This is a genomic window from Actinoplanes sp. NPDC089786, assembly GCF_040684855.1.
In the GTDB taxonomy this organism is placed as follows: Bacteria; Actinomycetota; Actinomycetes; order Mycobacteriales; family Micromonosporaceae; genus Actinoplanes.
Window position 1 is genome coordinate 1 of record NZ_JBFBGU010000013.1, and the last position, 55,841, is coordinate 55,841.

The 55,841-nt window shown below is 71.9% G+C and carries 56 protein-coding genes and 1 pseudogene; 29 read left to right on the forward strand and 28 right to left on the reverse strand.

The features are described from left to right. Nucleotides 1–113: 113 nt before the first annotated feature. From AB0O15_RS29810 to AB0O15_RS29830, 5 genes are all read right to left on the reverse strand, one after another. A complete protein-coding gene (locus AB0O15_RS29810) occupies nt 114–788 on the reverse strand; it encodes a hypothetical protein (RefSeq protein ID WP_364324921.1) in 675 nt (224 codons plus the stop codon). 194 nt (nt 789–982) lie between these two features. Beyond that, nucleotides 983–2,101 (reverse strand): SPFH domain-containing protein, encoded by a 1,119-nt coding sequence (locus AB0O15_RS29815; RefSeq protein ID WP_364324924.1) that lies wholly within the window; start codon nt 2,099–2,101, stop codon nt 983–985. Between the two features lie 8 nt (nt 2,102–2,109). Then, nucleotides 2,110–2,559, reverse strand: coding sequence for an NfeD family protein (locus tag AB0O15_RS29820; RefSeq protein ID WP_364324927.1), 450 nt, complete (start codon nt 2,557–2,559; stop codon nt 2,110–2,112). Between the two features lie 42 nt (nt 2,560–2,601). Further along, nucleotides 2,602–3,231: a class I SAM-dependent methyltransferase gene (locus AB0O15_RS29825; RefSeq protein ID WP_364324930.1), complete on the reverse strand. Its 630-nt coding sequence runs from the start codon at nt 3,229–3,231 to the stop codon at nt 2,602–2,604. Next, entirely contained in the window at nt 3,231–3,875 is a 645-nt protein-coding gene (locus AB0O15_RS29830; protein WP_364324933.1) for a PadR family transcriptional regulator, read from the reverse strand. Before AB0O15_RS29830 ends, AB0O15_RS29825 begins: the two co-directional genes overlap by 1 nt. A gap of 110 nt (nt 3,876–3,985) precedes the next feature. Between AB0O15_RS29830 and AB0O15_RS29835 the strand changes: the two genes are divergently transcribed. After that, the gene (locus AB0O15_RS29835) at nt 3,986–5,293 is read left to right on the forward strand and encodes a serine hydrolase domain-containing protein (RefSeq protein ID WP_364325517.1); all 1,308 of its coding nucleotides are present in this window, start codon (nt 3,986–3,988) and stop codon (nt 5,291–5,293) included. Between the two features lie 200 nt (nt 5,294–5,493). Here AB0O15_RS29835 and AB0O15_RS29840 read toward each other — a convergent pair whose 3' ends face one another. Continuing rightward, on the reverse strand, nt 5,494–6,501 hold the full coding sequence (locus AB0O15_RS29840) for a DMT family transporter (protein ID WP_364324936.1): 1,008 nt from the start codon (nt 6,499–6,501) through the stop codon (nt 5,494–5,496). Between the two features lie 218 nt (nt 6,502–6,719). Here AB0O15_RS29840 and AB0O15_RS29845 point away from each other — a divergent pair, with 218 nt between their 5' ends. Next, the gene (locus AB0O15_RS29845; RefSeq protein WP_364324939.1) at nt 6,720–8,051 is read left to right on the forward strand and encodes a PLP-dependent aminotransferase family protein; all 1,332 of its coding nucleotides are present in this window, start codon (nt 6,720–6,722) and stop codon (nt 8,049–8,051) included. Nucleotides 8,052–8,523: 472 nt separating this feature from the next. On the opposite strand, the gene AB0O15_RS29850 is transcribed toward AB0O15_RS29845, so the two are convergent. Then, complete coding sequence (locus tag AB0O15_RS29850) at nt 8,524–9,330, reverse strand: DUF3097 domain-containing protein (RefSeq protein ID WP_364324942.1); 807 nt, start codon at nt 9,328–9,330, stop codon at nt 8,524–8,526. Nucleotides 9,331–9,418: 88 nt separating this feature from the next. Between AB0O15_RS29850 and AB0O15_RS29855 the strand changes: the two genes are divergently transcribed. From AB0O15_RS29855 to AB0O15_RS29865, 3 genes are all read left to right on the forward strand, one after another. Next, a complete protein-coding gene (locus AB0O15_RS29855; protein WP_364324945.1) occupies nt 9,419–10,198 on the forward strand; it encodes a hypothetical protein in 780 nt (259 codons plus the stop codon). 3 nt (nt 10,199–10,201) lie between these two features. Further along, nucleotides 10,202–10,702 carry an NUDIX domain-containing protein gene (locus tag AB0O15_RS29860; RefSeq protein ID WP_364324948.1) on the forward strand — a complete coding sequence of 167 codons (501 nt, stop codon included), beginning with the start codon at nt 10,202–10,204 and terminating at the stop codon, nt 10,700–10,702. 78 nt (nt 10,703–10,780) lie between these two features. Further along, nucleotides 10,781–12,202 carry a S8 family serine peptidase gene (locus AB0O15_RS29865; RefSeq protein ID WP_364324951.1) on the forward strand — a complete coding sequence of 474 codons (1,422 nt, stop codon included), beginning with the start codon at nt 10,781–10,783 and terminating at the stop codon, nt 12,200–12,202. On the opposite strand, the gene AB0O15_RS29870 is transcribed toward AB0O15_RS29865, so the two are convergent. The 7 genes from AB0O15_RS29870 to fabG form a co-directional block, all read right to left on the reverse strand. Beyond that, nucleotides 12,195–13,535: a hypothetical protein gene (locus tag AB0O15_RS29870; protein ID WP_364324954.1), complete on the reverse strand. Its 1,341-nt coding sequence runs from the start codon at nt 13,533–13,535 to the stop codon at nt 12,195–12,197. The genes AB0O15_RS29865 and AB0O15_RS29870 overlap by 8 nt on opposite strands. Further along, complete coding sequence (locus AB0O15_RS29875; protein WP_364324957.1) at nt 13,535–14,893, reverse strand: AAA family ATPase; 1,359 nt, start codon at nt 14,891–14,893, stop codon at nt 13,535–13,537. Before AB0O15_RS29875 ends, AB0O15_RS29870 begins: the two co-directional genes overlap by 1 nt. Nucleotides 14,894–15,023: 130 nt before the next feature. After that, on the reverse strand, nt 15,024–15,716 hold the full coding sequence (locus tag AB0O15_RS29880; protein WP_364324960.1) for a DUF4184 family protein: 693 nt from the start codon (nt 15,714–15,716) through the stop codon (nt 15,024–15,026). 128 nt (nt 15,717–15,844) lie between these two features. Then, nucleotides 15,845–16,624, reverse strand: coding sequence for an HAD-IIA family hydrolase (locus tag AB0O15_RS29885; protein ID WP_364324963.1), 780 nt, complete (start codon nt 16,622–16,624; stop codon nt 15,845–15,847). After that, on the reverse strand, nt 16,621–17,649 hold the full coding sequence (locus AB0O15_RS29890; RefSeq protein WP_364324966.1) for a ferrochelatase: 1,029 nt from the start codon (nt 17,647–17,649) through the stop codon (nt 16,621–16,623). The genes AB0O15_RS29885 and AB0O15_RS29890 overlap by 4 nt, the downstream gene beginning before the upstream one ends. Before the next feature lie 107 nt (nt 17,650–17,756). Next, entirely contained in the window at nt 17,757–18,524 is a 768-nt protein-coding gene (gene fabI / locus AB0O15_RS29895) for an enoyl-ACP reductase FabI (protein ID WP_364324969.1), read from the reverse strand. Nucleotides 18,525–18,558: 34 nt separating this feature from the next. Further along, entirely contained in the window at nt 18,559–19,263 is a 705-nt protein-coding gene (gene fabG / locus AB0O15_RS29900; RefSeq protein WP_364324973.1) for a 3-oxoacyl-ACP reductase FabG, read from the reverse strand. A 93-nt stretch (nt 19,264–19,356) separates the two neighbouring features. On the opposite strand from fabG, the gene AB0O15_RS29905 reads away from it, so the two are divergent. From AB0O15_RS29905 to AB0O15_RS29920, 4 genes are all read left to right on the forward strand, one after another. Continuing rightward, nucleotides 19,357–20,589, forward strand: a complete 1,233-nt coding sequence (locus AB0O15_RS29905; RefSeq protein WP_364324976.1) for a sensor histidine kinase — start codon at nt 19,357–19,359, stop codon at nt 20,587–20,589. Further along, on the forward strand, nt 20,586–21,257 hold the full coding sequence (locus AB0O15_RS29910) for a response regulator transcription factor (RefSeq protein ID WP_364324979.1): 672 nt from the start codon (nt 20,586–20,588) through the stop codon (nt 21,255–21,257). The genes AB0O15_RS29905 and AB0O15_RS29910 overlap by 4 nt, the downstream gene beginning before the upstream one ends. Nucleotides 21,258–21,331: 74 nt before the next feature. Continuing rightward, the gene (locus AB0O15_RS29915; protein ID WP_364324982.1) at nt 21,332–22,216 is read left to right on the forward strand and encodes an alpha/beta hydrolase; all 885 of its coding nucleotides are present in this window, start codon (nt 21,332–21,334) and stop codon (nt 22,214–22,216) included. Further along, nucleotides 22,213–23,376, forward strand: coding sequence for an acyltransferase (locus tag AB0O15_RS29920; RefSeq protein WP_364324985.1), 1,164 nt, complete (start codon nt 22,213–22,215; stop codon nt 23,374–23,376). The genes AB0O15_RS29915 and AB0O15_RS29920 overlap by 4 nt, the downstream gene beginning before the upstream one ends. A 381-nt stretch (nt 23,377–23,757) precedes the next feature. Here the strand turns inward: AB0O15_RS29920 and AB0O15_RS29925 are convergent, their stop codons facing one another. The 3 genes from AB0O15_RS29925 to AB0O15_RS29935 are packed head-to-tail and all read right to left on the reverse strand — an operon-like array spanning nt 23,758 to nt 26,884. After that, nucleotides 23,758–24,708, reverse strand: a complete 951-nt coding sequence (locus AB0O15_RS29925; protein WP_364324988.1) for a VWA domain-containing protein — start codon at nt 24,706–24,708, stop codon at nt 23,758–23,760. Then, nucleotides 24,705–25,751 carry a DUF58 domain-containing protein gene (locus AB0O15_RS29930; RefSeq protein WP_364325520.1) on the reverse strand — a complete coding sequence of 349 codons (1,047 nt, stop codon included), beginning with the start codon at nt 25,749–25,751 and terminating at the stop codon, nt 24,705–24,707. The genes AB0O15_RS29925 and AB0O15_RS29930 overlap by 4 nt, the downstream gene beginning before the upstream one ends. Then, nucleotides 25,748–26,884: a MoxR family ATPase gene (locus AB0O15_RS29935; RefSeq protein ID WP_364324991.1), complete on the reverse strand. Its 1,137-nt coding sequence runs from the start codon at nt 26,882–26,884 to the stop codon at nt 25,748–25,750. Before AB0O15_RS29935 ends, AB0O15_RS29930 begins: the two co-directional genes overlap by 4 nt. 373 nt (nt 26,885–27,257) lie before the next feature. Between AB0O15_RS29935 and AB0O15_RS29940 the strand changes: the two genes are divergently transcribed. From AB0O15_RS29940 to AB0O15_RS29965, 6 genes are all read left to right on the forward strand, one after another. After that, nucleotides 27,258–27,470 (forward strand): hypothetical protein, encoded by a 213-nt coding sequence (locus AB0O15_RS29940; protein ID WP_364324994.1) that lies wholly within the window; start codon nt 27,258–27,260, stop codon nt 27,468–27,470. Between the two features lie 2 nt (nt 27,471–27,472). After that, on the forward strand, nt 27,473–27,979 hold the full coding sequence (locus AB0O15_RS29945; protein ID WP_364324997.1) for a PH domain-containing protein: 507 nt from the start codon (nt 27,473–27,475) through the stop codon (nt 27,977–27,979). A 77-nt stretch (nt 27,980–28,056) separates the two neighbouring features. Then, nucleotides 28,057–29,430, forward strand: coding sequence for a PH domain-containing protein (locus AB0O15_RS29950; RefSeq protein WP_364325523.1), 1,374 nt, complete (start codon nt 28,057–28,059; stop codon nt 29,428–29,430). Between the two features lie 10 nt (nt 29,431–29,440). Next, on the forward strand, nt 29,441–29,833 hold the full coding sequence (locus AB0O15_RS29955; RefSeq protein ID WP_364325000.1) for a hotdog domain-containing protein: 393 nt from the start codon (nt 29,441–29,443) through the stop codon (nt 29,831–29,833). 39 nt (nt 29,834–29,872) lie between these two features. Continuing rightward, the gene (locus AB0O15_RS29960; protein ID WP_364325003.1) at nt 29,873–30,451 is read left to right on the forward strand and encodes a WHG domain-containing protein; all 579 of its coding nucleotides are present in this window, start codon (nt 29,873–29,875) and stop codon (nt 30,449–30,451) included. Nucleotides 30,452–30,457: 6 nt separating this feature from the next. Beyond that, complete coding sequence (locus tag AB0O15_RS29965) at nt 30,458–31,582, forward strand: GDSL-type esterase/lipase family protein (protein ID WP_364325006.1); 1,125 nt, start codon at nt 30,458–30,460, stop codon at nt 31,580–31,582. Between the two features lie 6 nt (nt 31,583–31,588). Here AB0O15_RS29965 and AB0O15_RS29970 read toward each other — a convergent pair whose 3' ends face one another. Next, nucleotides 31,589–32,527, reverse strand: coding sequence for a carbohydrate kinase (locus AB0O15_RS29970; RefSeq protein WP_364325009.1), 939 nt, complete (start codon nt 32,525–32,527; stop codon nt 31,589–31,591). Between the two features lie 97 nt (nt 32,528–32,624). Between AB0O15_RS29970 and AB0O15_RS29975 the strand changes: the two genes are divergently transcribed. Continuing rightward, complete coding sequence (locus AB0O15_RS29975) at nt 32,625–33,260, forward strand: superoxide dismutase family protein (RefSeq protein WP_364325012.1); 636 nt, start codon at nt 32,625–32,627, stop codon at nt 33,258–33,260. 41 nt (nt 33,261–33,301) lie between these two features. Next, complete coding sequence (locus tag AB0O15_RS29980; RefSeq protein WP_364325015.1) at nt 33,302–34,771, forward strand: aminopeptidase P family protein; 1,470 nt, start codon at nt 33,302–33,304, stop codon at nt 34,769–34,771. Between the two features lie 3 nt (nt 34,772–34,774). On the opposite strand, the gene AB0O15_RS29985 is transcribed toward AB0O15_RS29980, so the two are convergent. From AB0O15_RS29985 to AB0O15_RS29995, 3 genes are all read right to left on the reverse strand, one after another. Beyond that, nucleotides 34,775–35,215, reverse strand: a complete 441-nt coding sequence (locus AB0O15_RS29985; RefSeq protein WP_364325018.1) for a DUF6174 domain-containing protein — start codon at nt 35,213–35,215, stop codon at nt 34,775–34,777. Nucleotides 35,216–35,298: 83 nt separating this feature from the next. After that, a complete protein-coding gene (pulA, locus tag AB0O15_RS29990) occupies nt 35,299–38,556 on the reverse strand; it encodes a pullulanase-type alpha-1,6-glucosidase (protein ID WP_364325021.1) in 3,258 nt (1,085 codons plus the stop codon). A 33-nt stretch (nt 38,557–38,589) separates the two neighbouring features. Beyond that, a complete protein-coding gene (locus AB0O15_RS29995; protein WP_364325024.1) occupies nt 38,590–38,979 on the reverse strand; it encodes a hypothetical protein in 390 nt (129 codons plus the stop codon). A 207-nt stretch (nt 38,980–39,186) separates the two neighbouring features. Here AB0O15_RS29995 and acnA point away from each other — a divergent pair, with 207 nt between their 5' ends. Both acnA and AB0O15_RS30005 read left to right on the forward strand, forming a co-directional pair. Further along, nucleotides 39,187–41,973, forward strand: a complete 2,787-nt coding sequence (gene acnA / locus AB0O15_RS30000) for an aconitate hydratase AcnA (protein WP_364325027.1) — start codon at nt 39,187–39,189, stop codon at nt 41,971–41,973. A gap of 727 nt (nt 41,974–42,700) precedes the next feature. Then, a complete protein-coding gene (locus tag AB0O15_RS30005) occupies nt 42,701–43,588 on the forward strand; it encodes an RIO1 family regulatory kinase/ATPase (RefSeq protein WP_364325526.1) in 888 nt (295 codons plus the stop codon). A gap of 76 nt (nt 43,589–43,664) precedes the next feature. On the opposite strand, the gene AB0O15_RS30010 is transcribed toward AB0O15_RS30005, so the two are convergent. Continuing rightward, nucleotides 43,665–43,910, reverse strand: a complete 246-nt coding sequence (locus AB0O15_RS30010) for a DUF2630 family protein (protein ID WP_364325030.1) — start codon at nt 43,908–43,910, stop codon at nt 43,665–43,667. Nucleotides 43,911–44,065: 155 nt separating this feature from the next. Here AB0O15_RS30010 and AB0O15_RS30015 point away from each other — a divergent pair. Then, nucleotides 44,066–44,182, forward strand: a pseudogene (locus tag AB0O15_RS30015) (methyltransferase domain-containing protein); the annotation flags it as partial. A gap of 15 nt (nt 44,183–44,197) precedes the next feature. Here the strand turns inward: AB0O15_RS30015 and AB0O15_RS30020 are convergent. Beyond that, nucleotides 44,198–44,845, reverse strand: coding sequence for an HAD family hydrolase (locus AB0O15_RS30020; RefSeq protein ID WP_364325033.1), 648 nt, complete (start codon nt 44,843–44,845; stop codon nt 44,198–44,200). Nucleotides 44,846–45,019: 174 nt separating this feature from the next. Here AB0O15_RS30020 and AB0O15_RS30025 point away from each other — a divergent pair, with 174 nt between their 5' ends. From AB0O15_RS30025 to AB0O15_RS30050, 6 genes are all read left to right on the forward strand, one after another. Then, on the forward strand, nt 45,020–45,589 hold the full coding sequence (locus AB0O15_RS30025; protein WP_364325036.1) for a helix-turn-helix domain-containing protein: 570 nt from the start codon (nt 45,020–45,022) through the stop codon (nt 45,587–45,589). A gap of 55 nt (nt 45,590–45,644) precedes the next feature. Further along, a complete protein-coding gene (locus AB0O15_RS30030) occupies nt 45,645–46,523 on the forward strand; it encodes a TIGR04222 domain-containing membrane protein (RefSeq protein WP_364325039.1) in 879 nt (292 codons plus the stop codon). Nucleotides 46,524–46,550: 27 nt separating this feature from the next. Continuing rightward, nucleotides 46,551–47,333, forward strand: coding sequence for a TIGR04222 domain-containing membrane protein (locus AB0O15_RS30035; RefSeq protein ID WP_364325042.1), 783 nt, complete (start codon nt 46,551–46,553; stop codon nt 47,331–47,333). Nucleotides 47,334–47,409: 76 nt separating this feature from the next. After that, on the forward strand, nt 47,410–48,312 hold the full coding sequence (locus AB0O15_RS30040) for a TIGR04222 domain-containing membrane protein (protein WP_364325045.1): 903 nt from the start codon (nt 47,410–47,412) through the stop codon (nt 48,310–48,312). Continuing rightward, nucleotides 48,309–49,139: a DUF692 domain-containing protein gene (locus AB0O15_RS30045; protein ID WP_364325048.1), complete on the forward strand. Its 831-nt coding sequence runs from the start codon at nt 48,309–48,311 to the stop codon at nt 49,137–49,139. Before AB0O15_RS30040 ends, AB0O15_RS30045 begins: the two co-directional genes overlap by 4 nt. Nucleotides 49,140–49,231: 92 nt before the next feature. Beyond that, nucleotides 49,232–49,651, forward strand: coding sequence for a hypothetical protein (locus AB0O15_RS30050; RefSeq protein WP_364325051.1), 420 nt, complete (start codon nt 49,232–49,234; stop codon nt 49,649–49,651). Here AB0O15_RS30050 and AB0O15_RS30055 read toward each other — a convergent pair. After that, nucleotides 49,648–50,124 carry a cupin domain-containing protein gene (locus tag AB0O15_RS30055; protein ID WP_364325054.1) on the reverse strand — a complete coding sequence of 159 codons (477 nt, stop codon included), beginning with the start codon at nt 50,122–50,124 and terminating at the stop codon, nt 49,648–49,650. The genes AB0O15_RS30050 and AB0O15_RS30055 overlap by 4 nt on opposite strands. Before the next feature lie 23 nt (nt 50,125–50,147). Between AB0O15_RS30055 and AB0O15_RS30060 the strand changes: the two genes are divergently transcribed. Genes AB0O15_RS30060 through AB0O15_RS30070 form a run of 3 tightly spaced genes read left to right on the forward strand, consistent with a single transcriptional unit; the run spans nt 50,148 to nt 51,915 of the window. Next, nucleotides 50,148–50,909 carry an SDR family oxidoreductase gene (locus AB0O15_RS30060; protein ID WP_364325057.1) on the forward strand — a complete coding sequence of 254 codons (762 nt, stop codon included), beginning with the start codon at nt 50,148–50,150 and terminating at the stop codon, nt 50,907–50,909. Beyond that, on the forward strand, nt 50,906–51,445 hold the full coding sequence (gene mug, locus AB0O15_RS30065; RefSeq protein ID WP_364325060.1) for a G/U mismatch-specific DNA glycosylase: 540 nt from the start codon (nt 50,906–50,908) through the stop codon (nt 51,443–51,445). Before AB0O15_RS30060 ends, mug begins: the two co-directional genes overlap by 4 nt. After that, complete coding sequence (locus tag AB0O15_RS30070; RefSeq protein ID WP_364325062.1) at nt 51,442–51,915, forward strand: molybdenum cofactor biosysynthesis protein; 474 nt, start codon at nt 51,442–51,444, stop codon at nt 51,913–51,915. Before mug ends, AB0O15_RS30070 begins: the two co-directional genes overlap by 4 nt. A gap of 57 nt (nt 51,916–51,972) precedes the next feature. On the opposite strand, the gene AB0O15_RS30075 is transcribed toward AB0O15_RS30070, so the two are convergent. The 4 genes from AB0O15_RS30075 to AB0O15_RS30090 form a co-directional block, all read right to left on the reverse strand. Beyond that, nucleotides 51,973–52,578 (reverse strand): SAM-dependent methyltransferase, encoded by a 606-nt coding sequence (locus tag AB0O15_RS30075; RefSeq protein ID WP_364325065.1) that lies wholly within the window; start codon nt 52,576–52,578, stop codon nt 51,973–51,975. Further along, complete coding sequence (locus AB0O15_RS30080; protein ID WP_364325068.1) at nt 52,575–54,512, reverse strand: ABC transporter ATP-binding protein; 1,938 nt, start codon at nt 54,510–54,512, stop codon at nt 52,575–52,577. The genes AB0O15_RS30075 and AB0O15_RS30080 overlap by 4 nt, the downstream gene beginning before the upstream one ends. Before the next feature lie 67 nt (nt 54,513–54,579). Next, on the reverse strand, nt 54,580–55,344 hold the full coding sequence (locus AB0O15_RS30085; protein WP_364325071.1) for an enoyl-CoA hydratase/isomerase family protein: 765 nt from the start codon (nt 55,342–55,344) through the stop codon (nt 54,580–54,582). Further along, nucleotides 55,341–55,568 carry a helix-turn-helix domain-containing protein gene (locus AB0O15_RS30090; RefSeq protein WP_285681112.1) on the reverse strand — a complete coding sequence of 76 codons (228 nt, stop codon included), beginning with the start codon at nt 55,566–55,568 and terminating at the stop codon, nt 55,341–55,343. The genes AB0O15_RS30085 and AB0O15_RS30090 overlap by 4 nt, the downstream gene beginning before the upstream one ends. Nucleotides 55,569–55,841: the final 273 nt, after the last annotated feature.

A 55,841-nucleotide genomic window follows, 5' to 3' on the forward strand; every position in this document is an offset into this window, starting at 1 on the left:
TACCACGTCACCCTCGACCTCGCCGCATAAGTCACCGCTTCAACCAAGACCCATCCCACGCCGCTTCGCGCCGCGGGATGCTGCCGCGTATCTGGTCACGGTCGATTTTCGAGTTAGGCGGGCGGGATGAGGCGGCCACCGGTCCAGGCCAGGCCCATGCCGGCCGCGAGCAGCAGCAGCGCGCCGATGGTGGGGAACGGCTGGACCGCGTACGAGCCGGCGCCGATGGACACCGCGGCCAGCATCAGCAGCACACCGTCGGCCGGGTTGACCAGGCGGCTGCGGAAGACTGCCCAGCCGAGCAGCAGCCAGCCGGCGCCGAGCACGGCCGCGCCGACCATCGCCGCGGTGTGCATGTCGCCGCCGGTCAGGGTGCTGCCGTCCGGCGCGACGCCGGCGGGCAGGGCCGAGATGGGCAGCAGGATCGTGGCGCCGGCCAGGCCGATCAGGAGCCCGGTCAGGGCGGGGCGACGGGTACGCGAGCCGGCCAGCAACGCCGCCAGCGCGATCATCGCGATCGTGGAGCACCATCCGGCCGCGAGCCGGACGACGAGCGGGCCGGGCGGGGTGGCCACGCCGAGCCCGGACCAGCCGAGCAGCAGCGCGCTCACCGGCAGCGCCCACAGGGCCACCCGGGCGTAGCGGCGGACCGACCAGATCCACACCGCCTCGCGTACGGGCAGCAGGTGGTCGTCGGAGGTCGCGGGGGCCGGGCGCGCGGCGCCGACCCAGGCTGGTGTCACTCGGAGCGGGCGTCCGCTCGCGGTCTGCCGCTGGCTGATGCTCATGGCGCGTTCCCTCGCTCGGGTCACGGCCGAGCGGCTCGGGGGCACCGTCGGTGGGTCCTCTGCGGACAGCCTCGCAGACGATCTGATATTCCGACGTGAAACCCCCGAAAAGGGACACAAGTTTCCGGTGGGGCGGCCGGTGAGGGCCGCGGTTGTCCGGTGGGGCGGCCGTCACCGGCCGCCCCATCAGAGGATCAGGCGCGTTCCTGCTGCTGTGCGCCGTTGTAGTCGGCGCCGCCGAGCGCCGCCGACGGCGGGACCGGGTCGGGAGCCGGGAGGCTCTTGGGCGCGTTCTGGTCGCCGGAGACCTGAGCCTCGGCCTCCCGCACCTGCCGGCCGACCGCTGCCGCCTCGGCCGCCGCGGCCTCCGCCGCTTCGACCGCCTCGCGCTCGACCGCGCCCGAGTCGATGTTCTCGGTGGGCTTGTCGTTGGCCATGTTGGCCAGCCCGCCGAGCGCGCCGCCCAGACCGTCCAGGGCCTTGGTCAGCTCGGTCGGCACGATCCAGACCTTGTTCGCCGTGCCGTTGGCGATCTGCGGCAGGGCCTGAAGGTATTGGTAGGCCAGCACCTTCTGCGACGGGTTCGAGGTGTGGATCGCGTCGAAGACCATCCGGATCGCCTTGGCCTGACCCTCGGCCTGGAGGATCCGGGCCTGCCGGTCACCGTCGGCGCGGAGCACCTGGGACTGCTTCTCACCCTCGGCGGTCAGGATCGACGCCTGCTTGTGGCCCTCGGCGTTCAGGATGGTCGCGCGGCGCTCCCGCTCGGCGCGCATCTGCTTCTCCATCGAGTCGCGGATGCTCGGCGGCGGCTCGATCGCCTTGATCTCGACCCGGGTCACCTTGATGCCCCAGCGACCGGTGGTCTCGTCGAGCACGCTGGACAGGTGCCGGTTGATCTCCTCGCGGCTGGTCAGGGCCCGCTCCAGGTCGAGCGAGCCGATCACGTTACGCAAGGTGGTGACGGTGAGCTGCTCGATGGCCTGCAGGAAGTTGTTGATCTCGTACGTGGCCCGTACCGGGTCGACCACCTTGAAGTAGAGGACCGTGTCGATCGAGACCACCAGGTTGTCGGACGTGATGACCGGCTGCGGCGGGAAGCTGACCACCTGCTCGCGCATGTCCACCTTGCTGCGGACCGCGTCGACGAACGGCACGAGCAGGTTGAGTCCGGGCGACAGGGTCCGCTTGTACTTGCCCAGCCGTTCCACCACGTCCATCCGCTGCTGCGGCACGATCCGCACCGACCGGATGAGCGTGATGACGGCGAACAACGCGATGATGAAAATGAGAATGCCGACGACAGCGTCCATAGCGCCCCTCAGATATCTGGCATGTCATCGCGCCACACGATGGCCGTGGCGCCGGTGACCTTGACGACCCGGACCCGCTGGCCGGGTTGGTATTTCTCGGTGTGGTCCATGACGCGGGCCTGCCACAGCTCCCCGTCGATCTTGACCAGACCGTGCTCGGTGTCGACTTCCTCGAGCACGGTCGCCCGGGAGCCGGCGATGGCCTCCACCCCGATCGGGGTCTCGCCGGACTCCAGTGCGGACCGCTGATGTCGCATGATGATCGGCCGGACCGCCCCCACCGACAGGGCCGAGACGACCGCGAAGACGATCGCCTGGACCAGCACCGGCGCGCCGAGCGCGGCCGCGCCCGCGGCGGCCAGAGCGCCCACCGCGAAGAAGATGATCAAGAACGTCGCCGTGAAGGCCTCACCGATCGCTAGCGCGATGGCGAGGACCACCCAGAGCACGGCTTCCATACCTGAATCGTGACACGTCTACGCACGGACTGCGCATCCACCTCATGCCCGAAGACGCACCTCGAGGCTCAGACCGTCCAGCCGAATCTCAGCTTCGCCGGTCAGCTCTCTCCACTGGGCGACGGTGCGGGCCCGGCGCCGCAGCCAGCTCAGCGTCAACCGGGTGAGCGCCGAGTTCACGGCGCTCAGTCCCATCGCGGCGACCTCGGCGGCGATGTCGGCCCGGGTCGCTTCGGAGTTGAGGTCCTGGATCACGGCCAGACCGCCGGGCCGCAGCACGCGGCGCATCTCGTTCAGCGCGGCCGTCGGGTCAAGGAAGTTCTTGAACGCGGCCTGGCAGACGACCAGGTCGAACGAGCCGTCGCCGAACGGCATCGCGGTGGCGTCCCCCGGCCGGAAGTCCACATCAACGCCGGCCCGGACCGCCGTCTCGCGCGCGATCTCGACCATCGTGTGGCTGATGTCGAGCCCGGTCACCGGGTGACCCAGGCGGGCCAGTTCGACGGCGTGGTAGCCCGGACCGGGCGCCACCTCGAGCACGGTCGCGCCCGGCGCCTCGGCCGACAGCTTCGACGCCGACCGGCGGTAGGCCGACATCTGTGGCGCGCTCCCGCGCTGTTTGGCGTACCACCGCGCGGAGCGGCCTTCCATCTCGGGAACCCGTAGCTTCATCACTTGTCCTCCAGCAGCGCCCGGAACTCCGGCGGCGCCTCACCGCCGGATTCGTGCCAGGCCTGCCAGTCGGCCAGTCCCGGCAACGTCTTGTCGCGGAGCTCGCCCAGCAGCCCGCGCACCCACTCGGCCTCGGCGGCACGGACCGCGAGGCCGAACTCCTCCTCGATCAGGAACAGCCGCGGCACCGTCGCGGCGTCGATCTCGAGCGTCGACCGGCGGACCGTGATCTCGCGGTCGAGCGCGGCCAGGCGCACCTCGAGCAGCGCGGCGGCCTCGGCCGGGCTGAGCACGCCGAGCACGGACAGCGCCGCGGCGAACCGGGGCCGGTCCTCGGCCGGGTCGCTGACCAGCTCGGTCATCCAGTCGTGCAGCTCGGTGCGGCCGGCGTCGGTGATCGTGTAGCGGGTGCGCTCGGGGCGGCGGCCGGCCCGGCCGGTCTCGACCGGCTCGATCAGCTCGTGCTTGGCCAGGTTGCCGACCACCGTGTAGAGCGAGCCCCACTTGATGGCCATGTCGTGCTCCTTGCCGGTGCGGCGGAGCACGGTCGCCATCTCGTACGGATGCATCGGCTCGCCCGGCGACAACAGCGCGAGCAGCGCCAACGCCGTCAGATTGCCCACCTTGCGCGTCTTCTTCGCCACCGAGATCCTTATCCGCCGCCGAATACTCGTCTCCGAGTATACGCACGAATCTCCGTAGCCAGAACGGGCCGAGGCAGTTAGACATGGAAATCCCGACCGAAAGGCCACCCGTGACCCTGCTGCCGGAATCCGTGCGACGTGTCTCCGAGATCACCGCTGCCGCGCAGTCCTCGGGCCGGGTGCCGTCGGTCGCCCTGGGCGTGGTCCGCGACCGGGCCGTGCTCCACTTCGCGGCGGCCGGCGAACATCCGCGGCCCGACCCGAAGACGCAGTACCGGCTCGGGTCGATCACCAAGACGTTCACCGCGACGATGATCATGCAGCTGCGCGACGAGGGGTCCTTCGCGCTCGACGACCTGCTCTACCGGCACCTCCCGGGCACCCCGGTCGGCGGCATCACCCTGCGCCAGCTGCTCGGGCACGTCTCGGGCCTGCAGCGCGAGCCGGACGGCCCGTGGTGGGAGCGCAACGACGGCGGCACCGTCGAGCAGCTGCTGGCCGGGCTGGCGCCGGAGAAGCTGTCCGGCCGCCCGTACCGGGCGTTCCACTACTCCAACCTGGCCTACGGGCTGCTCGGCGCCGTGCTCGAGAAGGTCGCCGGCGAGTCGTGGGCCACCCTGGTCGGCAAGCGGGTGCTCGATCCGCTGGGGATGAAGCGGACCACCTACGCGCCGGTGGAGCCGTTCGCCCGCGGCTACGTCGTCGACCCGGTGCACGGAACCCTGCACGAGGAGCCCCGGCCGGACGCGGGCGCGATGGCCCCCGCCGGCCAGCTCTGGTCCACGATCACCGACATGGCCAAGTGGGCGGCGTTCCTGGCCGACCCGGCGCCCGCGGTGCTGGGCCGGGAGACGGTCGACGAGATGTGCGTGCCGGTCTCCCTCTACGACCTCGAGTCGTGGACCGGCGGGCACGGGCTGGGGCCGGAGCTCTACCGGGTCGGCGAGCGGGTGTACGTCGGGCACGGCGGCTCGATGCCCGGCTACGTCGCCACCCTCGCCGTGCATCGCCGCAGCCGCCTCGGGGTGATCGCGTTCGCCAACGCCTACGGGCTGAGCCGCGGTTCGATCCAGCAGGTGGCTCTGGACGCGCTGACCGCGGTGCTCGACACCGAGCCGGAGGCCGTCAAGCCGTGGCGTCCGGCCGCCCCGCCCACCCGCGAGACGGCCGAGCTGTCCGGCCGCTGGTGGTGGATGGGCCGCGAGCTCGAGATGCGCGCCGACGGCGACGACCTGGTGATGGCCGTGCCCGGCGAGGAAGACTGGCGCTTCGTCCGCGAGGGCGGCGACCGCTGGCGCGGGGTCAGCGGCGAGCAGCTGGGTGAGATCCTCCAGGTGATCCGCGCGGTCGACGGCGCGGTCGAGGCCCTGGACATCGCCACGTTCGTCTTCCGCCGAGACCCCGCCCACCTGGCGTGACCGTGCTCCTATTTTGAGATCAAGACCGTTCTCCGGGTACGGGCACAGCACGTGCCCGTGACCCGGGAGCGGCCGCCGTCGTGGTCACCCTCCGCGTCCACCGCCGGGTTGTCCCGCGTCCACCGCTCCCGAGTTCCGCGGCAACAGTTGGCGCGGGATCGGCCGCGGCTTTCGGGCAACCCGGCGACGATGGCGCACGGTCAGACCGCAACTCCCGGCTGACCCGGCGGCGATGGCACGAGGCCGACCGCAACTCCCGACTGGCCCGGTGACGTTGACGCGGGGCCGGGCCCGACTTCCCGGTGACCCGATGACGGTGGCGCCGGGTCGGCGGCGGGTGGCGCGGCTGGGCCGGAGCGGGTCGGCATGCCGATGGCCAGGCCGGTCGCGACCAGGGCGATGCCCGCCCAGACCAGGGGGCCGGGCATCGGCTCGCCGAGGGCGACGCCGGCCGCGGCGGCCGCGATCGGGGCGACGCCGGTGAGCAGGCCGGCGCGCCCGGCGCCGAGGCTGTGGACGGCCGAGTACCAGAGCACGAACGCGCACGCGGTCACCCCGACGGCCAGATAGGCGCCGGCCAGGATCTCGGCGCCGGTCAGCGTGGTCACCGCCGACGGCCCCTCGGCGACCAGCGCGTACGCGCCGAACAGGGCCGCGGCCAGCCAGGTGGTGTGCACCGAGACACCGACCGGGCCGTGCCGGCCGAGCAGCGGAACGGCCAGCAAGGTGAACCCGGCCTCGCAGGCAAATGTGACAACCGCCCAGCCGATGCCGACCGCGTCGGCGCGGCCCGCGCCCTCCACCAGCACCGCTCCGACCGTCACCACCGCGGCGGCAGAAAGAACGCTCTTTCTCGCTCCCCCGCGGCCGCCGAGCGCGGCGAGCACGATCGGGACGCAGGCGACGGCCACGCCCAGCACGGCCGGTTCGGCGTGCTTCGAGCCCTGGACCAGCGCGATGTTGAAGAGGACGAGGCCGGCGCCGGTGACGCCGAGCAACCAGAGCCACTCGCGGCCGCGCGGCCTCTTCAGGGACCGGCCGGTGAGCCGGGCATAGCCGACCAGCAGCAGGGCCGCGGCGGCGTAGCGCAGCGACTGGATGGTGGCCAGCGGCGCGGCGGCGAGCGCCCCGGACACCGCGACGCTGCCGCCGACGAAGACCATGCCGGCGGCGCCTGAGGTGATGCCTTTTCCGTTCACACGGTTCATGCTGGTCAGGCGAATGGTCCGGGTGAAGGACCAATCAGGGCTTCGGGAGGTGGACCATTCCAGAATCGGACTTCGGCCGGCCCGCGACGGCGCAGGGCAACGGCCCCGACTTTCCGCAGCCACCGCCCGCGACGGCACCCGGCAACGGGTCGGATTTTCTGCAGCTGCGGCCCGAGACGGCGCCGGGGAAGGGGCTGACGGCGTGGCTGGCTGACGGGTTGCGGGCGGCGATCCGGGCTGGGCGGCTGGCGCCGGGTGTGCGGGTGCCGGCCAGCCGGGTGCTCGCCGCCGACCTGGGCGTCTCGCGGGGCGTGGTGGTCGAGGCGTACCAGCGGCTGCTCGACGAAGGGCTGGTCACCGCCCGGGCCGGCGCCGGCACCGTGGTCAGCACGCTGGGTGCGGCGGCGCCGCCGTCGGGGGTGACCACCGATCGGCGTACGGGGGCCGGCATCCGGCTGCCCGTGCCGGTTCCGGCGGGCATCCGCTACGACCTCTCCCCGGGCGTGCCCGACCTGTCGGCGTTCCCCCGCGCGGCCTGGTTGCGCGCCGAACGGGCGGTGCTCGACGGGTCGACCGGCTCGGATCTCGGCTACGGCGACCCGGGCGGTCATCCGGTGCTGCGCCGGGAGCTGGCCGGGTGGCTGGCGCGGAGCCGCGGGGTGCGCGCCGAGCCGGACGACGTGATCGTGGTCAGCGGCGTCGCCCAGGCGCTGGCGCTGCTCATGCAGACGTTGCGCGCGAACGGGACGACCGAGGTCGCGGTCGAGGATCCGGGGTCGCGCGGGGCGCGCGACCAGATGGTCCATTGGGGTGTGCGGCCGGTGGGGGTGCCGGTCGATGACGAGGGGGTACGGGTGGACGCGCTGCGCGCCGCCGGTGTGGACGCGGTGGTGCTCACGCCGGCCCACCAGTTCCCCACCGGGGTGGTGCTCAGCCCGGCCCGCCGCCGCGATCTGCTGGACTGGCCCGGGCTGGTGATCGAGGACGACTACGACGCCGAGCACCGGTACGACCGGGCGCCGGTCGCCGCGCTGCAGGCCTCGGCGGCGGCGCGGGTGGCGTACGCGGGAAGCACCTCGAAATCTCTCGCCCCGGGCATGCGGCTGGGCTGGCTGATCGCGCCGGCCCGGCTCCGCCCCGCGCTGCTGGCCGCCAAGCACGCCAGCGATCTGGGCAATCCCACGCTGCCCCAACTCGTGCTGGCGCGGCTGCTGGCCACCGGCGACTACGAGCGGCACCTGCGCGCCGTCCGCACCCGCCAGCGCCGCCGCCGGGACGCCCTGCTCGACGGCCTCCGTTCGCATCTCCCGTCGGCCCGGGTCACCGGCGTGGCGGCGGGCCTGCACCTCGTGGTCACCCTGCCCGGCGACACACCCGATACGGAGCTGGCCCTGGCCTGCGCCGCCGAGGGCGTGATGGTGCAGCCGCTCTCCTGGCACCGCCACGCCCCGGGCCCGCCGGGCCTGGTCCTGGGCTACGCCGCGTCCACCCCCGACCGCCTGCGCGAGGCCGCCGCCCTGATCGCCTCAGCGGCCGGCCGCCGGCAATGAGATCGCGGCAGCAGCCGGCAACCGGCAACCGGCAACCGGCAACCGGCAACCGGCAACCGGCAACGAGGGTGACCGGCAATGAGGGTGACCGCTCACGTAGCTGAAGCGAGGGCATCCGCGGCGGGAGAGCCAGGCTTCTTGATCATGGCAATCGTCGCGGCCGCCGCCCGCCTCCCCCGCCCTTGTGGGTGGGCGGAAATGTAGCCGACGGGTGTGACGGTTTCCGGCGGTTGTCCACAGGCGCGGCGAAAAGGAGGGTGACCAATTACGCAGAATGAAGGGTGGGGGGCTCTGTTCTGGCCGCCCCGCGGCCTTGGAGCCGCCCACCCGGCCTCGGCGGGAGCTGCGGTCTGTACGCCCCACCCAGGTACGACATCTGTCATCTCTTGATCTTGATCTGGGGCCGGACGATGTGACCTCGGCGGGTGCAGCGGCCTGAACCACCCACCCCGCCACAACCGGAACTTGATCTTCAGAGGTACGGCTCGGTCACGAAGTCGATCAGTCGTTCCATCGAGTTGATGAGCGGCGTCTCGACGTCCTTGTAGCTGCTGACCGAGCTGAGGATGCGGCGCCACATCTCGTAGGGCTCGCGCACCCCGACGGCGGCGCAGACGCCCTCCTTCCAGGGGCGGCCGGGCGGGATGACCGGCCACGCGCGCAGGCCGACCCGCTCGGGCTTCACGGCCTGCCAGACGTCGATGTACGGGTGACCGGTGACCAGCACGTCCGGATTCTTGACCGAGGCCACGATGCGGCTCTCCTTGGAGCCGGGCACGAGATGGTCGACCAGCACGCCCAGGCGGGCCTTCGGGCCGGGGCCGAAGTCGCGCACCGCACCGGGCAGGTCGTCGATGCCGTTCAGCGGCTCGACCACGACGCCCTCGATGCGCAGGTCGTCGCCCCAGATGCGTTCCACCAGGGCGGCGTCGTGGACGCCCTCGACCCAGATGCGGCCGGCCTTGGCCACCTGGGCCTTGACGCCGGCCACCGCGGTCGAGCCGGACGCGGTGCGGGTGTGGGCCTGCCTCGGCGGCGCGGGGGGCGGCTTGCGGAGGGTCACAGTCTGGCCTTCCAGCAGGAACGCGGCCGGCTCCAGCGGGAAGTTGCGGCGCTTGCCGTGCCGGTCCTCGAGCACCACCGCGCCGTACTCGAAACCGACCACCGCGCCGCAGAAGCCGGAGTCCACATCCTCCACCACCAGGTCACGCTCGGCGTCCACCTCGGGCACCACCTTGCGCCGCCGCCAGTTACCGGATAGCACGTCCTCCCCATACATGGGACGCACCGTAACCCGTGTCATCTAACACGCCGTATCTGACGCTCCGGCCGAGACAAGGCTGTCGGACGGCACGTACCCTTGCCGCATGTCCCCCGCAGCCAACGCGGCCACCCTCACCGCACGCCGGTCGACCCGGTTCGTGACCTGGGTGCGCGCCTGGCGGGCCGGTCTCGTTCCCTTCGACGAGCTCGACGGCGAGATCGCCGGCGACGAGGAACACCTGGTCGCCGACGCTCCCGGCACGTGGACCGACGTCCCGCTGGCCCAGGCCCTGCCCGTCTTCGCCAAGTTGCATCCGGACGAGATACGCCTCGTCCTGCCCGCGCCCGGCGACCCGCGCGGCCTGGCCGGGCCCGGCCCGCTGACCGGTGCGGCGATGCTCGCGGGCGAGGCGGTGATGACGCCGTCGTTCGGTGTGGTGCCCGAGGTCCGCACGCACACGTCCGGCTCCGGCGTCACGTTCGAGACCGTGCTGTGGCGGGTCATCCCGACCGAGTCCTACCGCCCGGGCTTCCAGATCGGCGCGGCCGAGGCCGAGCAGGAGCTGACCCAGGCGCTGACCGACGCGACCACGGCACTGACCCGGCTCGACGTCGCCCAGTGGCGGCCCGAGCTGGCCGGCGCGCTGCAGGCGTTGCGGCGCCCCGACAGCACGGCGACGCTGCCGCCGGGCTTCGACCCGCGGGCGCGCCGGGTGTTCGCCCGGGCCAGCGTGCTCGACCAGGTGCTGACGCTGGCCGAGCACAACGCGCCGGGCGGGGCGGTCAACACGTACGAGGCCCAGCAACGCGATGTGGCCCTGCGCCCGCTGACCGCCGCGTGCCGCCAGGCCCTGGTCGCCGCCTGCAACTCGCCGCTGGGCTGAGGCGTGCAAGACCGGCTCGCCCACTGCACCTTCTGCGGCGCGCGTTTCACCCCCAACCAGGCCTGGCCACGGCGCTGCGCCGCCTGCGCCGAGATCAGCTACCGCAACCCGCTGCCGGTGGCCGTGGTAGTCCAGCCGGTCGGCGACGGCCTGCTGGTGGTACGGCGCGGCATTCCGCCCGCCCGCGACCGGCTCGCCCTGCCCGGCGGTTTCATCGAGGTGGGTGAGACCTGGCAGGAGGCGGCGGTACGCGAGCTGAAGGAAGAGACCGGCATCGTCCAGGCGGCGTCGGACGTCCGGCTGTTCGAGGCGTTGAGCGCCCTGGACGGCATCCTGCTGGTCTTCGGCGAGCTCCCGCCGCTGCTGTCCCTGCCGTCCTTCGTCCCCAACGACGAGACCCTGGCGCTCGAGGTGGTTGCCGGGCCGGTGCAGCTCGGTTTCCCGCTGCACACCGAGGTGGCCGACACCTGGTTCGCGCGCCGCAACCGAGCCACTACCGGCTGACTTCTCCGGCGGATGGGTGACGCGCCGATCTTCCTGGCGCCCAGATCAACCCACCCAGGCGAAGGTGCACGGACGCACATGACCTCTCACCTGCGGCTCCGCCGCGCCTCCACCGCCCTGCTCGCCGCTCTCACCGGGGCCGGCATCGCTGCTGCGCCGGCCCAGGCCGCGGCCCCGACCGGGCGCTACATCGTGGCGCTGCACGCGTCGCTCGGGCTGAGCGCGGACTCGCTCGGCTCCGCGGCCGACCGGCTCGCCGGCGACCGGGTGGGTGACACGCTGCCCAGCGTCTCCGGGTTCACCGCCACGCTGACCGCGGGCGACGCCGCCCGGATCGCCGCCGACCCGGCCGTGGCCATGGTCGAGCCGGACCGTCGCGTACGCGTCGCCGGCACCCAGCGCGACCCCAGGTGGAACCTGGACCGCATCGACCAGCGCGCGCCGAGGCTCAGCGACACCTACACGCCGTCGAGCGCGGCCTCGGCGGTGCACGCGTACGTCATCGACACCGGCATCTGGCTGACCCACGACCAGTTCCGGGGCCGGGCCACCAGCGGGTACGACTTCGTCGACAACGACCGCGACGCCACCGACTGCGACGGGCACGGTACGCACGTGGCCGGCACCATCGGCGGCCGGACCACCGGCGTGGCCAAGGGCGTGCGGCTGGTCGCCGTGCGGGTGCTGGACTGCAACGGCGAGGGCTACACGTCGGACGTCATCAAGGGCATCGCCTGGGTCACGGCGCACGCGAAGAAGCCGGCCGTCGCCAACATGAGCCTCGGCAGCGAGCCGGACGAGCTGGTGGACCGGGCCGTCGCCAAGTCGATCGCGTCCGGTGTCACGTACGCGGTGGCGGCCGGCAACGAGGGCGCCAGCGCCTGCCTGTCATCGCCGGCCCGGGTCGCCGCCGCGATCACCGTGGGCGCCGCCAACGCGAGCGACCGCCGCGCGTCGTTCTCCAACTACGGCCGATGCGTCGACCTCTTCGCCCCCGGCGTCGGCATCGTCTCGTCCTTCCCGGGCGACTACGACGGCGACGATTCCATGTACGCCACCATGGACGGCACCTCGATGGCCAGCCCGCACGTGGCCGGCGCGGCCGCGATGCTGCTCGCCGCCACCCCGTCGCTGAGCCCGGCCAAGGTCGCGTCGCGCCTGCTCGCCGCGAGCACCCGCAACAAGATCCCCAACGCCGGCACCGGGTCGCCCAACAAGCTGCTCTTCACCACTCCCCCGCCGGCCGCCACCCGCATCGCCACCGCGACGTTGCCGGCCGCCGCCACCGGCCACGCCTACCGGCAGCAGCTCGCCCGCACGGCCAACCTGACCGGCGCCTGGACCCTGGCTTCCGGCACCATGCCGCACGGCCTGTCCCTGACCCGCGTCGGCGTCCTCTCCGGCACCCCGGCCACGGCGGGCAGCTACAAGCTGCGGGTCCGCTTCACCGACTACGTCCCGAGGGCGGTCGAGCGCACGCTCACCCTGACGGTCAAGTAGAGCCGCCGGCCGCGATCACCGGCCGGTCATGAAGCGCGCAGGGGCAGCGGGTGGCCGCCTCGCCGGCGCCGCGCGGGCGGCGGGACATCCGGCGTACGGCGATCGGCACGATGACCGGCACCCGGGTGAGCAGCTTCAGCAGGCCGTTGCGTCGTAGCTCGCCGAAGAAGGCGGTTCGGGCGATACGCAGGACGGCGACCAGAATCTTGTCCGGGCGGCGCCGGCGGACGCCGAGAACGAGCAGGTAGCCCAGGCAGAGCAGCTCTCCACGCCAGAAAGCGGTACGCCGGGCGGCGTCGAGCGCACCGGACGCGATGCCCTCGGCTTGACGCAGGTCGCCCTCGGCCGCCTTCAGCGTGGCCTCGGTGAGTTTCACCTGAAGCCAGGCCGAGCTGATGTTCGAGCCGGCCTTGACCAACCGCTGTGCCTCGGCGATGTGGTGTGCGGCCGGGTCGAGAGCGCCGGCCGCGATGAGCGGCTCGGCGATCCGGAGGTGGATGAACGCGTTCGAGCCGACCTCCTCCGGGCATCGGTCCTGGAACGCCTGGCCCGCCAGGTAGAGGTCGACCGCGGTCTGGAACTGCCGATCCACCTCGGCGATCCGCGCCAGGAAGTGGTACGCCGTGGCGATCCAGCGCGCGATCACCAGGTCGTCGGCCGATGCCTCGTACTCGCGGGCTTCGAGCAGGACCGCCCGGGCCCGGTCGACATCCTGGAACGAGGTGAACAGCGCCATCCCCTGGTAGACCAGGGAGGCGCAGCGATACTTCTGCCGGTACCGCTCCGGGGGCATTCCGGTCCGCAACCGGTCGACGGTCGCGATGACGTCGTCGTACCGGCTCACCTCCAGCTGGTAGCCGGCCAGCGTGACGATCGCCGTCGCCCATTCCTCCGAGCCCGGCGGCGCTCCCTCGACCGCCGTCCTGATCGCGTCCAGACGCTCGTCGCTCTCGATCTCGACGGATCCGAGGTACGCGGCCTTGGCGAGCCACAGCCCGGTGATGTCGGCGTGGTTGGCCCGCTGCACCTCGATGGCGCGCTCGAGCCCTTCGGCGACCTGCCGGTCGTTGGCGGGCTCACCGAGGTTCGCCGCGAGCCGGCCGAACTCCGTGAAGAACGCCGCGAGCATGTCCGCGTCGACGACGCCCGGGCGCTGGGCCATCTCGTCGACCGTGAACACGTACGTGGGGAACTCTTCCCGGATCTCGGCCGCCTTCTTGGTCCGGGCCGCCTCGATCAGGCCTTTGACGTCGTTCGTCCACCAGTCCCGGCTCCCGGTCAGCCCGCCGAGCCGGCCCTGCCAGGCCTCGGCGTCGAGAGGTCGCGTCGTCATCACGCCGAGCAGGGCCGCTGCTGGGCGCAGAAGAACTCCCGGAGCAGCGAGTGGACGGTGAAGCGCTCGTTGTTGCGTACCGACTTGACGAGCGCGAGCCCGCAGGCCATCGCCCGGGCTCGGAGGAACTCGTCATGGTCGGCGATCGTGCTGAGCCGGTAGAACTCCTCGGACGTGACGCTGGTGCCCGCCGGCCGGGCGCAGAAGACGGCCATCAGCCTGGTGACCAGAGCGACGGCCCGTTCCTGGGCGACGTCGGCGGGCAGGCCCGGGTCGCGGAGTCGCTGTTCGAGCACGTTCAGCGAATTGACGTAGCAGAACGTCCACACCGCACGGCCGAGGTCGCCGGTGACATCACGGAGCCGGCCGATCACCTCGCGGATCGGCAGTCGCTCGACCCGGGCCTGGTTGATGATGATCTGGATGAGCAGCGGTGTGCGCTCGGCGGCCCGGACCACATCCTCCAGGTCGCTCTTGCGAGGGTCGAGGGTTCGGTCGTCGGCCGCCAGGTAGCGCGCGTACTCCGTGGCGGCGTCGTGGTCAGGCCCGTCCCAGGTGCGTTCCTTCAGGCGGCCGACCCGGACTCCGGCGACGGACTCGCGCGTGGTGATCACCACCTTGTGCGGCCCCAGGATGCCGGAACCGGCCAGGTACCGGACGGCGACCTCGGCCTCCTCGGTCTCCAGGTTGTCCACGACGATGAGGCAAGGGTCGGCCGGCAGCGCGGCCGGGAGCTGTTGCTCGATGAGGATCTCGTTGAAGTCCTTGCCGGGCGCCAGCTGCTGGGCCAGATCGACCAGGATGGCGTGCCAGTCGATCTTCTCCCGTTCGGCGTCGCGTTCGAGATGGCCGACCCGGTCGATGCGGCTGAACTTCGCGGTGACGCTCGCGACCCGGTGGAAGCCGGCCGCCTCCGCGTGCCGCCGGACCAGCTCGTAGGCGAGGGCGGTCTTGCCGACGCCGGCCGCACCGAAGATCGAGATGATCGAGGCGCCATCCGGGTTCCGGAGGCTCTCACCCAGGTGTCCGAGCTCCTCGTCGACACCGAACAGCCGCTCGTGGTCGACGTTGGTGACATCGCGGAGCCGGAGCAGGTCATCGGCGAGCGGCGACCGCCCGGGAGCCGGCGGAGCAGGTGGCGGCTGCTTCGGCGCGGCGCGCGGCCCACGATCGCGGAGCGCCACCACGAGGCTGGCGACGGCGACGAGGAGACCGGCCCCGGTGAGCACGGCCGACGTGACGCTGGCGACCTGGTCGGCCCGCTCCAAGGTGATCACGCCGACGCCGAGCACGCACAGGCCGAGCACCGCCAAGGTGGCGCCGACGATGAGCAGATGCCACCACTTCGGCTGCTTCACGACCTCAATGTAGGGGCGGAGCGGTGCCTGACGGCCGTACCGGGCGGTGATCGTTTTGGGTCAGGCCGACCGTACCTCGAAGGCGGACCGAAAGCGGGCTTGCGATCTTGGTCGTACGACGGGGGATCCATCACCTGGTCCGAGCGGCTGTTCGGACGCGGTTGACCGCGACCAGGGCCAGGACGCCGGCATCGACGGCCCAGGTGGCGCCGTAGTAGAAGGCGTGGCGCACCGGGTCGGGCCGGCGCAGGCCGTGGCGGAACCCCAGAGCGGCGCCGGCCAGGGTGGCAAGGGCGATCACGGCGGCCGCCACGGGACGGCGCGGCAGCGAGGGTTGGTCCGGCAGCGATTTCCGGCGCCGCCACGCCCAGGTTCCGATCGCCACGGCGCCGGCCGCGCCGCTCGCGTATTGCGCCCACTCGTAGGCCGGCAACGGGCCGATCCGGGCGTTCAGGGCGGGGACCAGCCGCACACCCCAGCCCCCGGCGTGGGTGAACGAGTCCCACACGATGTGGGTGACCGCCCCCAGCGCGAGCCCGGCGACCACCCGGAGAGCATCGGGCCGGGCCAGTGTGACGCGCCGCCCGAGCACCGACCCGACGGCCGGCCCCAGCACCCGCAGCCACGCCTCGTGCACCAGCAGGCCCGCGGCCACGTCGACCGTGACCACGCCGAGGAGCCGGTGGCTGAGCGCGCGGCCGTACGGCATCGGCAGGTAGAACGGCAGGTCGGGCACCATGCTGCCGACGACCAGCGCGGACAGGGGCAGCGGCGTCCGGCTGAACGGCAGGACCGCGGCCGGATGGGATCCCGTGAACGGCACCCCTTGATCATCCCGGATGAGGGGTCCGCGCAGCGGACGAAGCGCAACCGCTCACGCACGTGGAGCGCAGCGACCCTCGGCGGGAGCGACGGTCAGCACCCACCACCCGGCTACGACCGGACCTTGATCTAGATCTCGTCGATCAGGTCGGCCACGCTGTCGATCACCCGGGACGGCCGGTACGGGTAGCGCTCGCTCTCGGCGCGATCGCTGATGCCGGTGAGGACCAGGATCGTCTCCAGCCCGGCCTCCAGCCCGCACAGCACGTCGGTGTCCATCCGGTCGCCGATCATCGCGGTGCTCTCCGAATGGGCCTCGATCGTGTTCAGGGCCGAGCGCATCATGACCGGGTTGGGCTTGCCGATGAAGTACGGGTCGACGCCGGTCGCCTTGGAGACCATGGCCGCCACCGAGCCGGCCGCCGGGAGGGCGCCCTCGTTCGACGGGCCGGTGGCGTCGGGGTTGGTGCAGATGAACTTGGCGCCGCTGTCGATCAACCGGATGGCCTTGGTGATCGCCTCGAAGCTGTACGTGCGGGTCTCGCCCAGCACCACGTAGTCGGGGTCGAACTCGGTCAGCACGTAGCCGGCCGCGTGCATCGCCGTGGTCAGGCCGGCCTCGCCGATCACGTAGGCAGTGCCGCCGGGGCGCTGGTCGGCCAGGAACTGCGCGGTGGCCAGCGCGGACGTCCAGATCGCCTGCTCGGGGACGTCGAAGCCCATCCGGTTGAGCCGGGCCTGGAGGTCGCGCGGGGTGTAGATGGAGTTGTTGGTCAGGACCAGGAACGGCTTTCCCGACGTCTTGAGTTTGTTCACGAACTCGGGGGCGCCGGGCACCGGCACGCCCTCGTGGACCAGCACGCCGTCCATGTCGGTGAGCCAGCTCTCGATCGCCTTGCGCTCGGTCATCTCGGTCCCCCTCGGGTGGGCGCCGGGCAGCAGTCGGTCTGACAGATGTCCCAGACCGGGAGGGTACCGAGCCGCTGTTGCGGCGCGTTTGCGGTGCGTTCCAGGACCAGTTCGCGGATCATCGCGACGAACGCCGGGTCGGTGACCGGCGTGCCCGCGCGGACATAGCCCAGGCCCAGGTCACGAGCGGTTTCGAGAGCCTCGTTGTCGAGGTCCCAGAGCACCTCGAGGTGGTCGGAGACGAAGCCGATCGGGCTGACGATGACGTCGGTCACGTCCTTCTCGGCCAGCACCCTGAGGTGGTCGTTGATGTCGGGTTCCAGCCACGGGACCTGCGGCGGGCCGGAGCGGCTCTGCCACACCAGGTCCCAGCTGAGCTCGGGCGCGGCGGCCGCGTGGACCAGCGCCGCGGTCTCGTTGAGCTGGGCGGTGTAGCGGCCGCCGGTCGGGCCGGCGTTCTCGGCCATGGTCGTCGGGATGGAGTGGGCGGTGAAGACCAGGCGGGTGGTGGCGTGACGGGCCGGGTCGATCTCGGTCAACGCGGTCCGGACAGCGGAGACGTGGGGCCCGACGAAGCCGGGGTGGTCCCAGAACTGGCGCAGCTTGGTGATCTTGGGCGCGCCCGGCCCGACGTGTTCGACGGCGGCCGCGATGTCCTCCCAGTACTGCCGGCAGGACGAATAGCCGCCGTACGCGCTGGTCGCGAAGCCGAGCGCCGACTCGACACCGTCGTCACGCATCTGGGCGACCGTGTCGGCGAGCATCGGCGCCCAGTTCCGGTTGCCCCAGTAGGCCGGCAACGAGATCCCGTGGGCACCGAAATCGGCCCGGACCGCGGCCAGCAGGTCGCGGCACTGCTGGTTGATCGGGCTGACCCCGCCGAAGTGGTAGTAGTGCTCGGCGACCTCCAGCAGCCGCTCCTCGGGCACGCCGCGCCCACGCGTCACGTTGCGCAGGAACGGCATCACGTCGTCGGGGTGCTCGGGGCCCCCGAAGGAGAGCAGAACAAAGGCGTCGTATGGCACGACGCCATTGTCCCACCAATGGTCAGAGAGCTCCGTCGGGCTGTGGACCCGCCGGTTGCGGACCATCAGGCGGACCCCCACACCCACCGCGATCAGCAGGTTCTGCCCTACGCGCCCAGGGCGTGATAGCCGCCGTCGACGTGCACGATCTCACCGGTGGTGGCCGGGAACCAGTCGGAGAGCAGGGCGCAGATCGCCTTGGCGGCCGGCTCCTTGTCCGCCAGATCCCAGCCCAGCGGCGCGCGCTCGGTCCACGCGTCCTCGAACTGCTGGAAGCCGGGGATCGACTTGGCCGCCATGGTGCGCAGCGGGCCGGCCGACACCAGGTTGCTGCGGATGCCCTGCTTGCCCAGGTGCAGCGCGAGGTAGCGGGACGCCGACTCCAGCCCCGCCTTGGCCACGCCCATCCAGTCGTAGACCGGCCACGCCTTGGTCGCGTCGAAGGTCAGCCCGACCACGCTGCTCCCGGCGCCGAGCAGCGGCAGGCACGCGGTGGCCAGCGCCTTGTACGAGAACGTGGACACCTCGAGCGCCTTGGCCACGTCGGCCCAGCCGGCGTTGAGGAACTCGCCGCCCAGCACGCTCTGTGGTCCGAAGGCGATCGAGTGCACCACGCCGTCGAGCCCGTCCACGTGCTCGCGAACCTTCCCGGGCAGCGCCGCCAGGTGCTCCTCGCTGGTCACGTCCAGCTCGATGACCGGGGCCGGCCCGGGCAGCCGCTTGGCGATCCGCTCGACCAGCGACATCCGGCCGAAGCCGGTGAGCACCACGGTCGCGCCCTGCTCCTGCGCGATCTTCGCGGCGCTGAACGCGATCGACGCGTCGGTGATCACCCCGGTGATGAGCAGCCGCTTACCGTCCAGCAATCCGGACAAGGTCCCTCTTTCCGTTGTCGCTCTGGGAGAAGCTTCAGTGGCCCATGCCGAGGCCGCCGTCGACCGGGATGACCGCGCCGGAGATGTACCCGGCGGCGTCGCCGGCCAGCCAGGCCACCACGGACGCCACCTCGTCGGGCTGGGCCAGCCGGCCGGCCGGGATCGCGGCCAGGATCTCCTTGCGCCGCGCCTCGGTGAGCGCCTCGGTCATGTCGGTGTCGATGAAGCCCGGCGCCACCACGTTCGCGGTGATGTTGCGGCTGCCCAGCTCGCGGGTGATCGACCGGGCCACGCCGACCAGGCCGGCCTTGCTCGCCGCGTAGTTCACCTGGCCGGCGCCGCCGGCCAGGCCGACGACCGACGAGATGAAGATCATCCGGCCCCACTTGGCCCGCAGCATCTTGGACGACGCGCGCTTGGCGACCCGGAAGGCGCCGGTCAGGTTGGTGTCGAGCACCCGGGTGAACTGGTCCTCGGACATCCGCAGCAGCAGCGTGTCGTCGGTGATCCCGGCATTCGCGACCAGCACCTCGACCGGGCCGAGCTCGGCCTCGATCGCGCCGAAGGCGGCGTCGACCTGCTCGGAGTCGGTGATGTCGCATCGCACGCCGAACATGCCCTCGGGCGCGCCGCTGCCCCGGTGGGTGATCGCCACCCGGTCACCCTGCTTGACGAACGCCTGCGCGATGGCCAGGCCGATGCCACGGTTGCCGCCGGTCACCAACACGGTGCGGGCCAACGGGAGCCTCCCTCATGTCATACCCAGGTATGAGAACGATGAGCAGACCACGGGCCGACGCGAGCCTCGCGCCATCGCCGTAACCTGCTGGGAATGGAGACTAGCGGCCTGGCCGCCGCCCCCGAAGCCACGGGCCCGTTCGGTGGTCTGCGTCGCCTCTGGCTCGGCCCGACCACCCGGCTCACGCCACCACGCGACAACACCTTCCTGCGGTACGCCGTGCCGCTCGCCGTCCTCGGGCTCATCGGCCTGATCGTCGCCAACGCCGCCTTCCTCCAGGACAGCCGGGAGATGTCCGGCTGGTCGGCCCTGCTGCTCTCGGTGCTGACCGTCGGGCCGATCGTCATCGCCGTCCGCAACCCGGTCGTCGGGTGGCGGTTCGCCTACCCGATGCTCATCGTGGGCGCGATCGGCGCGAAGTCCACCGACGCGTGGCCGTGGGCGCCGATGCACATCATCGCGTTCCTGGCCGGCATGCTGCTGATGGCCTTCACCCAGGACACCTCGATCACCATCTGGGCGACCGGGTTCAACATCGTGGTGCCGTTCCTGTTCGCCGACACGGGCAACGCGTACGGCGTGGCGGTGCTCTTCGCCGCCGTGGCGTTCGCCGGCGACATGGTCTCCCGGCGGCGCCGCAGCAAGAGCCAGCTGGCCGAGCAGGCCGAGCTCACCGAGCTGGAACGCGCGCGGCGGGCGGTCCTCGAGGAACGCACCCGGATCGCCCGCGAGATGCACGACGTGGTGGCCCACCACATGTCGATGATCGCGGTGCAGGCCGAGACCGCGCCGTTCCGGGTGGCCGAGCTCAGCGACCCGGCCCGGGCCGAGCTGGCCACCATCGCCGAATCGGCCCGGTCGGCCCTGTCCGACATGCGCCGCCTGCTCGGGGTGCTGCGGGCCGACGACGAGAAGGCGCTCAAGGCGCCGCAGCCCGGGCTCGACGAGCTGTCGGTGCTGGTCGACAAGGCCCGGCAGGCCGGGGTGGAGCTGAGCGTCGAGGCGACCGTGCTGACCACGGTGCCCGAGGCGGTCGGGCTGGCGGCATACCGGATCATCCAGGAGGGTCTGGCCAACGCGGCCCGGCACGCGCCCGGCCGGCCGGTCCGGCTCGAGGCCCGCGCCGAGGACGAGCAGCTCATCCTGGTGATCCGCAACGAGAGCGACCATCCCGACGCCGTGGTCGACGGCGAGGGGCACGGCCTGCGAGGAATGCGGGAACGCGCCGAGCTGCTGGGTGGGACCCTGCGGACCGGGCCGGACGGCGCCGGTGGGTTCCGGGTCGAGGCCACCCTGCCGTACACGTCGGAGGACACCCCGAAATGATCAAGGTGCTGATCGTCGACGACCAGGCGATGGTGCGCCAGGGCTTCGGGGCGCTGCTGTCCGCACAGACCGACATCGTGGTGGTGGGCGACGCCGAGGACGGCGAGGCGGGCCTGGCCAAGGCCCGTCAGCTCGGGCCCGACGTGGTGCTGATGGATGTCCGGATGCCGCGGATGGACGGCCTCGAAGCCACCCGGCGGTTGCTCGGCGGGCGTCCGGCCGGGGACGAGCGCGGCCCGAAGGTGCTCATCCTCACCACCTTCGACCTCGACGACTATGTGTACGAGGCGCTCCGCGCCGGGGCCAGCGGCTTCCTGCTGAAGGACGCGCCGGCCGCCGACCTGGTCAACGCCGTGCGCGTGGTGGCGGCCGGCGAGGGCCTGCTCGCACCGACCGTGACCCGCCGCCTGATCGCCGAGTTCGCCGCCCGCCCGCACACCGACCGCCCCCGGCCGACCGCGCTGAACGCCCTGACGCCACGGGAGACCGAGGTGCTGCGGCTGATCGCCCGCGGCCGGTCCAATCAGGAGATCACCGAAGATCTGGTGGTCGCCGAGCAGACCGTGAAGACCCACATCGGACGGATCCTGGCCAAGCTCGGGCTGCGCGACCGGGCCCAGGCCGTGGTGTTCGCGTACGAGTGTGGTCTGGTCGCCGTCGGCGAATAGCACCCCGGTACGACGCCGTGGTTCCGACTCCGGTGTGACGATCGTCGACCGGCCGCGGCCGCACATTGCGGCCCATGTCCAAGCCGCTGCTGAGTGCCGCCGCCCTGCTCCTCCTCACCGCGCCGATCCCGGTCCATCCCGCGACCGCGGCCCCGGCCCCGGTGCCGGCCCTGCCGTCGTTCGCGGTGGCCTACCGGGACTCGGCCGCGGCGATGCAGCGGGCCGGCGGGCCGTACGCCACCTGGGCGGGCCGGCGCTTCCTGTCGTTCGACCCGGCCGGCGACGGCACCGCGGTCGAGGTGGTCGGCGACCTGACCAAGGCCGACCGGGTCGTGGTCCTGGTGCCGGGGGTGGACACCACGCTGAAGAACTTCGACCGCGGCCTGGGCGGGGTGGCCCGCCGCGCGCCGGCCGTGCAGGCGCGGGCCGTCTACTGGAAGCTGCGCACCACCGACCGCAAGGCGAAGGTGGCCGTGGTCGCCTGGCTCGGCTACGACCCGCCGGAGGGCATCGGCCTCGCCGCCGTACGCGAACAGCGCGCCCGGGCCGGCGCCCGCGCCCTGGCCGGCTTCGTCGAGGGTGTGCGCCGCCAGCGCCCGCGGGCCTCGGTGACCCTGGTCGGGCACAGCTACGGTGCCATTGTGGTCGGTCTGGCCGCGCCCCGGCTCCCGTTCGTGCACGACGTGGTCGCGCTCGGCGCCCCCGGCATGGGCGCCGCCCACGCCTCGGATCTCGGCGGCGCGCGGGTGTGGTCGGCGCTGGCGCCCGCGGACTGGATGCGGCGCATCCCCCAGCTGCGCGTCTTCGACCTGGGCCACGGCCGCCGCCCGTCCGACCCGTCGTTCGGCGCCTTGCCGCTGCCCACCGACGGCGTGGCCGGGCACGACTACTACCTCACCCCCGGCTCGGCCACCCTCGACGCCGTCGCCCAGGTCGCCCTCGGAACGGAGACAGCATGACCACCACGGACCTCCACCCGGTCACCGCCGGGCGTGACCACAGCATCGATGTCGTCCGGGCGATCGCGGTCGTCGGCGTGGTCGGCGGCCACTGGCTGGTGACCGGCCTGGTCATCGGCGACGGCGGCGCCTGGCACCAGGCCAGCCCGCTGCGGGCGATGCCCGGTCTGGCCCCGGTCTCGTGGTTCTTCCAGACCCTGGCCCTGCTGTTCTTCGCCGGCGGTTTCGGCGCCGGCCGCCGCCGCGATCCCGGCTCGGGTGCGGGCCGCCGGAGCAGGCCCGGCCCCTTTGCTCTGAGCGCGTATCGGCAACACCACTCAGAAGCTGCACCTCGGCGACGCGGCGCGCTGCGGAAGCTGGCCCTGCCGGTCGCGGTGCTGCTGGCCGGCTGGGCCGTGGTGCTGCTCGTGGCCACCCTCGCGGACGTGCCCTGGGGAACCCGGCGGACCATCGCCATGCTCGTGATCAGCCCGCTCTGGTTCCTGCTCCCCTATCTCGCCCTGCGGGCCGTGACCCAGCCGCTGGCCCGGGCCGTCGACCGCGTCGGCCCGCTGCCCCTGGTGGCGCCCGGGATCGCCCTGGTCGCCCTCTCCGACGCCGGCCTGGCCCCGCTGTGGCTGGCCGTACCCGCCGCCTGGTCGGTCCCGTGGATCCTGGGCATCGCCGTGGCCCGCCGCGGCCGCTCCAGCCTGCCCGCCCGCACCCTGATCGTGGCCGGCGTCGCCGCGATGGCCGCGCTGGTGCTGATCCTCGACTACCCGGCCTCGGCGGTGGGCGTGCCCGGCGACGGTCGTTCCAACCTCTCGCCGCCGTCCCTGTTCGCCGTGGCCCTCGGGCTGGCCCAGATCGGCCTCTACCTGATCATCGCCGGCCGGGCCGGGCGGCTCGATCGGGGTAGTCCGAACGGCGTGGTCCGGTCACTCAATCGAGCCGCCCTGCCGATCTATCTCGGACACCAGTCGGTGCTGGTGGCCACCACCGGCGTGGCCGCGCTGATCGCCGGCGGACCCGTGGACGGCCTGCTCAGCGCCCCGACCGGACCCCACTGGATCATCACCCGGCTGGCGTGGCTACCATTCCTCGCGCTCGTCCTCGCCGGCCTGATCCGGGTCGCGTGGCCGACGACACGACGCTCCCGGGGCGGCTTGGTCCGCGATTAAGCGGTAAGCTCCCCAACGGCCCGAAGACCGCTACGACCGACGGAGGTGATCGCTGTGCGAGATAGCGATCCTCCCAGTCGTGGCCGGGCCGCTCGTCCGCGTGTCTGACCCGCTGACGTAGAACCCGTCCTCTCCCCCACCGTGCCGCCCTGCCGGGCGGAAGCGGTGTTCGTCGTGTGCGCCGCGACCCTGGGGAGGTGGACGCCGGCCGCGACGTGACGTGCGCGCTTTCCGAGTGCTGAAAACCCTACGGAAGGTACGTCCGATGAGCCGTTTCGTTGCGCCTCTGACCTTCACCATGGCCGCCGCCTGGGTGGTCGTCGTCTTCGTCCTGCTGCACGGCAACTCCTGAGCCGCCGCGCAGCAGGCAAGACCCGAAATCTACGGCAGGCGGGAAGTCCACAGCAGACTCATCGCGGCCGCCACCAGGCCGAAGGCCAGCGCCGCGCCCGCGTACCACTGGGTGACCTCGCGTGAGGCCACCCGGTGGCCGATCGACGAGCCCATGTCCTCGTAGACCTTCTTGAGCTCGCTGACCGAGGCCGCCTCGTAGAAGTAGCCCTTGGTGGACTCCGCGAGCTGCTGCAGCGACAGCCGGTCGACCGGCACGCGCTGGAGCTGCCCGCGGATGTCCACGACGCCGGTGTCGGTGCCGAACGCGATGGTCGACACCGGCACGTTCGCGGCCAGCGCCGCGGCGCCGGCGTCCTCCACCGAGCGCCCGGACGTGCGGTAGCCGTCGGACAGCAGCACGATGCGGGCCGGCGGGGCGCCGTCGGCGCCGTCGGCGGGAACGGATCGGATCGCGTCCAGCGACGTGAACACCGCCTCGCCGGTCGCCGTCGCCTCGGCCAGGGTCAGACCCTCGATGCCGGCGATCACCGAGGACCGGTCCTTGGTGGGTGGCACGACCACGTTCGCCGACTTGGCGAAGGACACCAGCCCGAGGTTGTAGGTGGGCGGCAGCTCCTGGACGAACGCCTTGGCCGCCTCCTGGGCCGCCTCGAGCCGGTTGGGCGCCACGTCGTCGGCCTCCATCGACAGCGACACGTCGATGGCGAGCATGACGGTGGCGCGTTCCAGCGGCTCTTCCTTGTCGATCGAGGGCCGGGCCATCGCCGCGCCCAGGGCGACCAGGCTGAGCAGGAACGCGCCGGCCGCCGCGTGGCGACGCCAGCCCAGCCCGCGGGGCGCGAGGGTGCGCAGCAGGTCGACGTTGGTGAAGCGCATCGCGTACTGCCGCTTGCGGAACTGGCGCCAGACGTAGACGCCGGCGACCACGATCACCGGCAGCAGGGCGAGCAGCCAGAGCGGTTGCAGGAAACGGATCATCGTGTGGTCCCCCGGGTGCGTGCGTGCCGCTGGGCGGCGACGAATCGGACCGTGTCCAGGAGCCAGTCGGTGTCGGTGCGCAGCCGCAGGTGGGCCGCGCCGGCCGCGCGCAGCGCCCGGGCGATGGCGTTGCGCTGCTCGCCGGCCGCCTCCGCGTACTTCTGGCGCAGCGCCGGATCGGACGTCTGCACCTCGTGCAGCTCGCCGGTCTCGGGATCGGCCAGGGCCAGCACCCCGACATCCGGCAGCTCCAGCTCGCGTGGGTCGACCACCTCGATGGCCAGCACGTCGTGGCGCACGCCGAGCTTGCGGACCGGGCGCGCCCACGAGTCGACCGGCGCCAGGAAGTCGGAGATCACCACGGCCACACCGCGCCGGCGCGGTGGGCGGTTGAGCCGGTCGATCAGCTCACCCAGGTCGGTGCGGCCGGGCTTGATCTGGGTACGGGCGATCGCCCGCAACAGGCCCTGAGCCTCTTTGCGGCCGGGCCGGGCGGGCAGCCGCACGATGCCGTCGGGCTGGCCGTCGGGCTGGCCGGCGGGCTGTTCGGCCGGTGCCGCGGCCGGGGTGGAGCGCCGCCAGCGCCCGAAACCGCGTCCGCCCTGGCGTACCGGAACCCCGGAACCCGTGCCCACCACCGCGCCGATTCTATTGCCGCCGCGCACCGTCAGGTGTGCCATCGCGGCCGCGGCCGCGATCACCAGGTCGCTCTTGAGCCACTGGGCGGTGCCGAAGGCGAGGCTGGCCGACAGGTCGATGGCCATCCAGGTCTCCAGCTCACGGTCGGCCACGGTCCGCCGGACGTGCGGCGTAGTGGTGCGGGCGGTGACCGGCCAGTCCATCCGCCGGACGTCGTCGCCGGCGCGGTACTCCCGGGACTCGCCCGCCTCGCTGCCCGGCCCGGGCAGCAGTCCCGCGTAGTCGCCCTGGAGCAACCCGTCGAGCTTGCGCGTGACCAGCAGCTGCAACCGGGACAGGACGGCCTCGGCCCGGGCGGTGCCGCCGTCCGTCGCCGCCGGTAGTCCCGTGCCGTTCTGGGTCATTGCTGGCCCGGCCACACGTTTCCAGGCTGGTGGGGCTGGTGGGCCGGGTCGGGGATCGCCGAGGCGGGTACGCCCGAGACGGGCTGCGGCTGGTGGCCGTTCGGCGAGGCGCCCTGTCGAGCGGCGACCGACGGCATCGGGACGCTCTGCATGATGCGGGCGACGATGTGGTCGGCCGGCACGTCGTCGGCGAGCGCGTCGTAGCTCAGCACCAGCCGGTGGCGCAGGATGTCGGGCACGATGTCCTGCAGGTCCTGCGGCAGCGCGTAGTCGCGGCCGCGGAGCAGGGCCAGCGCCCGGGTGGCCCGGACGATGCCGAGCGAGGCGCGCGGGCTGGCGCCGTACTGCACGAGCTGGGCCACGTCGGGCATGCCGTGCTGGGCCGGGGCGCGGGTGGCCAGCACCAGCCGGACCGTGTAGTCGACCAGCGCGTTGTGCACGAACACCTGGTCGGCGCGGCGCTGCAGGGCGACCAGGTCTTCCGGGGTGAAGACCGCCTTCGGCTCGGGCGGGCTGACGCCCATCCGGTAGACGATCTCGCGCTCCTCGGCGTCGGTCGGGTAACCGACCAGGATCTTCATCAGGAACCGGTCGCGCTGGGCCTCGGGCAGCGGGTAGACACCCTCCTGCTCGATCGGGTTCTGGGTGGCCATCACCAGGAACGGGTCGGGCACGGCGTGGCTCTCGCCGCCGATCGACACCTGGTGCTCGGCCATCACCTCGAGCAGCGCCGACTGCACCTTGGCCGGCGCCCGGTTGATCTCGTCGGCCAGCAGGAAGTTGACGAAGACCGGACCGAGCTCGACATCGAACTTCTCGCTCGACTGCCGGTAGATGCGGGTGCCGACGATGTCGGAGGGCACCAGGTCGGGCGTGAACTGGACCCGGGAGAACGTGCCGCCGACCACCCGGGCCAGCGTCTCGACGGCCAGCGTCTTGGCGACGCCCGGGACACCCTCGAGCAGGCAGTGGCCGCGGGCGAGCAGGGCCACGAACATCCGCTCGACCATCCGGTCCTGTCCGACGATGACCCGCTTGACCTCGAACATGGCCCGCTCGAGCTGGGTCGCGTCCTCGGCCGGCGTCACCGGGGTCGAACTGGTCGGATTGTCGGGCGTGGTCGGCTGGGCCACCGGTCCTCCACAGCGGGGTTGGGTCGTGCCGGCTCGGGTGCCGACGCTCAAGGTTTACACGAGCATCCTGGGAGCGTACGGGCAGGCGCTGTTTTACGCTCCGACCGGCATGACCACCATCAACCTCAGTGTCGATCTTTCTGCGCGATCCGCCGGAACTCCCACGCCCTCGGGGGTGGACGGGCCTGCCGATCACCCGTGTAATATTCGATGCGTCGCCGGGCGACTTCCCCCGTGGTCGCCCGGCGGCGAAAGCCTCGAGGCCCTGTGTCCGCAGAATGCGCAGACCGGGGCCTTTCGCATGCCAGCCCGGGGCCGCTCCCCCAGACCCCGGCCTCGGGGAGCCTCAGAGATCCCGGCCTATGGTTGATGAGTGGCTGAGGCAGACATCCAGTGCAGCGCCAAGGGCTGCCGTGCGCGCGCGTCCTTCGAGCTGCTGTGGCAGAACCCCAAGATCCACACCTCGGACCGGCGCAAGACATGGCTGGCCTGCGACGATCATCGTCAATCGCTCGGCGACTTCCTGGACGTTCGGGGCTTCCTGCGTGAGGTACGGCCTTTCACGCCGATATCTCCTAGGCTCTAGGCGTGAACCAGCCCTCTGTGATCGATCCGTTGGAGCCCTGGCCCGACTCTGTCGAATGGCGCCGGGTCTCCCCCAAGTTGATCACTGTGGAGCTGATCAGCCGGGGCATCATGGTGCTGATCGTGATGGCCGGGTTGCTGGTCGGCTGGCTGCTCACCGACTTCTGGCTGTTCCCGGCGCTGATGGGGGCCAACCTGCTGCTGGCGGTCTGGCGGGCGTTCATCACGGTTCGCGCGGTCAAGGCCTGGGGGTACGCCGAACGCGACCACGACCTGCTCGTCCGCCACGGCCTGCTGATCCGCCGCCTGTCCATCGTCCCGTACGCCCGCATGCAGTACGTGGACGTCACGGCCGGCCCGCTGGAGCGCGCGTTCGGCCTGGCCGGTGTGCAGCTGCACACCGCCGCCGCGGCCAGCGACGCCAAGATCCCGGGGCTGCCGCCGGAGGAGGCGTCGCGGCTCCGCGACCGGCTGACCGCCCTGGGCGAGGACCGGGCCGAGGGCCTGTGAGCACCGACCCGCACCCTTCCCCTTCGGTCGCGGCCGGCGATCACCCCGCGGTCGCGGCCGAGGAGCCCCGGCGACGGTTGCATCCGCTGAGCCCGGTGCTGCACGGCGCCAAGTCGATCGCGGTGATCGTGGTGGCGCTGTCCTGGCAGACGCTGGCCCAGATCGGCTTCGAGCGGTTCGCGCTGGTCGTCCTCGGCCTGGCCGTCGCCGTGGTGATCTTCTCGCTGATCAACTGGCTGAACACCGGCTACCACGTGGTCGGCAAGGAGCTGCGGATCCAGGACGGTCTGCTCTGGCGGCGCAACCGGGCCATCCCGCTGGAACGGCTCCAGGCGGTGGAACTGCGCCGCCCGCTGCTCGCCCAGCTGACCGGCCTGGCCGAGCTGCGGCTCGAGGTGGTCGGCGGGGGCAAGACCGAGGCGCCGCTGGCCTATCTGACCGTACGGGACGCCGGCGCCCTCCGTGAGCGGCTGCTCGCGCTGGCCGGGCGTACCCAACCGGGCGAAGCCGTGGCAACGCCCGGCGCGACCGGCGCACCGGCCCTGGAACGCCCCCTGCTCCGCGTGCGCAACCACGACGTCGTGCTCAGCCAGCTGCTCACCCCGCAGGCGTTCTTCCTGCCGTTCGGTGTCGCCTTCGTGGTCATGCAGACCGTGCTGGAGGGCAGCTGGACCTTCATCGGCATCGCGTCGACGATCACCGCGATGGCCGGTGTGCTGCTCCAGCCGGTGCGCCGGGTGCTGCAGGACTGGGACTTCCGGCTGGCCCGGGACGCCGGCGGCCGGCTGGTCGTGCGCTACGGGCTGCTGGAGACGCGCAGCCAGGTGGTGCCGCTGCACCGGGTGCAGTCGGTGGGCGTGACCTGGCCGCTGCTCTGGCGCAGCAAGAAGTGGCTCAACCTGCGGCTCGACATCGCCGGGTACGCCGGGCCGCAGGGCAGCGGCGACAGCAAGCGCTCGGACCGGCTGCTCCCGGTCGGCGACAACGAGACCGCCCGCGGGCTGATCTGGGAGGTGCTGCCGGGCGTCGACCTGCTCGCGCTGCCGACCACGCCGCCGCCGGACCGGGCCCGGGCGCTGCACCCGTTCGCGCTGCGCCGCTACGGCGTGGGGCTCACGCCGGAGGTGTTCGTGACCCGCTGGGGGCTGCTCACCCGGCAGATGTCGCTGGTGCCGTACGCCCGGCTGCAGAGCGTCCGGGTCATGCAGGGCCCGATCCAGCGCCGTCTCGGCCTGGCCACGCTCTACGCCGACACGGCCGGCGGCCGGGCCGGTGTGGCCCACGACCGCGACCTGCGCGAGGCCTACGCCCTGGCCGACGAGCTGGCGAACCGGGCCCGCCTGGCCCGCAACCCGGCCCCCCTGGCCACCGGCGAGGTCGCGCCGCCCGCCCCGGAACCGGGCCTGACTCCGGCTCCGGCCTCGGACGACGAGGTCTGGCAGCGTCCCTAGACTCACCGGCATGGAATTCCCGGAGTTCGCTCCCGGCCTCAGCGCCAAGCTCGAGCTGACCGTCACCGATGCCGACACCGCGCAGGCGGTCGGTTCCGGCGACGTGCCGGTGCTGGCCACGCCGCGGGTGCTGGCGCTGGCCGAGGCGGCCACGGTCGCGGCCACCGCGCGGCAGATGCCCGGCGGGGTCACCACGGTCGGCACCCGCGCCGAGGTGGAACACCGTGCGCCCACCCCGCTCGGCCGCACGGTCACGGCGACGGCCACGCTGGCCAAGGCGGACGGCCGGAAGCTGACCTTCGACGTGACGGTCCGCGACGGCGAGCAGGTGGTGGCCGAGGTGCGGGTCGAGCGGGTGCTGCTCGACCGCCAGCGCTTCATCGAGCGAGCCACCGGGGCGTAAGCATTTGCCTAAAGCGCTTAGGCAAAGTATCAATGCCTTATGGCACGGGCGGGTCTCACCACCGAGAAGCTCGTCGTGGCCGGCGCCGAGCTGGCCGACGAGGTGGGCTTCGAGCACGTCACCGTGTCGGCGGTGGCCCGCCGGTTCGACGTCAAGGTGGCCAGCCTCTACTCCCACCTGAGCAGCTCCGACGACCTGAAGACCCGGATCGCCCTGCTCGCCCTGGCCGAGATGGCCGACCTGGTGGCGGCGGCGCTGGCCGGCCGCTCGGGCAAGGACGCGCTGTCCGCCGCCGCGAACGTCTACCGCGACTACGCCCACGAGCACCCCGGGCGGTACGCCGCGGCCCAGCTGCGCCTCGACCCGGCGACGGCCGCGGCCAGCGCCGGGCCCCGGCACGCCGAGATGATGTTCGCCATCCTGCGCGGCTACGACCTGCCCGACGCCGAGCAGGTGCACGCCGTCCGGCTGCTCGGCAGCGTCTTCCACGGCTACGTGCGGATGGAACTGGGCGGCGCCTACGACCACCGCCGGCCGGACACCGACGCGAGCTGGCCCCGCATCCTCGACGCCGTCGACGCGGTACTCCGGAACTGGCCCTCGCCCGAGAAAGGCTGATCTCCCATGCAAGAGTTTCTCAAAGGCGCGATCGAGGTCGAGCGGACGCCCGACGGCCTCGTGCCCCACCGGCTGCCCGCCTGGGCCCGCGCCCAGTGCCCCGACCCGCAGCTGGCGATGGTGGAGAGCCAGCCGTCCGGCGTACGCCTGGAGTTCCGTACCCGGGCGACCTGGATCGAGCTCGACGCCCGCCGCACCGTGATCAGCCTGGCCGGCGCCCCCGCCCGCCTCGGTGGCGTGTTCGACCTGGTCGTCGACGGCAAGCTCGCCGGGCAGGCGACCGCGACCGGCGGCGACCTGGTGACCATCGACATGGCCACCGGCACCGCGCAGACCACCCGCGGCCCGGTCGGCACCGCGCGTTTCGCCGACCTGCCCGAGGGCGAGAAGGACGTCGAGATCTGGTTGCCGTACCAGGAGACGACCGCCCTGGTCGACCTGCGCGCCGACGCCCCGATCGAGCCGTTGCCGGACCGCGGCCGCAAGGTCTGGCTCCATCACGGCAGCTCGATCAGCCACGGCTCCAACGCCGCGAGCCCGACCGCGATCTGGCCGGCCCGGGCGGCCGCCGCGGCCGGCGTCGAGCTGGTCAACCTGGGCCTGGGCGGCAGCGCGCTGCTCGACCCGTTCACCGCCCGGGTCATGCGGGACACCCCGGCCGACCTGATCAGCGTCAAGATCGGCATCAACATCGTGAACGCCGACCTGATGCGCCGCCGCGCCTTCGCCCCCGCCGTGCACGGCTTCCTGGACACGATCCGCGACGGCCACCCGGACACGCCGCTGCTCGTGGTCTCGGCGATCTGGTGCCCGATCCACGAGGAGACCCCGGGCCCGGGCGACTTCGACCCGGCCGCGCTGGCCGAGGGCCGGTTCGGCTTCCGCGCCACCGGCGACCCGGCCGACGTGGCCCGGGGCAAGCTCACCCTGGGCGTGATCCGCGAGGAGCTGGCCGCCGTGGTGGCCCAGCGCTCGCCGGGCGACCCGAACCTGAGCTACCTGGACGGCCGCGAGCTCTACGGCCCCGACGACTACGCCGAGCTGCCGCTGCCCGACGAGCTGCACCCGGACGACGCGGCCCACGCGCGCATCGCCGAGCGCTTCGTGACGGCCGGCTTCCTCCAGGTCTAGACGGGTCTAGACGAGCGCGCCCCAGCGGGCGGTGAGCTCCTCCTGGGTGGGCATGGCCACGGCGCCGCCGGGGCGTTCACAGACCAGGCCGGCGACGGCGAGGGCGAAGCGGACGTTGCGCTCCCAGCCGGCCGGGCCGGCCGGGAAACCGTCGGAGAGCAGGCGGCGGATCAGGGCGGCCATCACCGAGTCGCCGGCCCCGGTGGCGTCGACCGCGTTCACGGACGGGGCCGGCAACATCGAGCCGCCTTCGGGCACCGCGGCGTAGGCGCCCTGGGCGCCGCAGGTGACGACGACGGCCCGGGCCCCGAAGGCGAGGATGCGTTCGGCGGCGGTCTGTGCGGAGGCGCCGTCGTAGAGCACCTCGGCGTCGGCCAGGCTCAGCTTGACCAGGTCGGCGCGGGCGAAGAACTCCTCGGCCAGCTCGCGCTGGGCGTCGACGGCGGCCCGGTCGGGCAGCAGGGTCGGGCGGACGTTCGGGTCGAAGACGCGCAGCGGGCCGTCGACCCGCCAGGCGGCCCGGGCGGCCTCCCGGAACGGGTCGCGGAGCAGGCAGATCGAGCCGGCGTAGACCACGTCGGCGCCGGCCAGCAGGCCGGTGTCCAGGTCGGCCGCCTCCAGCAGGACGTACGACGGGGGCTCGCCGTAGAACGTGAAGGTCGGCTCGGCGCCCTCGAAGGTGGTCACGGCGAGCGTGGTCGGTACCGGCACCCGCTTGAGCAGCCGGGTGCCGACGCCGGTGGCGCGCAGGAACTGGGCGATCCGGTCGCCGAGGATGTCGTGGCCGAGCGAGCCGGCGAACTGCGTCTCGCCGCCGAGCCGGGTGACCCCGACCGACACGTTCAGCGGCGCCCCGCCGATGGCCTGGCGGTAGATCAGCTCGCCGTCCCGATCGGTCTCCAGCAGGTCGACCAGCGATTCACCGAGCACCACCGCGTAACCCATGAAGGACCTCCCGTGTCATCTGACCGTAAGCCTTACCGGCGGCGGCGGCGAAAGCCAGGTGCGTGCCCTTTTAGATCGGTTTTGAGATGATTCGGACATGCGCCGCTTGTTGATCATCCTGCCCGCTCTGGTCGTTGCCGGGTGTGCGGCCTCCCCGTCCGACCCGGTGGTCGTGCCGTTCGAGTCGCCGGCCGCGATCCAGGCCAAGCCGATGACCCCGGGACTGTTCGCGTCCGGCGGCGCGCAGACGGGCATGGCCGACACGATCGCCGAGGGCACCTTCGAGGCGAAGAGCACGACCGCGATCACGTACGAGCCACGGATCGTCCCGGCCGGCGCGGCCGCCCATGTCACGATGACCCCGGTGGCCACCGGCATGCAGGTGCGGCTGGCGGTGACCGGGATGCTGCCGCGTCGCACGTACGGCGCCCACCTGCACACCATGCCGTGCGTGGCCGGGGCGCCGGCCTCGGCCGGACCGCACTACCAGCACAACGCCGACCCGTCGAAGCCCTCGGTCGACCCGTCGTTCGCCAACCCGGCCAACGAGGTGTGGCTGGACTTCACCGCCGACCGGCTCGGCGCGGCCACCGCCACGGCCGTGCTCACCTGGGCCTTCGACGAGCTGAAGCCGCCCCGGTCGCTCGTCGTGCACACCGCGCGTACGCGTACCGAAGAAGGTTTTGCCGGAACGGCCGGAGAGCGAGTGGCCTGCCTGACCCTGCCCGGATGACGGTACGGTCAGAGGTGGACCGAGACGGGAGGACCCCCAGCATGTCCGAGCAGCAATCCCAGCCGCCCCAGGCGAAGACCGAGAGCCACGACCCGGACTACCCCGAGGCGTTCCTGCAGTTCATGAGGACGGGCTGGCGTGATGACGCTCTGGCCGTGACGCCGCGGGCCGAGGGCCCCAACCACGCCAAGCGGCGGGCGGCGCTCTCCGACGCGTTCCCGGGCGAGACGCTGATCATCCCGAGCGGCGTCGAGAAGGTGCGGGCCAACGACACCGACTACCACTTCCGGCCCGGCAGCGACCTGGTCTACCTGACCGGCGACCGCGACCCCGAGAGCGTGCTGGTGCTCCGGCCGACCGGCTCGGGCCACGACGCGGTGCTCTACACCCGGCAACGGAACTCCAAGGAGACCGACGCGTTCTTCCGCAGCCGCGACGGCGAGCTGTGGATCGGCCGGACCCACACGCTGGCCGAGAAGTCGACCGAGCTGGGCGTCGAGACGGCGCCGTACGCGGAGCTGGGCCGTGCCCTGGCCGAGGCCGCGCCGGCCCGCACCCGGGTGCTGCGCGGGCTCGACCCGAACGTCGACCGGGCCGTCCTGGCCTACGAGCCCGACCCGGCCAACCGCCGCGACCGCGAGCTGGCCCGGGTGATCTCCGAGCTCAAACTGGTCAAGGACGAGTGGGAGATCGCCCAGCTGCAGGACGCGATCGACGCCACCGTGCGCGGCTTCGAAGACGTCGCGCGGGTGCTGCCGGCCGACCGCCCGGTCAAGGAACGCCTGCTCGAGGGCGTCTTCGGCCTGCGCGCGCGCCATGACGGCAACGACGTCGGCTACACCTCGATCGTCGGCGCCGGCCCGCACGCGACCATCCTGCACTGGGTGCGGAACACCGGCATGACCACGCCGGGCGAGCTGCTGCTGATGGACATGGGCGTCGAGGGGCACAATTTCTACACCGCCGACGTGACCCGCACGGTGCCCGTCTCGGGCTCGTTCACCCCGCTGCAGAAGCAGGTGTACGACATCGTGCACGCGTCGCAGCAGGCCGGCATGGACTACATCCGGCCCGGCGTGGTGCACCGCGACGTGCACCAGGTCTGCATGCGGGTGCTGGCCGAGGGGCTCCACGATCTGGGCCTGCTGCCGGTGAGCGTGGACGAGGCGATGGAGAAGACGTCCACGGTGTACCGGCGCTGGACGCTGCACGGCTTCGGCCACATGCTCGGCCTCGACGTGCACGACTGCTCGTCGGCCCGCAAGGAGAAGTACACCGACGGCCCGCTGGGCGAGGGGTACGTGCTGACGGTCGAGCCCGGCCTCTACTTCCAGCCGGAAGACGACCTGGTGCCCGAGGAGCTGCGCGGCATTGGCGTCCGCATCGAGGACGACGTGCTGGTCACCTCGGACGGTTGCAAGAACCTGTCGGCCGGGCTGCCCCGCAGCTCGGACGAGGTGGAGAAGTGGCTGGCCTCCCAGCGCGAGGCCGGCCCGCGCCTCCCCGGATAACACTCACGGGCCCGGGGCGTACTCGCTGACCTTGAAGCAGGTCGCCCCGCCGTTCTCCTCCTCGGCCCGGTTGACGACCACCGCGATCGGGTGGCCGTCGGCCGGGTCGTAGGACATGGTCGCGTCGGCGCCGTCGTCGATCGCGGTCTGCGCCAGCTCGACCATGCCGCCGAGCGTGGGCACCTCGACCTCTTCCTCGCCCTGGGTGGCCTTGCCGTCGGTCCGCTCGGTCTTCGCGATCTCGCCACCGGCCACCGTGATCCGGAACTTGCCGGTCGACGTGGTGCCGTCGCAGGTGCGGTCGGCCACGAAGGAGTAGTTCGCCGGCTCGGTCCACGGCGGCGGTGACCCGGCCGTGGTCGGCGACGGTTGCGGGTCGCCCTCGTCGGCGGTGCATCCCGCCAGGAGAAGGAGAGCCGCCGCGACGGGGATGATGCGCTTCACGGCGGCACTCTAATCGGTGGTGGCCCAGGCCGGTATCCGCGGCCCGGATGCCGCCCTGGGCTACCACTGTCGGGCGACCACGGTCAGGCGACGAACACCGCGACCGTCCGCCCGGGGACGGTGATCTTCCCGCCGGCCGCCGTCGCCTCCCGCAGGAGCGGATCGGCCGAGGACACCAGGGACGGGTGCAGCCGCAGGCCGTCGGGCGCGTCGGTGGTGAAGACCGACGACGTGGCGTTGAAGACGACCAGGTGCTGCCGCCAGCGCTGGTCCAGCCCGGTCCCGTCCAGGGCCATCACGATCACCCCGGGCGTCTCGCCCGGCCCGCCCAGCGGGAAGCTCACCCGCCGCTGCACCTCGTCGGCCGTCGGCAGCCCGAACACCGGCGCCTCCCGGCGGATCCGCAGCAGCTCGCGATAGCGTTCCGCGGTCATCGCCACAACATCCGGTGACGGCACCAGCGACGGGTCGCCGAGCAGCGGCCGGGCCAGGTGCCAGACCGCCGCGTTGTCCGGCGCCGGCGGCAGGCCCGCCCCGAAACCGTTGCCCTGGGCCGGATCCCAGCGGATCTGGTTGAACCAGTCCCCCGAGTCGTACGAGTTGCGGTCGAGCGACTTGGACCGCAGCCGCTCGCTGCCCAGCGCGATGAAGCCCACGCCCTGGCTGAGCACCACCATCGACAGCGCCAAGACCTGCATCCGGGCCCGTTCGACCGGCGGGAGCGAGGGTGGCAGCTTGTAGACCAGCGCGTCGTACAGGATCTCGTTGTCGTGCGCGTCCACGTAGATCACCGACTCGCCCGGCGCGGCCGCGTAGCCGCTCGGCGAACCGTGATGATCGACCTGCGCGCCGGACCGCTCCTGGCCGGTGTGGGTGACGAACCGGTACGACGCGAGCCCGCCGGCCAGCCCGACCTTGATCGAGTCGTGCAGCCACAGCGGCGTGCGTGACCCCAGCCCGGCCGCGAAGCCGGGCACCGTCGGGTCGCCGTGCGCGCTGCCACCCCGCACGGCGTCGCGCAGCCGGTCGTTGAACGTGCCGATCCCGGTGCCGGCCATGTTCACCTGGGTCGCCTGGGCGAACCGCTGGTCGTACGCCACCTCGCCGAAGTTCCAGCCCTCGCCGTACAGATAGATGTCCTTGCCGGAGACGCCCTCCACATCGGCGGTCAGGTGGTCGAGCGCGACCCGCACCTCGAGGATGTTGGCCCGCGGGTGATGCCCCATCAGGTCGAACCGGAAGCCGTCGACCTTGTAGTCGCGGGCCCAGGTGACCACCGAGTCGACCACCAGGCGGCCCATCATCATGTGTTCGGGCGCGGTGTTCGAGCAGCAGGTGGACTCGGCGACCGTGCCGTCGGCCAGCAGCCGGTGGTAGTAGCCGGGCACGATCCGGTCGAGCACGCTCATCCGGTGCAGCCCGTCGGCCATCGTGTGGTTGTAGACGACGTCCATCACCACGCGCAGCCCGGCGGCGTTCAGCGCGGCGACCATCTCACGGAACTCGCGGATCCGGGCCGGGCCCTCGGGCTGCACCGCGAAGCTGCCCTCCGGCGCGGTGTAGTGCCACGGGTCGTAGCCCCAGTTCCAGCCGTCCTCGGCCGCCACGGCCAGCACCGCCCGCTGCTGCTCGGGCGAATCGGGGGGCAGAGCAGCAAGATCACATTGGGGTACGGCCTGAGCCGCGCGCCGATCGGGAACGGTGGAGAAGTCGAACGCGGGCAGCAGATGCAGGTGGGTGAGCCCGGCGTCGGCCAGCGAGCGCAGGTGGCGTGTCCCGGCCGACTCGGCGGCGAACGCGGCATAGGTTCCGCGCTGCTCCGGCGGCACCGACTCGTCGGCGATCGAGAACTCGCGGACCGACACCTCGGCGATCTGCATCCGGGCCGGCTCGACCGCGGGCGGCTTGTCGAGCAGGTCCCAGCCGGGCGGGGCGAGGGCCGGGTCGGCCAGGTCGGCGATCAGGCTGTGGGTGGAGTCGACGGCCAGGCCCACCGAGTAAGGATCGGTCACGCTCGTGGTGACCACGGCCGGCGCCGCCGGGTGCCACACCTCGACCCGGAAACGGTAGTAGCGCCCCAGCCACTTGCGCTTGCCGGCGATCGACCACACCCCGGTGACCGGGTCGCGGTCCATCGGCAGAACCTTGGGCTCGGCGTCCGGCGTCTTGAACAGCTCGAGCGCCACCGAGCGCGCGGTCGGCGCCCACACCGACAGGACCGGCTTCTCCTCGTCCATCACCGGCCCGAGCGGCGCCTCCCGCGCGTCGGCGTAGAGGTCGTCGAGCACGCCCGGCAGCTGCACGCCGGTCAGCACGGTGAGCCGGCCGTCGTCGTCCCGGCCGGCCACCAGCAGCTGGCCCCGCAGCAGGTGGGCCAGCGACCCGGTGCCCAGCTCGCGGACCGCGAACGCGGCGTAGGCGCGCAGATGGGGGAACTTGATGCTCTGCGACTGGAACAGGCCGCCCGGCCGCGCGGTGAGCGGCAGCGTGCTGTGCTCGCCGGTCAGGTCGCCGCCGTCCCGGCGCAGGCCGCCGTCGGCCGCCGCGACCAGGGCGAAGGTCGAGGCGCGGGCAGCGAGCTCGGCCGGGAGGGCGATGGTGGTGCGGTCGGCGAACACGGCGAGGGCGCGGGCCGGGTCGAGCTCGGGTCCGAGGGTACGCAGGGCCGGCCGCACCGGCGCCGGCTCGCCCGCCAGCAGCCACACCTCGCGGGTCTCGGTCAGGTCGAGGCGCTGGTCGTCGGGCAGGTCCTTGTGGTCGCCGCGGTGCAGCACGAAGCGCAGGCCGACGGCATCCGGCCGGACCAGCACCCGGAAGACCGCCCCGAAGCTGTCGTGCGAAAGCGGGCTCAGCGGCGTACCCCAATCGGGTTTGCTCGTCGTTCCCTCCCAGGCGTGCAGGCCCCACCCGCCGTAATCCCCGCCCGGCCGCCGATAGTGGATGACGACGTCTTCTGGTCTTTCGGTGGCGGGTCTTTCGGTGGCGGGCGGCGAGGTGCCAACTGTCGCGTCACCTTCGGTGAGCCAGATCTCCGGGCTCACCCCGGGATCGACCAGCCGATCCGCCGGCACGTCCTTGGCGCCCGACCGGTCGACCACCAGGAAGCCGACCTGGTGGGCGTCGTCGTCGAGCCGCACCCAGGCGAACCGGCCCCACGCGTCCTCGCCCGCGAACGGGTGCCCGCCCGGGTACCCGGTCATCTCGCCCGGCGCGATGTCGCCCCACGCGTGCAGGGACCACGCCGAGTAATCGCCGTCGGCCCGCCGATAGTGCACGACAAGCCATTGAGGCCTGCTGAGGTGCTGTTTCGCCGGGGCCGGGATGATCGCGGTCGTGGTCACCCGGCCACTATCGCACCGGGGTACGTCGATTTTTCATCGTGTCGCGATCACCGTGGTGATTCGTGGTCCCTCGGTGTCCGCCCTGACCAGGTATCGGTAGCTCTCACCGGGGACGGCCCGGCCGGCCGAGTCGAGGTACTCCCACTCGACCGCCACCATCGCCAGCGCGTCGCTGAGCCGCTGCACGTCCAGGATCTGGGCGTGCGCGGCGACAATCTGTTGCTCCTGGTACGCCGGGGCCGCCCCGAGGAACGACAGCGCCACGGCGGCCGGCGAGGCGAACGTGAAACTGTACGTATCGGCCACCACCATTCCCGGCAGCGCGTAGCACCTCGCCACCGCGGTCACGTCGCCCCTGGTCAGGGCCGCGCCGTACCGGTCGAAGAAGTCCGTGAGGTGGTCCAGATCCGTGATCGCCTTCACGGAACGCGATATTTCCACAGCGTGACAAGGCGAAACGCACGTTTGTGCGACTGTCACCCTGACTTGCGGAAAAATACAAGACGGACGTACGGTTTACTGGATTACGAGGGACCCTCAGTTAGGTCGACCTAACTGGAAACGGGCCGTGACCGGTGCGAAAGACTGCTGAGGACGACTCACGGTCGGGTGTGCGCGAAGGGAGCTGACGTGGCCAGCCTGGACACCTTTGGTGCGAAGAGCGAGCTGCGCGTCGGGGACGCGAGCTACGAGATTTTCACGATCGACAAGGTGGAGGGCCACGAACGGCTGCCCTACTCCCTGAAGATCCTGCTGGAGAACCTGCTGCGGACCGAGGACGGCGCGAACATCACCGCCGACCACATCCGCGCGCTCGGCGGGTGGGACTCCTCCGCCGACCCGAGCGTCGAGATCCAGTTCACGCCGGCCCGGGTGCTGATGCAGGACTTCACCGGCGTCCCCTGCGTCGTCGACCTCGCCACCATGCGCGAGGCCGTCCGTGACCTGGGTGGCGACCCGGCCAAGGTGAACCCGCTGGCCCCGGCCGAGCTGGTCATCGACCACTCGGTGATCGCCGACCTGTTCGGCCGCGCCGACGCCTTCCAGCGCAACGTCGAGCTGGAGTACCAGCGCAACCGGGAGCGCTACCAGTTCCTGCGCTGGGGCCAGACCGCGTTCAACGAGTTCAAGGTCGTCCCGCCCGGCACCGGCATCGTGCACCAGGTCAACATCGAATACCTGGCCCGCACGATCATGGCACGTGCAGACTCGGCTGGCGTTGTTCAGGCGTACCCCGACACCCTGGTCGGCACCGACTCGCACACCACCATGGTCAACGGCCTGGGCGTGCTGGGCTGGGGCGTGGGCGGCATCGAGGCCGAGGCCGCGATGCTCGGCCAGCCGGTCAGCATGCTGATCCCGCGGGTCGTCGGCTTCAAGCTGAACGGCGAGATGCCGGCCGGCACCACCGCCACCGACCTGGTCCTCACGATCACCGAGATGCTCCGTGAGCACGGCGTGGTCAGCAAGTTCGTCGAGTTCTACGGCCCCGGCGTGAGCGCGGTGCCGCTGGCCAACCGGGCCACCATCGGCAACATGTCGCCCGAGTACGGCTCGACCGCGGCGATCTTCCCGATCGACCAGGAGACCATCAAGTACCTCCAGCTCACCGGTCGCTCGTCGGAACAGGTCGCCCTCGTCGAGGCGTACGCGAAGCGCCAGGGCCTGTGGCTTTCTCCCGAGGCCGAACCGGACTACTCCGAGCGCCTCGAACTCGACCTCTCCACCATCGTGCCGTCGCTGGCCGGTCCGAAGCGGCCGCAGGACCGGGTTCCGCTGAACAACGCCAAGCCGATGTTCCGGGACGCGCTGGCGAACTACGTCTCCGCCACCGGCCCCACCGACGAAGCGTCCGAGGAGTCCTTCCCCGCGTCCGACCCGCCCGCGAATCATGTGTCTGACAATTCCGACAAACCGCACATCTTCTCTGCGGCGAACGGGGCTGACGGACGCCCGTCCAACCCGATCCGGGTGACCAACGAGGACGGTGTCGAGTTCGAGCTCGACCACGGAGCGGTGGTCATCGCCGCCATCACGTCCTGCACCAACACCTCGAACCCCCAGGTCATGATCGGCGCGGCGCTGCTGGCCAAGAACGCGGTCGATCGCGGCCTGACCAGCAAGCCGTGGGTCAAGACGACCCTGGCGCCCGGGTCCAAGGTGGTCATGGACTACTACGACCGGGCCGGCCTGACTCCGTACCTGGACAAGCTCGGTTTCAACCTGGTCGGCTACGGCTGCACCACCTGCATCGGCAACTCCGGCCCGCTGCCCGAGGCGATCTCGGCCGCGGTCAACGAGAACGACCTCACCGCCGTCTCGGTGCTCTCCGGCAACCGCAACTTCGAGGGCCGGATCAACCCCGACGTCAAGATGAACTACCTGGCCTCGCCGCCGCTGGTGGTGGCCTACGCGCTGGCCGGCACGATGGACCTCGACATCACCACCGAGCCGCTCGGCACCGGGTCGGACGGCCAGCCGGTCCACCTGGCCGACATCTGGCCCAGCGCCAAGGAGATCGACGACGTGATCGCCTCGGCGATCGGCGCCACCGGCTTCTCGGCGGCCTACTCCGACGTCTTCGCCGGCGACGAGCAGTGGCAGTCGCTGCCGACCCCGACCGGTGACACCTTCGAGTGGGCGCCCGACTCGACCTACGTGCGCAAGCCCCCCTACTTCGAGGGCATGTCGGCCGACCCGACCCCGGTGAACGACATCTCCGGCGCGCGGGTGCTGGCCAAGCTGGGCGACTCGGTCACCACCGACCACATCTCGCCGGCCAGCTCGATCAAGCCCGACTCCCCCGCCGGCCAGTACCTCGCCGAGCACGGCGTCGACCGTCGCGACTTCAACAGCTATGGCTCCCGCCGCGGCAACCACGAGGTGATGATCCGCGGCACCTTCGCCAACATCCGGCTCCGCAACCAGCTGGTGCCCGGCGTCGAGGGCGGCTTCACGGTCAACCACCTGACCGGCGACCAGAGCACCATCTACGACGCGTCGGTGGCCTACCAGGAGGCCGGCGTGCCGCTGGTGATCCTGGCCGGCAAGGAGTACGGCTCCGGCTCGTCACGGGACTGGGCGGCCAAGGGCACCATGCTGCTCGGGGTGCGCGCGGTGATCGCCGAGTCGTACGAGCGCATCCACCGCTCCAACCTGATCGGCATGGGCGTCCTGCCGCTGCAGTTCCCGCCCAAGACCAGCGCCGAGTCGCTCGAGCTGTCCGGCACCGAGACCTTCACCATCACCGGCGTGACCGCGCTCAACGACGGCACGATCCCGTCCACGGTCACCGTCCGCACCGACACCGGCGTCGAGTTCCAGGCCGACGTCCGCATCGACACCCCCGGCGAGGCCGACTACTACCGCCACGGCGGCATCCTCCAGTACGTCCTCCGGAAGATGCTCAACAGCTGAGTCGGCTCTCTCTTTGCGGCCCGTCGCTCCCTCATCCGGAGCGGCGGGCCGATCTTTTTGGCACGTCGTAGCCGGGTGATGGGTGCTGACCGTCGCTTCCGAGCCGCCTTCTGGAAGATCAAGAGCTTGATGTCGTAGCCGGGTGGTGCGTTCAGACCGCTGCTCCCGCCGAGGACCCGTCCGGGCGGCCGCACGCTTCGCTTCCGCGGCCACCCTCCCGGCGACGTGCGTAAGTGGTTGCCCTCCGGCGCGCCGCGCCGCTCAAACCCGGCGCCGCGCCCTCGCCGACCGCCCTCCCCTGCGCCTCGGCCGCCGCATCCTCGCGCCCTCGCCGCCGGCGCTCTCGCGCCGCATCCTGCGCGCCTCGCCACCGCTTCCCCGCGCCCTCGCCGCGGCATCCCCCGCGGTTTCGCCACCGCTTCCCCGCGCCCTCCGCCGCCTCCCCCGCCCCTAATGGGTGGGCAGGAAGGTAGCCGACGAATGTGACGAACTTCGGCGTTATCCACAGGCCGGAAGTCGCGGCGTTAATTCGGTTGCGCGGGTCTGGGGCGTTGCGGGAGGGTCACTCCGTCCGGCCCGCGAACGCAGGCCAGTTGTCCGGCCCGCCGCCGCGTGGGTCCCTGGTGAGAAGGGGGTGTGAACACATGGCCGTCTTTGTCATTCGCCGTGCCCTTGTTCAGATCCAGACCTTCTTCTCCGAGGAGACCCCGAAGTGCGCGAGCACACCATGCGCCGCGGAAAGCGCAAGTTCGACGACGACAACGAATCCGACTTCCTGAAGTGGGGCGCGGCCGAGCCACGGCTCCAGGAAGACCCTGACCTGCCCCCTGAAGGCGACCACTGGTCGACCTGGGACGGCGCGTTCCACGGTCCCGAACCCCGGCCCGATTGGGTCCGCACCGAGCACGCCGCGGTGGACGCCGAACTCGGCATCCTGAAGACCGGCAAGGAAGCCGACGTCTACCTGGTCCGGCGCTACGTACCGGAGACCGACAAAATCAGCCTGCTGGCCGCGAAGCGCTACCGCGACGGCGATCACCGGCTCTTCCACCGGGACGCCGGCTATCTCGACGGGCGGCGGGTGCGCCGGTCCCGGGAGATGCGGGCGATGACCAACCGCACGTCGTTCGGCAAGGAGCTGATCGCCGGGCAGTGGGCGGCGGCCGAGTTCGGGGCGCTCTCCCACCTCTGGCAGGTGGGCCGGGAGAGCGACCTGATCCGGGTGCCGTACCCGGTGCAGCTGATCGGCACCGAGTTGCTGCTGGAGTTCATCGGCGACTGGGAGACCGGCGAGGCGGCGCCGCGTCTGGCGCAGGTGCGGGCCGGCCGGGACGAGCTGGAGGACCTGTGGCGGCAGATGGTCGACGCGCTGTCCGTCCTGGCCCGGGTGCAGGTGGCGCACGGTGACCTGTCGCCGTACAACACGATGGTCCACGACGGGCGGCTGGTGCTGATCGACCTGCCGCAGATCATCGACGTGGTGGCCAACCCGCAGGGCGCCGACTTCATCGCCCGGGACGTCAAGAACGTGGCGGCCTGGTTCACCAGCCGCGGCGTGCACACCGACACGGAGGGCCTGATCGAGCGCCTACTCCACGAAGCGGGGCTGCTATGAGACCACCAAGCGGAAGATCACGGCAACGTGCCCGGCCCCGGCCACCCAGTCCGAGGTGGCCGAGGCCGAAGCCGCGTCACTGGAGGTAGCCCTCCACCTCCGACACGCTGTGCGCCTGCTCGGCGTTCGGGTCGTTACCCACCTCGCGGGCGGCCCGACGCCGGCGCAGCAGGTCCCAGCACTGGTCGAGCCCTTCCTCGAGCTCCTTGAGCCGGGCGTGTTCGTCATCGCTGCTGATCTCGCCGCGCCCCACCTGCTGGCGCAGCTTGTGCTCCTCGTCGACCAGCTCATGGATCCGGCCGAGCACGGTTTTGTCATCCATGAACCGAAGCCTACTCAGGGAGGATCACCCCGGTGAGCACGCTGTACGAAGGCGCCGCGGAGCACTATGCGAGGGGGCGGCGGGACTATCCGGCGTCGCTGGGCGAGGTGATCCGGGACGCGCTGGGGCTGGACGGGACCGGGCGCCTGCTCGACGTGGGGTGTGGGCCGGGCAAGCTGACCACCCTGCTGGCGCCGCACTTCGCGGAGGCGGTCGGGGTGGACGCCGATCCGGGCATGGTGGCCGTCGCCGCCCGGGAAAGTCCGGAGATCACCTGGCGTCAGCTGTCATCTGGTCGCCATGACCGCGGACAGGCCCTGGATGACGTTGCCGACGACCCGGGTGGGCGCGTAGCGGTTGTCGAGCCAGTCGCGGCCCCGGTGCAGCCAGACGCTGGGCAGGCCCATCGCCGCGGCGCCGCCGATGTCGGCCTCGGGGCTGTCGCCGACCACCCAGGCGCCGCCCAGCCGCATCCGCACCCGCTGCGCCGCCATCGCGAAGATCCGCGGGTTGGGTTTGCTCACACCGGCCTGCTCGGAGATGACCCAGTCGGCGACGTAGCGGTCCAGGCCGGTACGCCGGATCCGGCTCTCCTGCCCCTCGGCCGGGCCGTTGGTGACCACCACCGGCACCCACCCCGCGTCGCCGGAGATCTGCAGGGCGCAGGCGACCAGCGGATCGAGCTTCTCGTAGGCCAGCGGGCCCTCGTGCAACTCCTCGAGCAGGTCGATCGACGGGATACCCAGTTCATACCTGTCCCGGATGGCGTCGGCGACGTCCCAGCGCGACGTCAGACCATCCGCATCAACGGAGAGTAACCAGTCCAACTCGTCCGCCGGCGCCCCGATCTCGTCGAGGAATCCCTTCGCCCACAACCGGAAGGCACCGCTGCGGTCGAGCAGGGTGTCATCCAGGGCAAGGAAGACGAGGGGCACGCGGGCACTTTACGTGAGTGAGTACTGCACCCGACAGCCCACGTGTGTTAACAGACCCCGGTCTGGATGGTGGATTTCGCACCATCAGGACACCCGTCCGGCGCGGAACACGCCGTTTGGCAAGCCGTACGTACGGATTGCATGTGGTGCGACGCCCGTGTCACGATCGACGCCGTGCCCAGGGTGAGCCAGGACCAGCTCGACGCCCGCCGCCACGAGATCCTCGCGGCGGCGCGTGGCTGTTTCGCGCGGTTCGGGTACGAGGGGGCCACGGTCCGTCGCCTCGAGGACGCCACCGGGCTGTCCCGCGGCGCCATCTTTCACCATTTCCGCGACAAGGACTCGCTCTTCCTCGCGGTGGCCGAGGACGACGCCGCCGCGATGGCCCAGACCGTCGCCGACAACGGCCTGGTGCAGGTGATGCGCGATCTGCTCGATCGGGCGGGCGGCGACACGGCCGGCTGGCTGGGCAGTCAGCTCGAGGTGTCGCGGCGGCTGCGCACCGACCCGGCCTTCGCGAAGCGCTGGGCCGAGCGGTCGGCCGCGATCGCCGAGGCCACCCGCGAGCGCCTGGCCCGGCAGCGGGAGGCGGGCGTGCTGCGCGACGACGTCCCGCTCGAGGTGCTGACCCAATTCCTCGAGCTGGCGTACGACGGGATGGTTCTCCACCTGGCCACCGGCCGTCCCCCGGGTGAGCTGAGCCGGGTGCTCGACCTCGTGGAAGAAGCCGTCCGCAAGAGTTGATCGGGCACACCGATCGGGGGAACCCTACCGTTGCGACCGCGGTCACAATGAGGCGGTGACCGACACCTGGGGCATCCCCGGACCGACGTTCCTCCTGTATTTCGTGACGGCCATCGTCGCGGCGTCGATCGTTGCGACCATCGCCCGCCGGATCATCTTCGCCGGCCCGTCCATCGGCGCCCTCGCGCCGCTCACTCCACAGCAGGTGGCCTACCTCAACGGCGGCGCCGACCGGGCCGTCTGCGCCTCGGTCACCGTCCTCCGCGCCGCCGGCGCCCTCGGCAGCGAGGCCGGCGGCGTGATGGCCGCGACCGGATCGATGCCGGCCGGCGCCACCTCGCTCGACGCCGCCATCCACCACGCGGCCGGCCGCCGGACGAAGGCGCAGAACCTCAAGCGCGACCCGTGGGTGGTCCCGGCCGTCGATCAGCTCCGGCAGGGGCTCGAGCAGTACGGGTACGCGACCACCAGCGACCAGCGCGCCACGGCCCGGGTCTGGGCGCTGCTGCCCGGCGGCGTGGTCCTGCTCGGCGTGGCACGCCTCTTCGCCGGCGCCGCGAACGGCAAGCCGGTCGGCGCCCTCCTCCTGCTGCTCATCGTGGCGTTCGTCGCGGCCGTGGTGGCGCTGGTCAAGGCCAATCGGAGGGCCACGTTCTCGACGACCCGGGCGCTGCGCCAGATCAGGACCGACAGCCGCCACCTGTCCCCGCAGATGACGCCGTCGCTGACCACCTACGGCGCGACCGCCGCGGCGATGGGCGTGGCCGTCTTCGGCGCGGCGTCGCTGTACGCGATGGACCCGGCCTTCGCCGCCGAGGCGGAGATCCAGCGGATGGGCGCCGGCGGCCCGCTCGGCAGCGGCAGCGGCGGCGGCTCGTGCGGCGGTGGCAGCTCCTGCGGGGGCGGCGGCTGCGGCGGTGGCTGCGGCGGCTGACTGGCGCCCGCGGTCCACTATAGAAGTGTGACCACTGCCATACTCTGCGTACTCGTCGCGTTGGCTCTGCTGATCGTCCATCATGTGCTGGTCGTCCGGGTGCGGGGCGCCGAGCGAACCCCGGACTGGGCCGAGGCCGCCTACATCCGCGGCGGTCCCCGGCAGGTGGTCGCCTCGGCCCTGATCAGGTTGCGGGCGGCCGGCCGGATCGAGATCGCCGGCGGGGGACCGGCCGCGACCGGCGCCTTCCCGGCCGGGGACGGCCGGCTCGTCCAGGCGGTCTGGCGCGCGCACGGCGACCGGAAGGACGAGGACGTACGAGCCGCGCTGCGGACGGTGCGCGACGAGGTGGCGCGGGCCGGGTGGCACGTGAGCCGGCGCAGCCGGGTGATCCACTTCGGTCTCGGCGCGGTGGCGGCCACGACCGTCGGGTACGCCTGGTGGTACCTGATCACCCACGCCTCCCATACGGCCCCCTGGGCCTTCGGCAGCGTCTTCCTGATGCTGCTGTCGCTGACCACGCTGATCGCGACGGGCAACGTTCCCGGCTCGACCCGGGCCGGTGACCGGGCCGCCGGGCGGCTGGCGGCGAGCAGTCCGGCTGTCCCCGTGACACCGACCCTGGCCTCGTTCGACCCCGCCACCGCCGGACTGCTCGTCGCCCTCAACGGGACCGGGATGTTCTTCCTGGCCGACTACGACTTCGCGAAAGCAGCCGGAGTGCCGAGGCCGGACGACCCGAACAACGGTGCCGAGGGTGGCAGCTGCGGAGGAGGATGCGGAGGTGGCGGATGCGGCTGTGGTGGTTGACGTCCGGCCAGGTCAACCGACGTTTGCAGGCTGCTGCACAATGAGGCCAACAGGCCGTTGAAAGGGGGGTTTCGCCATGGACACCTGGGGCATTCCCGGACCCACGTTCCTCGCCTACTTCGTGGTCGCGATCCTCGCCGCCACGATCGTCGCCGGCATCGCCCGGCGGATCATCTTCGCCGGGCCGTCCGACGGCACCCGGCTGACCCTGGCCCCGCAGCAGGTCGCGTATCTCAACGGGCGCGACAACCTGGCGGTCTACGCCTCCCTCACCGGCCTCCGCGCCTCGGGCGCGCTGAACAGCGGGCCGGGCGGCACCCTGCAGCAGACCGGCCCGATGACGGCCGGACTGACCCCGTTGGACGTCGCGATCTACAACGCGGCCGGCCGCGGCACCCGCACCCGAGACCTGACCAACGACCAGTACGTGCGGTCGGCCCTCGACCAGCTGCGGGAAAACGTGCAGCGGACCGGCTACGCGACCACCAGCGGTCAGCGGTCGATCGCGCGGCTGTGGGCGTGCCTGCCGATCGCGGTGGCCCTGGTCGGCGTGGCCCGGCTGATCGCCGGCCTGCGGAACGACAAGGCGGTCGGCTTCCTGGTGCCGCTGCTGATCTTCGCGGTGATCGTGGCGATCGCGGCCCTGGTGCAGTCCAACCGCAGCTCCACGTACGCGACCGGCAAGGCCCTGAACCGGCTGCGCAAGGACAACCGGCACCTGGCGCCGACGATGTCGCCGTCGCTGACCACCTACGGCGCGGCCACCGCGGCGATGGGCGTCGGCCTGTTCGGCGCGGCGTCGCTGTACGCGATGGACCCGGCGTTCGCCGCCGAGGCCGAGATCCAGCGCCACCTCGGCACCGCGGGCGGCGGCAACAGCGGCTCGTACGACGGCAGCAGCTCGTCCTGCTCCAGCGGCAGCTCGTGCGGCGGTGGCAGCTCATGTGGTGGCGGTGGCGGCGGAGGGTGCGGCGGATGACGACGTTCCTGGCCACGGAGTACGGCGTCGGCATCGGCTGGCGGCCCGAGATCGCCGGGTTCGTCGCCGAACTGCCCGGCCTCCGCTTCGCCGAGGTGGTGGCCGAGTCGGTGCACGACCACGACGACCTGCCGCCCGGCCTGGCCGAGCTGCTCGCCCGCGGCGTGGCCGTCGTGCCCCACGGCGTGCGGCTGTCGCTGGGCGGCGCCGAACCGGTCGAGCCGGAGCGGGTGCGCCACCTCGCCCGGGTCGCCGAGCGGGTGGGCGCGCCCCTGGTCAGCGAACACATCGCGTTCGTCCGGGCCGGTGGCGTCGAGGCCGGCCACCTGCTGCCGATCCCGCGCAGCCGCGAGTCGGTCGACGCCATCGTCGCCAACGTCAAGCGCACCCAGGCCGAGCTGAGCGTGCCGATCGCCCTGGAGCCGATCGCCGCGGTCTTCGACTGGCCCGACAACGAGCTGGCGGAGGGCGACTTCCTCACCGAGATCCTCGAGCAGACCGGCGCCCTGCTCCTGCTGGACGTGGCCAACGTGTACGCCAACGCGATCAACCGCGGCACCGAGCCGGCCGCGCTGTTCGACCGGATCCCGTTGGAGCGCGTCGCCTACGTGCACGTGGCGGGCGGCGCCGAGCACGACGGCATCTACCACGACACACACACCGACGCGGTGCCGCAGGTGGTGTTCGACCTGGTGGCCGAGCTGTGCTCGCGGCGGCGGCCGCCGGCGCTGATGCTGGAGCGCGACGGCCACTACCCGCCGGCCGATGCGCTGCGCCAGGAACTCGACGCCATCGCCAAGGCGTCCGGCTACCCGGCCGTCACGTGACGACGCCCCACCCCGGTGGTGGCCCAGGACGGTATTCCACGCCGGAACACCGGGGTGACCACGCAGGACAACCCGGCGGGGCGGCAAAGAGCTTGGCCGAACGCCAAGCTGAGCTTGTCGGCACGCTCACCTCTGGTGCGCCCGTACCCGATGGATTTGATCCTCGTCTGGTCGAGACCGCGCGGGTCGCGCTGCTGAGAAAGCGGGCCGGTGAGGTCGCGAAAGCATGGCCGGCGCTGGCGGCGTCGCACGGCCGGGACTGGTCGCGGACCTTCGCGCGATGGGCGGCGGCGCGACCGACGCGGGGGTCGTTGCGGGACGGCTGGGACCTGGCGCGGGCGGCCGGTGAGCTCCGGGCCGACGCGGCGGAGGAGCTGGCGGTGCGGGAAGCGACCTATGTGTACGACGGAACCGCCGCGCCGCGCCCACGACGGCTCCCGGCCGTGCGACGCGGCGACGGCGGCGTGATCATCCAGGTCGCGGGCCGGCTGCGAATCCTGCGCCGGCCCTAGACCCAGAACGTGTCGTGCCGCAGGTAGAACTCGACGCGCTCCTCCTCGGTCATCTGGGCCGCGGTGCCGACCCGCTCGAAGTAGTCCTCGCGCGGCGCGCCCGGGGCGAACAGGATGAGCATCGACGCCGGCTCGCCCGACTCGTTGCGGAAGCCGTGCCGGCCGCCCTCGGGCACGAAGAGGAAGTCGCCCGGGGTGCCCTCGATCCACTTCTTGCCGTCGTAGAGCTGGACCGAGCCGGAGAGCACGTAGAACGACTCGGAGATGGACCGGTGGAAATGCGGGTCGGGGCCGCTGCGGGGACCCTTGAAGTCCCAGCGGTAGAGGCCGAACTGCCCGTTGGTGGTGTCGCCGGTGGCCAGGTAGCTGGCGGCGGTGCTCTTGCCGTCGAGCTCGGGCGGTTGCGAGCCGAGCCGCACGGTGGCCGACGCCTCGCCGCCCTCGCCGAGGTACCGCGGTTCTGGATACGACATGCTCCCGAACCTACGCTGGGATCATGGATCTCGGGTTGCATGATCGGGTCTTCGTCCTCACCGGGGCGTCCAAGGGCCTCGGGTACGCCACGGCGGCGGCGCTGGTGGCCGATGGCGCCCGGGTGGTCATCTCGTCGCGGTCCTCCTCGCTCGTCTCGGCGGCGGTCTCACGGCTCGGGCCCCTCGCTCATGGCCTGGCCGCCGACCTGTCGGACTCCTCGACTCCGTCGCAGCTCGTCGACGCGGCTATGGGACATTTCGGACGGTTCGACGGCGCCCTGATCTCGGTCGGCGGGCCGCGGCCCGGGACGGCCGCCGCGGTCTCCGACTCGGCGTGGCGGGACGCGTTCGAAACCGTGTTCCTCGGCTCGGTGCGGGCGGCCCGGGTCTTCGCCACCGCGCTGGCGGCGGGCGACGGCGGCGCGATCGGGCTGGTGCTGTCCCGATCGTCCCGCGAGCCGTTGCGCGGGCTGGGCCTCTCCAACGGGTTGCGGCCCGGTCTGGCCGGCGTCGCCAAGGACATGTCCGACGAGTACGGGCCTCAGGGTGTCCGCTTCGTCAGCCTGCTGCCCGGCAGCATCCTCACCGACCGCAGCCGCGAGATGTTCGAGGCCGGCGGCGACCCCGAGCGTGCTTCTGAGGAGGCGGGTGCGAAGGTTCCGCTGCGCCGCATCGGCACGCCCGAGGAGTTCGGCCGGGTGGCGGCGTTCTGCCTCTCCCCCGCGGCGAGCTACCTGACCGGGATCACGCTGCCGGTCGACGGCGGCGCCCTCCGCGGCCTGTGAAGCCTTCACCCGCGGATCTGGCCGCCGCGGCCGGGAAGACCATCCCCGACGTGGTCGGGCCGGATCTCCGCGTGCTGTTCTCGGGCATCAACCCGAGCCTGTACTCGGCCGCGACCGGCCACCACTTCGCCCGCCCCGGCAACCGCTTCTGGCCGGCCCTGCACCTGTCCGGCTTCACCTCGCGGCGCCTGCATCCGTCCGACCAGGGCGATCTGCCGTCGCTCGGGCTCGGCATCACCAATGTCGTGGCGCGCGCGTCGGCCCGGGCCGACGAACTCTCCCCCGCCGAACTCGTCGAGGGCGGCGCCGCCCTGGCCGCGCTGGTCGCCCGATGGCGGCCGCGGTTCCTGGCCGTGCTCGGGGTGACCGCCTATCGCACGGCCTTCGCCCGCCCGCGCGCCGCCGTCGGCCCGCAACCCGAGTCGTTCGGCGACACCGCGATCTGGGTCCTTCCCAACCCGAGCGGCCTCAACGCCCACTACCAGATCGACCGCCTGGCCGCCGAGTTCACCCGCCTCCGGGAGGCCACGTCGTGACCCCACAGATCGTGCAGTTGCTGGCCTCGCCGGTGAGCCGCTTCGTCGGCCGGCCCATCGACGGCCCCGCACCCGCACCGCCGGGCGAGTTGGTGAGCGAGATCCACATCCGGGCCGGGCTGGGCATCGTCGGCGACCGCTACTTCAACAAGCCGGCCCACCGCGACGCGAGTGTCACGGTCATCGCCCAGGAATCCCTCCCGCCGGGCATCGACCTCACCCACGTACGCCGCAACATCCTCACCGCCGGCCTCGACGTGGACGACCTGGTCGGCCGCACCCTCTGCCTCGACTCGGGCCAGGGTCCGGTGGTCCTGGAGGTCCGCCGCCGGGCCAACCCGTGCGCCTGGATGGACGTGACGATCGCCCCGGGCGCCTGGCGCAAGCTACGCGGCCGGGGCGGAATCCGCTGTGTCCCCGCCAACGACGGTGTGCTCCGCACCGGCGTCGTGAGCGTGGAGATCCGCTGATGATCCCCCGCCCCGGGCCTGCCCGGATCGCCGCCGCTCGTTGAGATGGACCTCTGATCAGGCCGCGCGGCGCAGGATGTCGAGGACGAACCAGTCGTCGTCGTGGTGGACGATCGGGGTCAGCTCGGGCCGGGCGATCAGATCGGCGTGCACGTTGAAGCCGTCGTAGCCGCCGGTCGGGGAACGGTCGCGGAAGTGCACGGCCACGATGTCGCCGTCGGGTTCGAGAACGGTGACCAGGCCGTCGAGCAGGGCGGTGAGGTCGGCGGCGGACAGGTAGTAGAGCAGGTCGCCGACGACGATCAGGTCGAACGGGCCGGTCGGCAGGTCGGCCGGCAGCAGCGCGCGGGCCACCTCGACCTGCGGGAACGACGCGACCGCGGCCGCCGCCTGGGTGACCGCCGCCTCAACGCAGTCGACCGCGAGCAGCGAGCCGCAGCGCGGCGCCAGCAGGCGAGTCAACTCGCCCACGGCGCAACCCGGCTCGTACGCCCGCCGGTAACGCTCACGCGGCAGCGAGGCCGCGGTGACCGCGTACTTGCGCCGGTCGCTCCACTTCGTCGCGTTGTCCCACGGGTCGTCCTTGGCCAGGTAGAGGTTGACGAAGTGTTCCTCGGAGAAGGAAGCAGCCGGCGCGGAGGCGTCGCCTTGAACTCGGGTCACGGCGCAATCTTGTCAGGCACCGGCAGGATGATCGGCTCCGCGTCGCCGGCCAGGGGCGGGGCGGGGCTGTCGGCCACCGCGAACTGGGTGCGGTAGAGCTCGGCGTAGAGCCCGCCCGCCGCGACCAGCTCGTCGTGCCGGCCGCGCTCGACGATCTGGCCGTCGTCCATCACCAGGATCAGGTCGGCGTCGCGGACCGTGCTCAGCCGGTGGGCGATGACCAGCGCCGTGCGGCCGGTCAGGGCCACCGACAACGCCCGCTGCACGGCCGCCTCGGACTCGCTGTCGAGGTGGGCCGTGGCCTCGTCGAGAATCACGATCGACGGGTGCTTGAGCAGCAGCCGGGCAATCGCGATGCGCTGCTTCTCGCCGCCGGAGAAGCGGTAGCCGCGCTCGCCGACGACCGTGTCGAGCCCGTCGGGCAGGCGGCGGACCAGGCCTTCCACCTGGGCGCCGCGCAACGCCGCCCACATGTCGTCCTCGGTCGCGTCCGGAGCGGCGTACCCCAGGTTCTCGCGGATCGTCTCGTGGAAGAGGTGGGAATCTTGGGTGACCACGCCGATCGTGTCGCGCAGGGAGTCGAGCGTCGCGTCGCGCACGTCGACCCCGCCGACCAGCACCGCGCCCTCGGTCACGTCGTAGACCCGGGACGCCAGCATCGACGTGGTGGACTTGCCCGCGCCGGACGGGCCGACCAGCGCCACCATCTGGCCCGGCTCGACGGTGAAGTCGACGCCCCTGAGCACCGGCGCGTTCTCGCGGCGGTCGAGCGTGGCCACGTCTTCCAGCGTGGCCAGCGAGACCTCGTCGGCGGCCGGGTAGCGGAAGTGGACCTGGCGGAACTCGAGGCGGCCGACCCCGACCGGGACGGCGTCGGGCTTCTCGACGATGCCGGGGGCGAGGTCGAGCACCTCGAAGACGCGGTCGAACGAGACCAGGGCGCTCATCACGTCGACCCGGACGTTGCTGAGCGCGGTGAGCGGGCCGTAGAGCCGGGTGAGCAGCAGGGCCAGCGTCACCACGGTGCCCGCCGTCACGCTGCCGGTGACCGCGAGCCAGCCGCCCAGCCCGTAGGTCAGGGCCTGGGCGAGCGACGCGACCAGCAGCATCGCGACGAAGAACGTACGCGAGAACATCGCCTGCTGGACCCCGATGTCGCGGACCCGGGCCGCGCGCTCGCCGAACCGCTTCGCCTCGGTCTCGGGCCGGCCGAACAGCTTGACCAGCAGCGCCCCGGACACGTTGAAGCGCTCGGTCATGGTCGCGTTCATCTTCGCGTCGAGGTTGTAGGACTCGCGGGTGATCTCGGCCAGCCGCTTGCCGACCCGGCGGGCCGGGATGATGAAGACCGGCAGCATGACCACCGACAGCAGGGTGATCTGCCAGGACAGGCTGATCATCACGGCCGCGGTGAGCACCAGCTGGATGACGTTGCTGACCACACCGGACAGCGTCGAGGTGAAGGCCCGCTGGGCGCCGGTGACGTCGTTGTTGAGCCGGCTGACCAGGGCGCCGGTCTGGGTGCGGGTGAAGAACTGCAGCGGCATCCGCTGCACGTGGTCATACACCCGGGTGCGCAGGTCGAGGATGATGCCCTCGCCGATGCGGGCCGAATACCACCGCTGGGCCAGCGAGAGGAACGCGTCGACCACGGCCAGGCCGGCGATCAGCAGCGCGAGCCGGATGACGGTCGAGCCGGCCGACGGACCACCGCCGGTGATCGCGTTGACGACGTGGCCGGCCAGCACCGGGGTGGCCACCCCGATCACCGCGGCGAGCACCACGGTGACGAGGAACACGGTGATGTCGGAGCGGTAGGGCCGGGCGAACTCGACGATCCGCCGGGTGACGCCCGCGCTCAGCTTGTGTTTGCTGACGCCCTCGGCCTTCTCGATCGAGCGCAGCATCATCCAGCTGTTCATGGGGCTTGTCATCGGTCACCTCCCGGGGGTCAGACCTCGAGTCTGCCCGCCGGGTACGACAACTTTGCGCCCCAGGGCCCTATTCCGCCAGGTCGGCCAGCCGCCGGGTCTGCGCCTCCCGCTCCGCGCGGTCCTGCTCGGCGTAGGTGCGGGCGCCGGCCCCCGTGATCAGCGCCTTGATCTCGGCCACCGCCCCCCGGTCGGCGGCCAGGATCGCCGCGGCCAGGTCGTCGACCGCCGCGCCCAGTTCCGCGCCGGGTACGACCGCCGTGGCCAGGCCGAGGCGATCGGCCTCGTCGGCCGCGACGCGCCGCCCGGTCACGCAGATCTCCAGCGCGCGGGACGGGCCGACGAGCTCGGTCAGGCGTTTGGTGCCGCCCAGATCCGGGACCAGTCCCAGGCTCACCTCGGCCATGGAGAACCGCGCGTCGTCGGCCAGCACCCGCATGTCGCAGTTGAGCGCGAGTTGAAAACCCGCGCCGATGGCATGGCCTTGCACGGCCGCGATCGTCACCCTCGACGGTTCACGCAACCACGTGAACGCGGACTGGAACCCGGCAATCCGTTCCGCGCACTCGTCCGCCGGTAAGCGCGCCAGATCGGCGAGTGAAGAATCGCCGTCGCCACGCGCGGTCGACAGATCGAGGCCGGCGGAAAATGCGCGTCCCGCACCCCGCACAATGACGACTCGCACCTCTCCCGGCAATTTCCGGGAAATGTTGCCGAGCTCGGCCCACATGGCCGGAGTCTGCGCATTGAGCACGTCGGGCCGCGACAGGGTCACCGTCGCAATCGGCCCGTCCTGCCGATAATCGACCCCGGCGTCGTTGCTGCTGGTCGTCACGCCTTCTTGCGGCGGCGAGCACCGCCACGCTGGCGAAGCTGCACACCCGACTCGGTGAGCACTCGATGCACGAATCCGTACGACCGTCCGGTCGATGCGGCCAGCGCGCGAATGCTCTCACCGGATGTGTAACGCTTCACCAGGTCCTTGGCGAGCGTCTGCCGCTCGCTTCCGACGATTCGACGACCCTTCTCAGTGCTGGTTGCTGTGCCCGTGGCTGGCATCTTGAATCCTCACGTCCCAGACTGTGCGGTTCATACGGTCTCACCTATTAGAGCGCCTCGGACGATCATGCGCCAGGCATCTCGCCCTCCCCAACGTGCCCAATTACCACTGTCAGGAACTTGACGACGAGCAAGCGCATCAATGTCAGACGGTTAGCCGAGAGGCGCTTGACTACGGGAATGCACAACGGCCTCCGCTGCGGAGCGTGATCATGCTCAACCCTCAAGACCCACGATCACCAGCACAAACATCGACCAAGACCCACTAGCCCC

Bases quoted from the DNA above. Each gene is read 5' to 3' on its own strand.
- AB0O15_RS30060 (WP_364325057.1), top strand. From the start codon at position 50,148: ATGGATCTCGGGTTGCATGATCGGGTCTTCGTCCTCACCGGGGCGTCC.
- AB0O15_RS29920 (WP_364324985.1), top strand. From the start codon at position 22,213: ATGACCACCACGGACCTCCACCCGGTCACCGCCGGGCGTGACCACAGC.
- AB0O15_RS30045 (WP_364325048.1), top strand. From the start codon at position 48,309: ATGACGACGTTCCTGGCCACGGAGTACGGCGTCGGCATCGGCTGGCGG.
- AB0O15_RS29970 (WP_364325009.1), bottom strand. From the start codon at position 32,527: ATGGGTTACGCGGTGGTGCTCGGTGAATCGCTGGTCGACCTGCTGGAG.
- AB0O15_RS29840 (WP_364324936.1), bottom strand. From the start codon at position 6,501: ATGAACCGTGTGAACGGAAAAGGCATCACCTCAGGCGCCGCCGGCATG.
- AB0O15_RS29955 (WP_364325000.1), top strand. From the start codon at position 29,441: ATGGAATTCCCGGAGTTCGCTCCCGGCCTCAGCGCCAAGCTCGAGCTG.
- AB0O15_RS29855 (WP_364324945.1), top strand. From the start codon at position 9,419: ATGTCCCCCGCAGCCAACGCGGCCACCCTCACCGCACGCCGGTCGACC.
- AB0O15_RS29825 (WP_364324930.1), bottom strand. From the start codon at position 3,231: ATGAAGCTACGGGTTCCCGAGATGGAAGGCCGCTCCGCGCGGTGGTAC.
- AB0O15_RS30055 (WP_364325054.1), bottom strand. From the start codon at position 50,124: ATGTCGTATCCAGAACCGCGGTACCTCGGCGAGGGCGGCGAGGCGTCG.
- AB0O15_RS29925 (WP_364324988.1), bottom strand. From the start codon at position 24,708: ATGATCCGTTTCCTGCAACCGCTCTGGCTGCTCGCCCTGCTGCCGGTG.
- AB0O15_RS29905 (WP_364324976.1), top strand. From the start codon at position 19,357: ATGGAGACTAGCGGCCTGGCCGCCGCCCCCGAAGCCACGGGCCCGTTC.
- AB0O15_RS29815 (WP_364324924.1), bottom strand. From the start codon at position 2,101: ATGGACGCTGTCGTCGGCATTCTCATTTTCATCATCGCGTTGTTCGCC.
- AB0O15_RS29850 (WP_364324942.1), bottom strand. From the start codon at position 9,330: ATGTATGGGGAGGACGTGCTATCCGGTAACTGGCGGCGGCGCAAGGTG.
- AB0O15_RS29930 (WP_364325520.1), bottom strand. From the start codon at position 25,751: ATGACCCAGAACGGCACGGGACTACCGGCGGCGACGGACGGCGGCACC.
- AB0O15_RS29965 (WP_364325006.1), top strand. From the start codon at position 30,458: ATGCAAGAGTTTCTCAAAGGCGCGATCGAGGTCGAGCGGACGCCCGAC.
- AB0O15_RS29915 (WP_364324982.1), top strand. From the start codon at position 21,332: ATGTCCAAGCCGCTGCTGAGTGCCGCCGCCCTGCTCCTCCTCACCGCG.
- AB0O15_RS29820 (WP_364324927.1), bottom strand. From the start codon at position 2,559: ATGGAAGCCGTGCTCTGGGTGGTCCTCGCCATCGCGCTAGCGATCGGT.
- AB0O15_RS30080 (WP_364325068.1), bottom strand. From the start codon at position 54,512: ATGACAAGCCCCATGAACAGCTGGATGATGCTGCGCTCGATCGAGAAG.
- AB0O15_RS29865 (WP_364324951.1), top strand. From the start codon at position 10,781: ATGACCTCTCACCTGCGGCTCCGCCGCGCCTCCACCGCCCTGCTCGCC.
- AB0O15_RS30040 (WP_364325045.1), top strand. From the start codon at position 47,410: ATGGACACCTGGGGCATTCCCGGACCCACGTTCCTCGCCTACTTCGTG.
- AB0O15_RS29885 (WP_364324963.1), bottom strand. From the start codon at position 16,624: ATGACCGAGCGCAAGGCGATCGAGAGCTGGCTCACCGACATGGACGGC.
- AB0O15_RS29980 (WP_364325015.1), top strand. From the start codon at position 33,302: ATGTCCGAGCAGCAATCCCAGCCGCCCCAGGCGAAGACCGAGAGCCAC.
- AB0O15_RS30010 (WP_364325030.1), bottom strand. From the start codon at position 43,910: ATGGATGACAAAACCGTGCTCGGCCGGATCCATGAGCTGGTCGACGAG.
- AB0O15_RS30005 (WP_364325526.1), top strand. From the start codon at position 42,701: ATGCGCCGCGGAAAGCGCAAGTTCGACGACGACAACGAATCCGACTTC.
- AB0O15_RS30090 (WP_285681112.1), bottom strand. From the start codon at position 55,568: ATGCCAGCCACGGGCACAGCAACCAGCACTGAGAAGGGTCGTCGAATC.
- AB0O15_RS29870 (WP_364324954.1), bottom strand. From the start codon at position 13,535: ATGACGACGCGACCTCTCGACGCCGAGGCCTGGCAGGGCCGGCTCGGC.
- AB0O15_RS29960 (WP_364325003.1), top strand. From the start codon at position 29,873: ATGGCACGGGCGGGTCTCACCACCGAGAAGCTCGTCGTGGCCGGCGCC.
- AB0O15_RS29975 (WP_364325012.1), top strand. From the start codon at position 32,625: ATGCGCCGCTTGTTGATCATCCTGCCCGCTCTGGTCGTTGCCGGGTGT.
- AB0O15_RS29910 (WP_364324979.1), top strand. From the start codon at position 20,586: ATGATCAAGGTGCTGATCGTCGACGACCAGGCGATGGTGCGCCAGGGC.
- AB0O15_RS29810 (WP_364324921.1), bottom strand. From the start codon at position 788: ATGAGCATCAGCCAGCGGCAGACCGCGAGCGGACGCCCGCTCCGAGTG.